54 protein-coding genes and 2 tRNA genes are annotated in these 56513 nt (G+C 56.3%); 32 read left to right on the top strand and 24 right to left on the bottom strand.

Annotated elements, in window-relative coordinates; genetic code table 11:
* Window positions 1-9 precede the first annotated feature (9 nt).
* From C0U40_RS16765 to rnd, 3 genes are all read left to right on the top strand, one after another.
* Entirely contained in the window at window positions 10-936 is a 927-nt protein-coding gene (locus tag C0U40_RS16765) for an MBL fold metallo-hydrolase (RefSeq protein ID WP_101656964.1), read from the top strand.
* 75 nt (window positions 937-1011) lie between these two features.
* Window positions 1012-1086 (top strand) — tRNA-Asn (locus tag C0U40_RS16760).
* Between the two features lie 67 nt (window positions 1087-1153).
* On the top strand, window positions 1154-2311 hold the full coding sequence (rnd, locus tag C0U40_RS16755) for a ribonuclease D (RefSeq protein ID WP_101656963.1): 1158 nt from the start codon (window positions 1154-1156) through the stop codon (window positions 2309-2311).
* A gap of 60 nt (window positions 2312-2371) precedes the next feature.
* On the opposite strand, the gene C0U40_RS16750 is transcribed toward rnd, so the two are convergent.
* Window positions 2372-2908, bottom strand: coding sequence for a hypothetical protein (locus C0U40_RS16750; protein ID WP_101656962.1), 537 nt, complete (start codon window positions 2906-2908; stop codon window positions 2372-2374).
* A gap of 157 nt (window positions 2909-3065) precedes the next feature.
* On the opposite strand from C0U40_RS16750, the gene C0U40_RS16745 reads away from it, so the two are divergent.
* The 5 genes from C0U40_RS16745 (at window position 3066) to C0U40_RS16725 (ending at window position 7535) form a co-directional block, all read left to right on the top strand.
* On the top strand, window positions 3066-3497 hold the full coding sequence (locus tag C0U40_RS16745; protein ID WP_101656961.1) for a SufE family protein: 432 nt from the start codon (window positions 3066-3068) through the stop codon (window positions 3495-3497).
* Window positions 3498-3585: 88 nt separating this feature from the next.
* Window positions 3586-4596: a betaine--homocysteine S-methyltransferase gene (gene bmt / locus C0U40_RS16740; RefSeq protein WP_101656960.1), complete on the top strand. Its 1011-nt coding sequence runs from the start codon at window positions 3586-3588 to the stop codon at window positions 4594-4596.
* A 136-nt stretch (window positions 4597-4732) separates the two neighbouring features.
* The gene (locus C0U40_RS16735) at window positions 4733-5434 is read left to right on the top strand and encodes a corrinoid protein (RefSeq protein WP_101656959.1); all 702 of its coding nucleotides are present in this window, start codon (window positions 4733-4735) and stop codon (window positions 5432-5434) included.
* Between the two features lie 6 nt (window positions 5435-5440).
* A complete protein-coding gene (locus C0U40_RS16730) occupies window positions 5441-6085 on the top strand; it encodes a DUF1638 domain-containing protein (RefSeq protein ID WP_101656958.1) in 645 nt (214 codons plus the stop codon).
* 133 nt (window positions 6086-6218) lie between these two features.
* Entirely contained in the window at window positions 6219-7535 is a 1317-nt protein-coding gene (locus C0U40_RS16725; protein WP_145991954.1) for a hypothetical protein, read from the top strand.
* 102 nt (window positions 7536-7637) lie between these two features.
* Here the strand turns inward: C0U40_RS16725 and C0U40_RS16720 are convergent, their stop codons facing one another.
* The 5 genes from C0U40_RS16720 to purC form a co-directional block, all read right to left on the bottom strand.
* Window positions 7638-8975 carry a sigma-54-dependent transcriptional regulator gene (locus tag C0U40_RS16720; protein WP_101656956.1) on the bottom strand — a complete coding sequence of 446 codons (1338 nt, stop codon included), beginning with the start codon at window positions 8973-8975 and terminating at the stop codon, window positions 7638-7640.
* An 8-nt stretch (window positions 8976-8983) separates the two neighbouring features.
* Window positions 8984-10750, bottom strand: coding sequence for a sensor histidine kinase (locus tag C0U40_RS16715; protein WP_101656955.1), 1767 nt, complete (start codon window positions 10748-10750; stop codon window positions 8984-8986).
* A gap of 49 nt (window positions 10751-10799) precedes the next feature.
* Window positions 10800-11477, bottom strand: coding sequence for a phosphoribosylformylglycinamidine synthase subunit PurQ (purQ, locus tag C0U40_RS16710; protein WP_101656954.1), 678 nt, complete (start codon window positions 11475-11477; stop codon window positions 10800-10802).
* A complete protein-coding gene (gene purS, locus C0U40_RS16705; protein WP_101656953.1) occupies window positions 11477-11716 on the bottom strand; it encodes a phosphoribosylformylglycinamidine synthase subunit PurS in 240 nt (79 codons plus the stop codon). The genes purQ and purS overlap by 1 nt, the downstream gene beginning before the upstream one ends.
* Window positions 11717-11892: 176 nt before the next feature.
* Window positions 11893-12651, bottom strand: coding sequence for a phosphoribosylaminoimidazolesuccinocarboxamide synthase (purC, locus tag C0U40_RS16700; protein WP_101656952.1), 759 nt, complete (start codon window positions 12649-12651; stop codon window positions 11893-11895).
* A gap of 212 nt (window positions 12652-12863) precedes the next feature.
* On the opposite strand from purC, the gene C0U40_RS16695 reads away from it, so the two are divergent.
* Window positions 12864-13178, top strand: coding sequence for a DUF1476 domain-containing protein (locus C0U40_RS16695; RefSeq protein WP_101656951.1), 315 nt, complete (start codon window positions 12864-12866; stop codon window positions 13176-13178).
* A gap of 396 nt (window positions 13179-13574) precedes the next feature.
* Here the strand turns inward: C0U40_RS16695 and purB are convergent, their stop codons facing one another.
* Together purB and C0U40_RS16685 are read right to left on the bottom strand one after the other, a co-directional pair.
* Window positions 13575-14879, bottom strand: a complete 1305-nt coding sequence (purB, locus tag C0U40_RS16690; RefSeq protein WP_101656950.1) for an adenylosuccinate lyase — start codon at window positions 14877-14879, stop codon at window positions 13575-13577.
* Window positions 14880-15025: 146 nt separating this feature from the next.
* Entirely contained in the window at window positions 15026-15475 is a 450-nt protein-coding gene (locus tag C0U40_RS16685) for a VOC family protein (protein ID WP_353616048.1), read from the bottom strand.
* Window positions 15476-15565: 90 nt separating this feature from the next.
* On the opposite strand from C0U40_RS16685, the gene C0U40_RS16680 reads away from it, so the two are divergent.
* Window positions 15566-16768, top strand: coding sequence for a cation:proton antiporter (locus tag C0U40_RS16680; protein WP_101656948.1), 1203 nt, complete (start codon window positions 15566-15568; stop codon window positions 16766-16768).
* Here C0U40_RS16680 and C0U40_RS16675 read toward each other — a convergent pair whose 3' ends face one another.
* From C0U40_RS16675 to miaA, 7 genes are all read right to left on the bottom strand, one after another.
* Window positions 16769-17104 (bottom strand): antibiotic biosynthesis monooxygenase family protein, encoded by a 336-nt coding sequence (locus C0U40_RS16675; protein WP_101656947.1) that lies wholly within the window; start codon window positions 17102-17104, stop codon window positions 16769-16771.
* An 89-nt stretch (window positions 17105-17193) separates the two neighbouring features.
* Window positions 17194-19284, bottom strand: a complete 2091-nt coding sequence (locus C0U40_RS16670; protein WP_101656946.1) for a dipeptide ABC transporter ATP-binding protein — start codon at window positions 19282-19284, stop codon at window positions 17194-17196.
* Window positions 19285-19295: 11 nt separating this feature from the next.
* Window positions 19296-20501: an ABC transporter permease gene (locus C0U40_RS16665; RefSeq protein ID WP_101656945.1), complete on the bottom strand. Its 1206-nt coding sequence runs from the start codon at window positions 20499-20501 to the stop codon at window positions 19296-19298.
* Window positions 20502-20516: 15 nt separating this feature from the next.
* Window positions 20517-21599, bottom strand: a complete 1083-nt coding sequence (locus C0U40_RS16660; RefSeq protein WP_101656944.1) for an ABC transporter permease — start codon at window positions 21597-21599, stop codon at window positions 20517-20519.
* 154 nt (window positions 21600-21753) lie between these two features.
* Window positions 21754-23415, bottom strand: a complete 1662-nt coding sequence (locus tag C0U40_RS16655) for an ABC transporter substrate-binding protein (RefSeq protein ID WP_101656943.1) — start codon at window positions 23413-23415, stop codon at window positions 21754-21756.
* 310 nt (window positions 23416-23725) lie between these two features.
* A complete protein-coding gene (locus C0U40_RS16650; protein WP_101656942.1) occupies window positions 23726-24544 on the bottom strand; it encodes an AraC family transcriptional regulator in 819 nt (272 codons plus the stop codon).
* 77 nt (window positions 24545-24621) lie between these two features.
* A complete protein-coding gene (gene miaA / locus C0U40_RS16645) occupies window positions 24622-25554 on the bottom strand; it encodes a tRNA (adenosine(37)-N6)-dimethylallyltransferase MiaA (RefSeq protein ID WP_101656941.1) in 933 nt (310 codons plus the stop codon).
* Window positions 25555-25685: 131 nt separating this feature from the next.
* On the opposite strand from miaA, the gene pyrH reads away from it, so the two are divergent.
* The 12 genes from pyrH to lpxB all read left to right on the top strand — a co-directional run bounded on the left by pyrH (window position 25686) and on the right by lpxB (window position 37540).
* A complete protein-coding gene (gene pyrH, locus C0U40_RS16640; RefSeq protein ID WP_069299408.1) occupies window positions 25686-26420 on the top strand; it encodes a UMP kinase in 735 nt (244 codons plus the stop codon).
* Window positions 26421-26443: 23 nt separating this feature from the next.
* Window positions 26444-27007 (top strand): ribosome recycling factor, encoded by a 564-nt coding sequence (gene frr / locus C0U40_RS16635; RefSeq protein ID WP_101656940.1) that lies wholly within the window; start codon window positions 26444-26446, stop codon window positions 27005-27007.
* Between the two features lie 44 nt (window positions 27008-27051).
* The gene (locus tag C0U40_RS16630; protein WP_101656939.1) at window positions 27052-27780 is read left to right on the top strand and encodes an isoprenyl transferase; all 729 of its coding nucleotides are present in this window, start codon (window positions 27052-27054) and stop codon (window positions 27778-27780) included.
* Complete coding sequence (locus tag C0U40_RS16625; RefSeq protein ID WP_101656938.1) at window positions 27777-28565, top strand: phosphatidate cytidylyltransferase; 789 nt, start codon at window positions 27777-27779, stop codon at window positions 28563-28565. Before C0U40_RS16630 ends, C0U40_RS16625 begins: the two co-directional genes overlap by 4 nt.
* Window positions 28565-29722: a 1-deoxy-D-xylulose-5-phosphate reductoisomerase gene (gene dxr / locus C0U40_RS16620; protein ID WP_101656937.1), complete on the top strand. Its 1158-nt coding sequence runs from the start codon at window positions 28565-28567 to the stop codon at window positions 29720-29722. The genes C0U40_RS16625 and dxr overlap by 1 nt, the downstream gene beginning before the upstream one ends.
* Before the next feature lie 3 nt (window positions 29723-29725).
* On the top strand, window positions 29726-31069 hold the full coding sequence (gene rseP / locus C0U40_RS16615; RefSeq protein ID WP_101656936.1) for an RIP metalloprotease RseP: 1344 nt from the start codon (window positions 29726-29728) through the stop codon (window positions 31067-31069).
* Between the two features lie 102 nt (window positions 31070-31171).
* Complete coding sequence (bamA, locus tag C0U40_RS16610) at window positions 31172-33520, top strand: outer membrane protein assembly factor BamA (RefSeq protein WP_286135056.1); 2349 nt, start codon at window positions 31172-31174, stop codon at window positions 33518-33520.
* Between the two features lie 12 nt (window positions 33521-33532).
* Window positions 33533-34102 carry an OmpH family outer membrane protein gene (locus tag C0U40_RS16605; protein WP_180957733.1) on the top strand — a complete coding sequence of 190 codons (570 nt, stop codon included), beginning with the start codon at window positions 33533-33535 and terminating at the stop codon, window positions 34100-34102.
* 88 nt (window positions 34103-34190) lie between these two features.
* Window positions 34191-34667 (top strand): 3-hydroxyacyl-ACP dehydratase FabZ, encoded by a 477-nt coding sequence (gene fabZ / locus C0U40_RS16600; RefSeq protein WP_101656934.1) that lies wholly within the window; start codon window positions 34191-34193, stop codon window positions 34665-34667.
* 2 nt (window positions 34668-34669) lie between these two features.
* On the top strand, window positions 34670-35476 hold the full coding sequence (lpxA, locus tag C0U40_RS16595) for an acyl-ACP--UDP-N-acetylglucosamine O-acyltransferase (protein ID WP_101656933.1): 807 nt from the start codon (window positions 34670-34672) through the stop codon (window positions 35474-35476).
* Window positions 35477-35480: 4 nt separating this feature from the next.
* Complete coding sequence (locus C0U40_RS16590) at window positions 35481-36365, top strand: LpxI family protein (protein ID WP_101656932.1); 885 nt, start codon at window positions 35481-35483, stop codon at window positions 36363-36365.
* The gene (lpxB, locus tag C0U40_RS16585) at window positions 36362-37540 is read left to right on the top strand and encodes a lipid-A-disaccharide synthase (protein ID WP_101656931.1); all 1179 of its coding nucleotides are present in this window, start codon (window positions 36362-36364) and stop codon (window positions 37538-37540) included. The genes C0U40_RS16590 and lpxB overlap by 4 nt, the downstream gene beginning before the upstream one ends.
* 68 nt (window positions 37541-37608) lie before the next feature.
* Here lpxB and C0U40_RS16580 read toward each other — a convergent pair whose 3' ends face one another.
* On the bottom strand, window positions 37609-38079 hold the full coding sequence (locus C0U40_RS16580) for a YbaK/EbsC family protein (RefSeq protein ID WP_101656930.1): 471 nt from the start codon (window positions 38077-38079) through the stop codon (window positions 37609-37611).
* A 77-nt stretch (window positions 38080-38156) separates the two neighbouring features.
* On the opposite strand from C0U40_RS16580, the gene C0U40_RS16575 reads away from it, so the two are divergent.
* On the top strand, window positions 38157-40919 hold the full coding sequence (locus C0U40_RS16575; protein ID WP_101656929.1) for a glutamine-synthetase adenylyltransferase: 2763 nt from the start codon (window positions 38157-38159) through the stop codon (window positions 40917-40919).
* 64 nt (window positions 40920-40983) lie between these two features.
* On the top strand, window positions 40984-41259 hold the full coding sequence (locus C0U40_RS16570; RefSeq protein WP_101656928.1) for a hypothetical protein: 276 nt from the start codon (window positions 40984-40986) through the stop codon (window positions 41257-41259).
* A gap of 23 nt (window positions 41260-41282) precedes the next feature.
* On the opposite strand, the gene C0U40_RS16565 is transcribed toward C0U40_RS16570, so the two are convergent.
* Entirely contained in the window at window positions 41283-42665 is a 1383-nt protein-coding gene (locus tag C0U40_RS16565; protein ID WP_101656927.1) for a M20/M25/M40 family metallo-hydrolase, read from the bottom strand.
* A 79-nt stretch (window positions 42666-42744) separates the two neighbouring features.
* Here C0U40_RS16565 and C0U40_RS16560 point away from each other — a divergent pair, with 79 nt between their 5' ends.
* Window positions 42745-43752: a M23 family metallopeptidase gene (locus C0U40_RS16560; protein WP_101656926.1), complete on the top strand. Its 1008-nt coding sequence runs from the start codon at window positions 42745-42747 to the stop codon at window positions 43750-43752.
* Between the two features lie 8 nt (window positions 43753-43760).
* Here the strand turns inward: C0U40_RS16560 and C0U40_RS16555 are convergent, their stop codons facing one another.
* The gene (locus tag C0U40_RS16555) at window positions 43761-44063 is read right to left on the bottom strand and encodes a DUF6477 family protein (protein ID WP_101656925.1); all 303 of its coding nucleotides are present in this window, start codon (window positions 44061-44063) and stop codon (window positions 43761-43763) included.
* 206 nt (window positions 44064-44269) lie between these two features.
* Here C0U40_RS16555 and C0U40_RS16550 point away from each other — a divergent pair, with 206 nt between their 5' ends.
* Window positions 44270-45361 carry a DUF6456 domain-containing protein gene (locus C0U40_RS16550; RefSeq protein ID WP_101656924.1) on the top strand — a complete coding sequence of 364 codons (1092 nt, stop codon included), beginning with the start codon at window positions 44270-44272 and terminating at the stop codon, window positions 45359-45361.
* A 3-nt stretch (window positions 45362-45364) separates the two neighbouring features.
* Here C0U40_RS16550 and tpiA read toward each other — a convergent pair whose 3' ends face one another.
* From tpiA to rimK, 5 genes are all read right to left on the bottom strand, one after another.
* Window positions 45365-46108, bottom strand: a complete 744-nt coding sequence (gene tpiA / locus C0U40_RS16545) for a triose-phosphate isomerase (RefSeq protein WP_101657130.1) — start codon at window positions 46106-46108, stop codon at window positions 45365-45367.
* A gap of 143 nt (window positions 46109-46251) precedes the next feature.
* The gene (locus C0U40_RS16540; RefSeq protein WP_101656923.1) at window positions 46252-46602 is read right to left on the bottom strand and encodes a HesB/IscA family protein; all 351 of its coding nucleotides are present in this window, start codon (window positions 46600-46602) and stop codon (window positions 46252-46254) included.
* Between the two features lie 137 nt (window positions 46603-46739).
* A complete protein-coding gene (locus C0U40_RS16535) occupies window positions 46740-47963 on the bottom strand; it encodes a glycerophosphodiester phosphodiesterase family protein (protein ID WP_180957732.1) in 1224 nt (407 codons plus the stop codon).
* 95 nt (window positions 47964-48058) lie between these two features.
* Window positions 48059-48421 (bottom strand): SUF system Fe-S cluster assembly protein, encoded by a 363-nt coding sequence (locus C0U40_RS16530; RefSeq protein ID WP_101656922.1) that lies wholly within the window; start codon window positions 48419-48421, stop codon window positions 48059-48061.
* Window positions 48422-48556: 135 nt separating this feature from the next.
* Window positions 48557-49954, bottom strand: coding sequence for a 30S ribosomal protein S6--L-glutamate ligase (rimK, locus tag C0U40_RS16525; RefSeq protein ID WP_101656921.1), 1398 nt, complete (start codon window positions 49952-49954; stop codon window positions 48557-48559).
* Window positions 49955-50020: 66 nt separating this feature from the next.
* Between rimK and tgt the strand changes: the two genes are divergently transcribed.
* Entirely contained in the window at window positions 50021-51151 is a 1131-nt protein-coding gene (gene tgt, locus C0U40_RS16520) for a tRNA guanosine(34) transglycosylase Tgt (protein ID WP_101656920.1), read from the top strand.
* Window positions 51152-51186: 35 nt separating this feature from the next.
* On the opposite strand, the gene C0U40_RS16515 is transcribed toward tgt, so the two are convergent.
* A complete protein-coding gene (locus C0U40_RS16515; protein ID WP_101656919.1) occupies window positions 51187-51621 on the bottom strand; it encodes a BLUF domain-containing protein in 435 nt (144 codons plus the stop codon).
* 302 nt (window positions 51622-51923) lie between these two features.
* On the opposite strand from C0U40_RS16515, the gene lon reads away from it, so the two are divergent.
* The 5 genes from lon to C0U40_RS20120 all read left to right on the top strand — a co-directional run bounded on the left by lon (window position 51924) and on the right by C0U40_RS20120 (window position 56424).
* Window positions 51924-54335 (top strand): endopeptidase La, encoded by a 2412-nt coding sequence (gene lon / locus C0U40_RS16510; protein WP_101656918.1) that lies wholly within the window; start codon window positions 51924-51926, stop codon window positions 54333-54335.
* A 119-nt stretch (window positions 54336-54454) separates the two neighbouring features.
* Entirely contained in the window at window positions 54455-54850 is a 396-nt protein-coding gene (locus C0U40_RS16505) for an HU family DNA-binding protein (RefSeq protein WP_101656917.1), read from the top strand.
* Between the two features lie 12 nt (window positions 54851-54862).
* Window positions 54863-54938, top strand: a tRNA-Val gene (locus tag C0U40_RS16500).
* 151 nt (window positions 54939-55089) lie between these two features.
* Window positions 55090-55491, top strand: coding sequence for a transcriptional regulator (locus C0U40_RS16495; protein WP_101656916.1), 402 nt, complete (start codon window positions 55090-55092; stop codon window positions 55489-55491).
* 495 nt (window positions 55492-55986) lie between these two features.
* A complete protein-coding gene (locus C0U40_RS20120) occupies window positions 55987-56424 on the top strand; it encodes an SLATT domain-containing protein (RefSeq protein WP_145991953.1) in 438 nt (145 codons plus the stop codon).
* Window positions 56425-56513 lie beyond the last annotated feature (89 nt).

Genomic DNA, 56513 nt, shown 5'->3' with positions numbered 1-56513 from the left:
GAGCCGCTGATGTCTGACCCGTTTGATCGTTCCTATACCCCCAAAACCGGAGAGCTGGAGCAACTCTCGCCTCTGGTCGGGGTGGTGACAGCGCCCAACGCCGGACCGATGACCTTTACCGGCACCCAAACCTATCTGGTGGGGCAGGAGACTCTGGCGGTGGTGGATCCGGGGCCGGACAATGACGCCCATCTTGCCGCTTTGGTGCGGGCAATTGGCGGGCGGCCTGTCAGCCATATCCTTGTGACCCATTCCCATGTGGACCACTCGCCTCTGTGTCGCCGCCTGTCCGACGCCACTGGCGCACCGGTTCTGGGGTTTGGCACCGCGAATGAAGGCCGCAGCGCGGTTATGGAGCGTCTGGCCGCCCAAGGCGATCTTGGCGGCAATGAAGGCATCGACGAAGGGTTCGCGCCGGACCGCAAGATTGCAGACGGTGAAGTGATTGAAGGGGACGGTTGGGCGCTGGAGGCGATTCACACGCCCGGACATTTGTCCAACCATTTGTGTTTCGCCGTACAGGACACCGGCGCGGTGCTGACGGGCGATCACGTCATGGGCTGGGCCACCACGATGGTGTCGCCGCCGGATGGTGATTTGACCAGCTTTATGGCCTCGATGGAAAAACTGGCCGCGCGGGACGGGGACACTGTCTATTTTCCGGGTCACGGCGGGGCGATCAAGGATCCCGCCGCCATGGTTTCCCATCAGATTCGCCACCGCAAATCCCGCGAGACGCAGATTCGCCAGGCGCTGGCAGGGGGAAACCCCGCAACCGCGCTGCAACTGGCCGAACAGATTTACACGGATGTAGACCCCCGCCTGATCCCCGCCGCAACACGCAATGTTTTTGCCCATCTGATCGACCTGTCAGAGCGGAAACTTGTGGAAGCAGACCGCCCGATTTGCGTCGATGCCGTGTTCTTCGAAAAATAATCAAAAAGAAGTAAAATGGCTATGGACGCCCCAAATACCCTTTGCTATACGCCCATCACCGCAAGGTAAAAATGTTCCGGCGTAGCTCAGCGGTAGAGCAGTTGACTGTTAATCAATTGGTCGTAGGTTCGATCCCTACCGCCGGAGCCATTTTTCCCCTGACCGACTGCGGTTTTCATACCTTGAAGATCGTAGCGAAAAAAACTAAGCCCTGTTTATGAGAACGATAACAACCACCGAACAGCTGGCAGAGTTTTGTGCCCATTGTGCCAAATTCGACTATGTCACCATCGACACCGAATTCTTGCGGGAACGCACCTATTATTCCAAGCTTTGCCTGATCCAGATGGCCCATCCCGGCGACGGGGATGAAGGCGCTGTCCTGATTGATGTGCTGGAACCCGATCTGTCCCTCGATCCGCTTTACGCGCTGTTTCAGGATGAAAGCGTTGTGAAAGTGTTTCACGCGGCGCGGCAGGATCTGGAAATTTTCTACGTGGATCGTGGCATTTTCCCCAAACCCTTCTTTGACACGCAAGTTGCGGCAATGGTGTGCGGTTTTGGCGAACAGGTCGGCTATGAAACGCTGGTGCGCAAGATTGCCAAGGCGCAGTTGGACAAATCCTCGCGGTTTACCGATTGGTCGGCGCGGCCCCTGTCAGAGAAGCAGAAGCACTATGCGCTCGGCGATGTAACCCATCTGCGCGAGATTTACGAGTTTCTGAAGCGCAAGCTGCACCAGACAAAACGCACCTCCTGGGTGGAGGAAGAGGTCGAGATTCTGACCAATCCCGAAACCTATAACGCCAATCCTGACGATGCGTGGAAACGGTTGAAAACCCGCAGTAATTCCCGCCGTTTTCTGGCGACGGTACAGGAACTGGCCAAGTTCCGCGAGGCCTATGCCCAGGAACGCAACATCCCGCGCAACCGCGTGTTCAAGGATGATGCGCTGATGGAAGTGGCGGCTACACGGCCCAAAGTTCTCGGCGATCTGGGGAAATCCCGTCTGTTGCTGCGCGAGGCCCGCAAGGGGGCCATTGGCGAAGGTATTCTGGCAGCGGTCAAAGCGGCAGATGCCATTCCGAATGACAGCCTGCCCCATGTGGCGAAGGCGCGTCAGCGCCCTCAGGGCAGTGAAGGGCTTGCGGATCTTCTGCGTGTGCTTCTGAAAGCCAAAGCCGAGGAATCCGGCGTGGCGCAAAAGCTGATCGCGAATGCCTCTGATCTTGATGATATTGCGGCAGGTCTGGGCGCCGATCAGGTGTTTCGTGGCTGGCGGAACGAGGTGTTCGGCAAGGATGCCAAGGACCTCTGTGATGGCAAGGTTGCCCTGTCTGCAGATGGAAGCAGCGTGAAAATCGTACACATCTAACGAAAACGGCCCTGACGCGAGCGACGGGGCCGTAGATTCATACTGCGCTGGTAATAGTGATTAGCGTCTCAGGCTGATCTGGTTCTGACGCCCGACTACGCGAATGGCGTTGGCGGCGTTCAGTTTTTGCTCCGAGATGAAAATTCCCACATCAATTTCGCGGCTATGTTCTCCCAGAACATTGGTCTGGAACTGCGGTTCCTTGGCGCGGAATTCCAGCGTGATGTTTCCGTTTTCGTCCGGTTGAAGATCGGTCGCGCTATAGAGGCTGGCATCGTAATATCCCTGACGGGGGGCCACGCCACGGGCGCGGACAATTGCACCACCCCTTGCGCGTTCGAAGCGGGCTTCTTTGATGACACTGATCAGGCCGCCGTTGTTCTGGATTACCGGATCTATTCTTTGTTCCACACGGTTGCGACGGCCAAACAAACCGGATCCGAAACTGCCGGCCGAACTGGCGCTTCCGGCGGATCCTGCACTGCCGGCGGAGCCTGCGCTGTTGGCGCTGCTTCCGGCACTGCTACCCGCGCTGTTGCCCAGACCGCAAGAGGAAACCATCCCGACAAGGAGAACTGCGCCTATAAGTTTTTTCATCTGCCGACCCCGTTGTTGGTCTTTTATTTACGGGGCAAGTGTTAGCCAAAACGGGTTTCAAAGAAAAGGGCCGAGTGACGCGGTGACGAATTATTGGTGGACCTGATCGGGCAGGAGACTTAGGTATCCCACAGGATTTACGCAGGAACGGTTAAGAATGACTGAAGATTTTCAGGAAATCGTGGAAACATTTGAATTCCTTGACGACTGGGAGGACCGCTACCGCCATGTCATTGATATGGGCAAGGCGATGCCACCGCTCGACGAGGCCTTGCGCGTGCCCGCCACAAAAGTGGACGGCTGCGCATCGCAGGTGTGGATCGTACCCCATATCGAAGGGAACGGGCCCGATGCAGTATTTACTTTTCAGGGGGAAAGCGATGCGATGATCGTGCGCGGCCTGATTGCGATCCTGAGCGCGTTGTTTAATAACGTGACGGTGCAACAGGTTGTTGATACGGATGCAGCGGCGGCCTTCGCCCAACTTGGGCTGGACCAGCATCTTTCGGCACAACGGTCCAACGGATTGCGTGCGATGATCGTGCGGATCCAATCCCTTGCACAGGCCAAACTCGCGTCAGATTCATAATCAATATGTTCAGAAAGAATTTGCGCCACTCCGGTTACTGTGACACGGAGACGTGAGTTGACCAGTCCGGTCACACGCGGAGCGATATATGTCTGAAAAACTACAGAAACTTCTGGATACACAAGGCTGGATCCTGACCGATGGGGCAACAGGGACCAACCTGTTCAACATGGGTCTGGAAGCCGGTGAAGCCCCCGAGATGTGGAACGACTGGCATCCGGACCGGATCGCGAAGCTGTATCAAGGGGCTGTGGACGCCGGATCGGACATGTTTCTGACCAACAGTTTCGGCGGTAACGCAGCGCGTTTGAAATTGCACAATGCACAATCCCGTGCCCGCGAACTGTCCCGTATCGCAGCTGAAATCGGCCGTGAAGTTGCCGATAAGGCCGGGCGCGAAGTGATTGTTGCCGGTTCGATGGGGCCGACAGGGGATATTATGTTGCCGGTTGGCACCCTGTCCCATGCGGATGCGGTCGAGATTTTCGAAGAACAGGCCACAGGTTTGATGGAAGGCGGGGCAGATGTGCTTTGGGTGGAAACGATTTCCGCCCCCGAAGAATATGCAGCCGCTGCCGAAGCGATTGGCAATATCGGCGCGCCGTGGTGCGGAACCATGAGCTTTGACACTGCCGGTCGGACCATGATGGGCGTCACCTCCAACGGTATGGTCGAGATGATCAACGGCATGGATAACAAACCCTTTGCCTTTGGTGCAAACTGCGGTGTCGGGGCTTCTGACCTGTTGCGTACCATTCTGGGGATGGCTGCGGCCAATCCGGACCGGCCGCTGATCGCCAAAGGCAACGCGGGTATTCCGAAATATGTGGACGGACACATCCACTATAACGGTACGCCCGAACTGATGGCGGATTACGCGGTGCTTGCACGGGATTGCGGCGCGTCCTTCATTGGCGGCTGTTGTGGCACCATGCCGGAACACCTTGCCGCGATGCGAAAATCTCTGGAAGCCACTCAAAAAGGCGACAAGCCCGATCTGGCAGTCATTGCAGAGCGGATGGGCGGATTTTCGTCCGAAGACGATGGCACAGCCGGTAAACCCGCCGAAACGCGCACAAGACGCCGTCGCCGCGACTAAATCATCTTAAATTGCAAAGAGCGGTCGGATTGTGAAACACATATGTCGCTTATTTCGCAGAATGAAGGTCCCCTGCAAGTAACGTGGGGGCAGAGCCGCCTGTATCAGGGTGCCAAAACTAGTGGGATTTTGCCAAATGTCTGAAGAAGAAGACGAAATCATCCTCTCGGAACTTAGTGACGAGGAACTCACACTTCAAATGCACGACGATCTTTATGATGGTCTGAAAGAAGAGATCGAAGAGGGCGTCAATATCCTGCTGGAGCGTGGATGGCAGCCTTACGAGGTGCTTACCAAAGCGCTGGTGGAAGGGATGCGGATCGTCGGGATCGACTTTCGCGACGGTATCCTGTTTGTGCCCGAAGTTCTGTTGGCGGCCAACGCGATGAAGGGCGGGATGGCGATCCTGAAGCCTCTGCTTGCAGAAACCGGTGCGCCCCGTCTGGGCAACATGGTGATCGGCACTGTCAAAGGCGATATCCATGACATCGGCAAAAACCTTGTTACCATGATGATGGAAGGAGCCGGTTTCGAGGTGAAGGATCTCGGGATCAACAACCCTGTCGAGAATTACATCGAAGCGCTGGAATCTGGTGAATTCGATATTCTTGGTATGTCCGCCCTGCTGACCACCACGATGCCTTATATGAAGGTCGTGATCGACACGATGGTCGAGAAAGGTATGCGGGACGACTACACGGTTCTGGTGGGCGGTGCCCCCCTGAACGAGGAATTCGGCAAGGCGATCGGCGCGGATGCCTATTGTCGTGATGCCGCAGTTGCGGTGGAAACGGCCAAGGAATTCATGGCCAAAAAACACAATCAAGTCAGCGCGTGATGCGCCATGCTGGTTGATGACACCACATTGACCGAAGACGGACTGGATGCGCGCGGGGAAAAACCTGCGCGCATTCTCGTTCTGGCGTGCGGCGCACTGGCGCGGGAAATCCTTGCGCTGTTCCGCCTGAACAACTGGGACCACATGGACCTGACTTGCCTGCCGGCAAAACTGCATCTTTACCCCGACCAGATTACTGAAGCCGTTACCAAGGCGGTGAAAAAACACAGGGGCGATTATTCCCGCATTTTCGTGGCCTATGCGGACTGCGGCACCGGCGGACAGTTGCAGGCCCGCTGCGACGAACTCGGCGTTGAGATGATTGCCGGACCACATTGTTATTCCTTCTTTGAGGGAAACGACGCTTTTGCAAAAGTGGCAGAAGACGAGTTCACTGCGTTCTATCTGACGGACTTTCTGGTCAAGCAGTTCGATGCCTTCATCTGGAAACCGATGGGGCTGGACCGGCACCCCGAACTGCGCGACATGCTGTTCGGAAATTACACCAAACTGGTCTATCAGGCGCAGACGAACGACCCCGCTCTTGATGCCAAGGCACAAGCTTGTGCCGACAAGCTCGGCCTGCCACTGGAACGGCGGTTTACAGGGTACGGCGATCTGCAAACCGCGCTGGAACGGGTGTCGGTTTAGGGGGAATTTCGCTGCTTTCAAGCGCTGGCGCCGGGCCGGGTTGGGGCGTCAGGTTTGACAGAACAGATAATCCGGAGGATACTGTAAGCAATAATAATATGAAGTAGGGCTTAACAACTTCAGGATTATTACCATGCAAGTATCAACAATTTCCCAATTAGATACCAGTTTTCAAAGAATTCTATACGAAACCCTCATAGACGCGGACATGGGCGGCGAAATCCGGTGGGCTTGGCAGCCGGGCTTTGGCAGCAACGGCTGGATCGACATCGGTCCGACCTTTGGAACCGCGCCTTTGTTCCGGTTTTCCGGTGACACACTCGCCCCACACACAGACGGCAGCTTTAGCGGCGTTGCAACGGGATTTATCCTGTACTTTCCGGCATCTCCCTTCCGCGCATTGGAAGTGACGGACATCGAATTGGATTTAGGCGCACTTTTCGATCAGGAATTTGAAACTGCGCCACCGATGGATTTTACCTCGCAGGAATTTGTCGATCTTATCAACGATTTGGAACCTTTCAGCGTTAATGTCTTCGGGAGCGGCGAGAAAGATGTGCTGCAGCTTCACGGGGCAGGATCAGTAGCTAAAGGCAAAGGTGGTGCGGATGTGTTTATCGTACCTCACAAAAGCTTTTTTCAGGACAGTCCCGGAGGAACCCTAAAGATTGTTGGTGGTGGTGGCAAAGATGCAGTAACATTTGAAGAACTCTACCGCCCTTTGCTGATAGGACCAGACGGGCCTGCGGATGGCGATCCGGTTTTTACACTGGGTCGGCGGACATTCGAAACGGATTTAAAGAGTGTCGAGAAATTGTTCGGCACAACGATGGATGATGAGATTCAGTCAACAGGCAGCCTGCGGAAAATCTATGGTCACGACGGCGCCGACTCTCTGTATGGAGGGCTTGGTGAGGATTCGTTTTACGGTGGATCGGGCGGAGATTCTCTTTTCGGGGGCGGAAACAATGACAGATTGTTTGGCGGCGGAGGCGGGGACTACATTTACGGTGGTCCCGGAGAAGACAGCCTGTTTGGTGGCGGCGGGGGGGATTCGCTTTACTCCGGTGGCGGAGGCGGGCTTCTGAACAGTGGCGGTGGTCGCGATCTGCTTTACGGTGGTAGTGGTAATGAAACCTTTGTTACCAAAAGCGGACGGGACGAAGTTCGCACCGGTGGTGGCAAAGACGAAGTCCAATTCTCCAAAAAGCACAATAAGCTTTTTGTTGAAGAAGGAAGTGAAGTGACGGTGAAGAACTGGCATGGAAGCAATTCACTCTTCATCTTTTCAGACGTCGGAATGCCGGAAATGGAATTTGACGTTTCGGATGGCAATACCACCTTGTGGTTCAAGGAGGATGTGTCGGAAACACCAGTCGTTTTGCTTGAGGATTTCGTGATCACAGACATCGACAGTCTGGACATCACCTTTTACGACATACCGATATAGTCTTTATAAATTTCGCCCTGCGGAGATCTCCCGAAACGCGGAATAGCCTGACTTCGGGGCGTTAAACGCGATGCCGTGTTTCTGTAACGGCACCGCGCAGGATCAGCCGACGTAGTTACTGCGGCTCAACCCGTATTTCGCCATCTTCTCGTTCAGCGTCCGGCGGGGCAGGGAGAGTTCTTCCATAACCGACTGGATAGAGCCTTTGTGGCGGCGCATGGTGTTGTCGATGAGCATCCGCTCGAAGGCTTCAACATATTCCTTCAGCGGCTTGCCTTCAGCGATCACATCGGGTGTGGGTTCAGACGTGTCATCCATCAGCAGGTTGGCAATGGAATAGCTGCCGCGACGGTGTTGTAGCACGGCACGTTCGGCCAGATTGATCAACTGGCGGATGTTGCCGGGCCAGGGGGCTTGTAGCAGTTGGGCGGCATCCTTGGCAGACACATCCGGCCCCTCTACGCCGTATTCATCCGCAAATGTCTCCACATAGCGGTTGAACAGGTTCAGAATATCCTCTCCCCGTGCGCGCAGTGGTGGCGGGGTGATCTGCATCGCTGCCAGACGGAAGTAGAGATCCTGCCGGATCGCCTCTTCAAGGGATGTATTCGGGTCCGGTTCGTTGGAAATTGCGATGATCCGCAGCGGAGAGGTGTCCGAACCGCGGTCATGATCCTCCAGAGCGCCGATCAGACGGGCCTGAATGGACGCTGGCAGGCTTTCGACGTCCTCCAGACACAATGTGCCACCAAGGGATGCCTCAAGCGCAGGCGTGCCGTCATCCATCGGTCCGAACAGACGGCGGGCCAGTTCGTCTTCGGCAAAGGCCGCGCAGTTTACCATGATGAACTTCTTGCCCTGACGGGGCCCGCAGGCGTGCAGCGCATGGGCAATCAGGCTTTTGCCGGTGCCGGTTTCGCCTGAAACCAGAACATGCCCGTCAGCCTGTGCCAGATCGAGAATATCCTCGCGCAGGCGTTCCATCACAGGGCTGGACCCCATCAGCTTGCGCAGCAGCACAGTGCCGTCTGACAATTCGCGGCGCAGGGTGCGGTTGTCCAGCGTCAGGCGGCGGGTGTGTACGGCCCGTTTCGTCAGTTCGGCCATCCGTTCCGGATCAAACGGCTTTTCAAGGAAATCATAAGCCCCGATCCGCATGGCCTCTACCGCCATGGACACATCACCATGACCGGTAATCATGATCACCGGAAGCTGGTTGTCGATGCTTTGCAGGCGTTTGAGAAAGGTAATTCCGTCCATTCCGGGCATTTTGATATCCGAAATGAAGATACCGGGGAAATCGCCGTCGATGTTTTTCAGGGCTTCTTCCGCACTGGAAAACGTCTGGGTGCGATAGCCCGAAAGGGTCAACCACTGGGAAATGCTCTCGCGCATGTCCTGTTCGTCATCAACGATCGCGATTGTCATTTGTTCTGCCATGGGGCTCTCTATTCTGCTGCCTGAGTCTGTGCTTTGATCTGTGACTTATCTAGTTCGGGTAGCCAAAACTCAAAGACCGCGCCACCGGATTGTGAATTTCTGGCAATAAGTCGCCCACCGAGGTCTTTGGCAATTCCCGATGAAATCGCGAGCCCCAAGCCAACACCGTCACCAGGTTTCTTGGTCGTGTAAAACGGCTCGAACAACTCGTCGAGGTTTTCAATGCCCTTACCGTTGTCTTCCACCGACAGTTTGATAGTACTCCCGCCTGTCAGGGTGATCGTGATGCGGCGGTCTTCTTGCAGTTTGGTCGCATCAAGCGCATTGCGCAACAGGTTTACGATCACCTGCTCCACCCGCACCTGATCAGCGAGAACCATCACAGGCTCCGGCGGGAGGTCCGACAGGATTTCCACCTTCATCTGGCTGAGTTGTGGCGACATCATGGAAAGCGAGGCTGTAACCGCATCACGCATGTCTACGGCCACCAGATCATCGCCACCCTTGCGGGCATAGGATTTCAACTGTCGCGTAATCGACCCCATTCGTTCGATCAGATCGTCGATCCGCTGGAAAGAAGACATCGCTTCCGTCGGGCGGCGGCGCTGCAACAACAGCTTTGCACCCGCCAGATAGGTGCGCATGGCGGCAAGGGGCTGGTTCAATTCGTGGCTGACAGCAGCGGACATTTCCCCGAGAGCGGCCAGTTTGGATGATTGGGCGAGGCTTTGCTCTGCCACTTCAAGATCCTTTTCCACCCGTTCCCGTTCTGCGATTTCGGCTTGCAGACGCTCGTTGAGCGCTCGCAACTCGCGGCTTTCGGCCTGAAACAGGAAAGACTGACGGATTGCGCGGCGCGACAGGTAGTAAAAGCCAAGGGCGGTGACGATAGCCAGTACCATCAACTCCAGCGCCAGCACCGCATTCACACGGGCGCGGACATCTTCGAACGAGGCGAGATAACTCAACTTCCAGCCTTGGAAGGGAATTTTCTGATCCAGCCTGAACAGGGGTTGTCCCTGAAAATTGGCGTTAACGACACTGCGGTTCCAGTCACCAGTAGCCTGCCATGCCCGTTCCACCGCAGACAGGGCAGGTTGGTTGGCAAGTGCTGCCTCCAGTGTCTGATGGCGGAACTGACGTTCTGTGCTCAGGATAATGACGCCTTCGCTGTCTGACACAAAAATGATGCTGTCCCGCGTGGACCAGCGGTCAAACAACTGGTCAAGGTCCACTTCGATCAGGATGACGCCAACCGTTTCCTTCTGGCTTTGCATCTTGCGCGAATAATAAAAGCCGAGCGCGCCTTCTTTCACTCCATTGGTGGTGAATACCGTGTCAGGGGAGCGTAAAGCCTCTATGAAAAACGTGGAATCCCGCAGGACCGTGCCCAGTTCACGCCTGTCAGATGCAGCAACTACCCGGCCGCCATCGTCCAGCAGCACAATGGACTTTGCACCGATCTCGTCCTTGTAGGAAATCAGCCGTTGAGATGTGCCCACATAATCGTCGCTATTCAGCGCAGAGATCAGCGTTGTATCACGGGAGAGCAAAAGAGGCACAACAGAGTTGCGGTGCAATTCGCTGACCAGCCGCCCCGAATAAAGCGTCATCTGTGCTTCGGCATCGGCGCGGGTGGCTTCAGAGAACCGCTGGGTAAAATAGATATTGGACAGCCAGATCAGCACACCGGTGCCGACCAGAAAAGCAAGCACACCTGCGCGAAGCATCCAATGGCTGCGACGGCTGCGCGGTGCTGGCTCGGTTGTGTTCATTCTGCCAATCTAGGCTGCAGGGCGCAGTTGCTCAAGCTCTGCCTGTTGCTCAGGCAGAAACCAGCGCATCTGCGATGCCCTCAAAGAAGCGTACGCCGTCCGTTCCGCCCAGTTGCGCATCTGCACGACGTTCCGGATGGGGCATCATGCCCAAAACCCGTTTGTTGGCCGATAGAATGCCGGCGATGTCGTCGACCGATCCGTTGGGGTTTTTTGTATAGCGGAACGCAACCCGATCGTCACCGACCAGACGTTCAAGCGTTTCGGCGTCTGCGGAATAGTTGCCATCGTGATGCGCGACAGGAACGGTGACCACTTCGCCCACTGTGTAGCGGGATGTGAAGGGGGACGCCGTGGTTTCCACCCGCAGTTCCACATCCTTGCAGATGTATTTCAGCCCCGCATTGCGCATCAACGCGCCGGGAAGCAGGCCGGATTCCGTGAGAATTTGGAAGCCGTTGCAAAGACCGAAGACATAGCCGCCCTTGTTTGCAAAGTCGACCACAGCGTTCATGATCGGAGAGCGCGCTGCGATCGCGCCGCAGCGCAGGTAGTCGCCAAAGGAGAAACCGCCGGGAATACCGATCACGTCCAGCCCTTTTGGCAGGTCTGCATCCTTGTGCCAAACCATAGAAACATTCTTGGCGCCGCCTGCCACGTTGGCCAGTGCTACCGCCATATCCCGATCACAGTTGGAGCCGGGAAACTGGATAACTGCCGCGCGCATCAGAGAATCTCGACCGAATAGTTTTCAATCACAGTATTAGCGAGCAGTTTCTCGCACATCTGCTTGACGCTGGCTTCGGCAGCGGCCTTGTCGGTTTCGGCCAGATCCAGTTCGATCACCTTGCCTTGACGCACGTCGTTGACGCCGTCGAACCCGAGCGCCCCGAGCGAGTGGGCGACAGCCGCCCCTTGAGGGTCAAGAACACCGTTTTTCAGGGTAACGTGCACACGAGCTTTCATCAGGGGATTCCTTTGGCCAAGAGGTATGGGCGCGTGATAGCGCCAAGCTGTGAATGAGGCAAGAGGCACGCGTGTCGCGGGGGGAGGGGAATGCAAAAACACCCCGAAAGAAAAACCCCGCAGCCTTGACTGCGGGGTTTGGGTCATTTCTCAGGGGCCGGAACGGCCAAGATCGTTCAGTTGACCAGTTTGGGTCCGTCTGTAACATTATTGGCAGGCATCAGTCCCAAACGGCGTGCAACTTCGGTATAGGCATCTGCCAGATCGCCGAGATCGCGGCGGAATACATCTTTGTCCAGCTTTTGACCTGTTTTGATGTCCCACAGGCGGCAGCTGTCGGGGGAAATTTCATCCGCCACGATCAGGCGCTGGAAATCTCCGTCGAACTGGCGGCCGATCTCGATTTTGAAATCCACCAGCTTGATCCCAACGCCATACATGAGGCCGGAGAGATAGTCGTTCACGCGCAGGGCGATGGCAACCATATCATCCAGATCCTGCTGGCTGGCCCAGTTGAAAGCGAGAATATGTTCTTCGGCCACAAGTGGATCGCCCAGGGAATCGTCCTTGTAGCAAAACTCTACGATAGGGCGGGGCAATTGCGTGCCTTCTTCTAGGCCGAGCATCTTGCACAGCGATCCGGCAGCAACATTGCGCACGATGACCTCAAGCGGAATAATTTCCACCTGATGGCAAAGCTGTTCGCGCATGTTCAGACGTCTGATAAAGTGGTTGGGAATACCCAGCGCGGTCAGGCCGTTCATGAAATATTCGCACAGGCGGTTGTTCAGAACACCCTTGCCCTCGATCACGTCTTTTTTCTGCGCGTTGAACGCGGTGGCGTCATCCTTGAAATACTGAACGATGGTTCCGGGCTCCGGTCCTTCGTACAGGATTTTCGCTTTGCCTTCGTAAATTTTTGTGCGTCGCGCCATGATAGGTTCCACATCAGTGTCGGGGGTTTGGGGGTTCTATAGGGTTTGTTGGGGAAAGCAGCAAGCGGTTTGCTTCATGGGCATCGGGCTTCGTTGACTTAAGGGAGAGAGCGGCGGGGACAATCCTGCATAAATTTAAACTCACGGGTGCTTTCATTTGACACAACGGCACCCTAGATTGACAGTATAGCAGTCACAAGGAGACACCCCTGATGAGCACATTTAACGATCGCGAGAAAGCCTTCGAAAACAAGTTCGCCCATGATGCAGAGATGCAGTTCCGCGCCGAAGCGCGCCGTAACAAACTTCTGGGGCTCTGGGCTGCGGGGCTGATGGGGAAAACCGGGGCCGAAGCAGATGCTTATGCCGTCGAAGTGGTAAAATCCGATTTCGAGGAAGCCGGCGACGAGGATGTCTTCCGCAAAGTCTCAGGGGATCTGAACGGTAAGGCCGACGAAGCCACAATTCGCGCGCAGATGGAAGCGCTGAAAGCGCAGGCCAAAGCCGAGATCATGAGCGAGGTTTAAGGCTGTCGCCTGACAGATGAAGCAATCGCATATCGAAAAAGGGCCCCCGCATAAGCGAGGGCCCTTAATAACTAAAAGTCGGTATAAGCGACACAACACGCCAGCCACTGAAGCATAATTCCTCGAAAACCGGTTACCCGATCCCCAACACCGACTGTAAGTAAGGCTACTTGAAAAGGTATGCCTAAAAATACTCTTATTTTCGCCATATAAAAAGTGATAAATATCACATTTTTCGTGGTTATTTATCAAGTGGTATAAAAATATCAGTCATTTTGGTGCTGTTTGTCGGTTTTTGAGACTCCGGCATTCGCGCTGTGCATGAATGCGATCAGTGCGTTGCTGTTGTGAATCACCACCATGGGTGGTGATTCACATGTTAACCTTGTCTTGGGATCAGTCTTTGAAGACCCGCTTGAAGATCGTGTCCACATGTTTTGTGTGGTAGCCAAGATCAAATTTCTCTTCGATCTGTTCCGGTGTCAGGGCTGCCAGAACCTCCTCGTCGCCCAAAAGCTCGGTCTTGAAATCCGCACCGTTTTCCCAGACTTTCATCGCATTGCGCTGCACCAGCTTGTAGCTGTCTTCCCGTGAAACGCCCGCTTGCGTCAGAGCCAGCAATACCCGCTGGGACATTACCAGACCACTGAACTTGTTCATGTTGGCCAGCATGTTGTCAGGGTAAATCAGCATTTTGTCGATTACACCTGTCAGGCGGTTCAATGCAAAGTCAAGCGTGATGGTTGCATCGGGACCAATGGCACGTTCTACCGAAGAGTGAGAGATGTCCCGCTCGTGCCAGAGTGTGACGTTCTCCATTGCAGGGATCACAGCCATGCGAACCGTGCGCGCCAGACCGGTGAGGTTCTCGGTCAGGATCGGGTTCTTCTTGTGAGGCATGGCCGAAGAACCTTTTTGCCCTGCCGAGAAGAATTCCGCACCTTCCAGAACTTCGGTGCGCTGCATGTGACGCACTTCTGTTGCGATGTTTTCAATGGAACTTGCGACCAGGCCAAGTGCTGCAAAAAACGCGGCGTGGCGGTCGCGGGGGATGACTTGGGTGCTGATCGGCTCGGGCTTCAGGCCAAGCTGTTCGCACACATGTTCTTCAACGGCCGGATCGACGTTGGCAAAAGTCCCAACAGCACCGGAGATCGCGCCGGTGCCGATTTCTTCGCGGGCGGTTTTCAGGCGGGTCAGGTTGCGGTCCATTTCCGCGTAGAAACGGGCAAAGGTCAGACCCATGGTTGTTGGTTCCGCGTGGATGCCGTGGCTGCGGCCTACACGTACCGTGTCTTTATGCTCCAGCGCGCGACGTTTCAGGGCGGCCAGCAGGGCCTCTACGTCTGCGATCAGAATGTCCGAGGCGCGCACCAGCTGCACGTTGAAACAGGTGTCCAGAACATCGGAGGAGGTCATGCCCTGATGGACAAAGCGGGCTTCGTCGCTGCCAACATGTTCGGCCAGATGGGTCAGAAAGGCAATGACGTCGTGTTTTGTGACTGCTTCGATTTCGTCGATGCGGGCCACGTCGAATTCTACGTCTTTGGCTTTCCAGACGGCTTCTGCGTTTTCGCGAGGAATGACACCGATGTTGGCCATTGCGTCACAGGCGTGGGCCTCGATCTCGTACCAGATTTTGAATTTCGTTTCCGGCGACCAGATGGCAACCATTTCGGGACGGGAATAACGTGGGATCATGAAGCGAGTGTCCTTTGTCTGACAGGCTTTGCTAATACGGGCAGATGGGCGCGGTTTAGACTGACAGGACGCAACTGACAAGCGCGAGAGGTGTCGCATGTGCCACCGGCAGGACAGGCTGCCGGTGGGCTTGGTCGCTCAGATGTTCAGGATTGGGGCGCGTGACAGACAGCTTCCACATTGTTGCCGTCCGGATCGCGCACAAAAGCCCCGTAGTAATGTTCGTGATAATGGGGGCGCGGGCCGGGTGCGCCGTTGTCTACTCCACCCGCAGCGATGGCCGCTTTGTAGAAGGCATCCACCTCGGCGTGGTTTCTTGCGGCAAAGGCCACGTGCATCGGAGGTTTCTGTTGTCCGTTTTCGCTGATCCAGAAGGTCGCAGCGTCGCGGCCAAATCCGGCTACCTTCACGCCTCCTGTGTGTTCGGTCGGAATTTCCATCAGCATTTTCCCACTCAAAGGGGCGAGAACTGCGAGATAAAAATCTGTGGCGGCGTCGAAATCCGAAACGCTGATACCGGAATGGTCGATCATTGTAATGTCCTCTCGGGGTTGGTTGGAACTGGTTGTTCCGGTGTAGCCTGCCTGTGCTGACATTTTGTGTCAGGAGCAGTGCTTGCAAATTGCAATCGGGAAGGGCTAGGTTTTTTCAACGGGATAGGGACCGGTCATTAACGGGGTAAGGATATGCCAACAGAACTCTTGGTGCTCGGGTTGCTTTGCGTGGTTATCCTCTGGGCGCTGTCTGCGGCGCGACTGGAGAAATCCGCGATTACCCTGCCGATGATTTTCACGGCCACCGGATTCGCCATGTCCTATCCGATCGGTTTACTGGCAGAGGACCATGCCCTTCGGGAAATCGCCCGCGTGGTGGCAGAGGTGACGCTGATTATCGTCCTGTTCGCGGATGCGAGCCATTTTCGCCCCAAACATCTCGCGGCGAGCGTGTTCCTGCCGCTGCGGATGCTGGTGATCGGGATGCCGCTTACCATCGGGCTGGGCACGTTGGTGGCCTATGTAATCTTTCCCACAGGTGGCTGGGCTGTGGCGCTGCTGATTGCGGCGGTGCTGACCCCGACAGATGCGGCTCTGGGGGCGAGTGTGGTCAATTCCGACAGGCTGCCGGACCGTTTGCGCCAGACCATCAATGTGGAAAGCGGGCTGAACGACGGCCTGGCGCTGCCGTTTGTGTTGTTCGGGGCAATTTTAGCTGGCAGCGGTGGCGGAACCGGAGCCTTGGCGCTTGATGCGCTGTTGCAGGTGATCCTCGGGCCACTGGCGGGTCTGGCTGTTGGCTGGGGCATTGCCCGCGCGATGAACCGTGCGCAGAAGGCGGGTTGGGCCAATGAGGAAAGCGAGGCGATTGTCTTTCTTGCGACGGCCTTTGCCGCCTATCTGCTGGCCTCGGTCATCGGGGGCAACGGATTTATCGCGGCCTTTGTCGCTGGAGCAGTCTTTGGCAATACCTACCGCTATGACGCCAGTTTCATCACCGAATTCATGGAAAGTCAGGGCCAGCTTGCAACCATCGGGGCCTTTGTAATTTTCGGTGCGGTGCTGCTGCCTGTGGGCATCGCACACCTCAGCCTGTCGGCGGTCCTGCTGGCGGTGCTGTTCCTGACGGTGGTGCGGATCATCCCGATCATGCTGTCGCTGCTGGGCAGTCATCTGGTCCTGCGAGAGCGCCTGTTTCTGGGGTGGTTCGGGCCACGGGGGCTGGCCTCGATCCTGTTTGCTCTGCTGGTGGTAGAGGATTACGATATCCCGTTCGCGGACGAGATACAGGCCTGTGTGGTGGTGACGGTGTTACTGTCCATTCTGGCGCATGGCATTTCTGCGGCCCCGCTGGCACGTATGTTCGCGCAAAAAGGCGGGCCGCAGCGGGATTGACTAACGCCCCTCCGGTCCGTCGTAATGGCGTTCCACTTTGGCAACGCGCAGGGTGTAATGGTCATACCATTTCTCGCGCCCCATCTTTTGCGCGAAAAGATGTTCTGACACCTGTTTCCAGTTCTTTAGCGCTGCTTCGTCCTGCCAGTAGGATACGGTGATCCCCAGACCGTCCGCATCCCGAGTGGATTCCACCCCGAGATAACCGGGCTGGGCGGCGGCCAATTCGCCCATCTTCTCGGCCATTGCGCCGTAACCGTTATCCGCACCCTTGCGTTGCGCAGTGAAAATGACCGCGTAATAGGGCGGTTCGGGCAGGGGGGCGAAACGGGACATGGGCGGGCCTGTGCTGAGGAGTGATCCTGCAAATATGCCACCCGCCCATCTGCCCTGTCACCCTGTTTCCTGCAAAACACGCACCAGTGTTATTCTGCCGCGATTTTGATGACAGGCTCCATCTGGTCCAGATAGCTTTGCGCCAGATGGCATTTGATCTGCTGGCTGCCCGCCAGATCGCGCATTGGGGGCACCTCGGTTTCGCACAGGTTTCCCGCCACGTTTACCTTATGGGGGCAGCGCGTCTGGAAAGGGCAACCGCTTGGCGGGTTCATGGCGGACGGAATGTCGCCCTCCAGAACGATCCGCTTTTTCAGCACGCTGGTATCGGCAATCGGCACAGCAGAGAGCAGCGCCTCGGTGTAGGGGTGATAGGGCGGAGAGAAGACTTCTCCTGTTGTGCCCATTTCCACCACGTGACCAAGGTACATCACCATGACCCGATCTGCGAGGTAGCGCACGATGGACAGGTCGTGACTGATGAACAGCAGCGTGGTTTTATTCTCCCGCTGGATTTCCATCAGCAGATCCGTCACCGCCGCCTGCACAGATACGTCCAGCGCGGACACAGGTTCGTCCGCCACCACAATCTGCGCCGATCCCGCAAAGGCCCGCGCGATGCCGACCCGCTGTTTCTGCCCCCCCGAAAGCTGTCGTGGCATCCGGTCCGCAAAGGCGCGGGGTAGCTTCACCAGATCGAGCAGTTCCAGCATCCTCTGGCGGCGTTCGGCGGCGGTGTTTCCAACCTTGAAAATCTCAAGCGCACGGATGATCTGGCTGCCTACCGTCATAGAGGGGTTCAGCGTGTCAAACGGATTCTGGAACACCATCTGGATCGAGGCGACGGTTTTTGTGTCGCGGTTTTCAATCGGGGTGTCTTCGATCCGGTCGTTGTTCAGCGTGACGGAACCGTCCGTAGCGGTCTCCAGCCCCATAAGCACCTTTGCGAGCGTGGATTTCCCGCAACCGGATTCCCCCACGATGGCCAGTGTCTCGCTTTCGCGGGCCTCAAACGACAGGGTCTCATTGGCTTTCACAACCCGAACATCGCCACCGCCAAATATGGCATTTGCAGCGACTTCGTAGTATTTTTTCAACCCTTTGACTTTCAGAACCACTTCACCCGGTTCTGTCTTTTTGGTGTTGTCTGCCACGGCAGGCGGGGCCTTCCAGTTGATCTCGTCCACGCGCAGGCAGCGGCTTTCGTGGCGGTCGCGCCCGCCGCCCTCTACGGCGACCATCGGGATCGACCCTTTGTTGCACAGCCCGTTGACGAAATAATCGCAGCGCGGGCCAAAGTTGCAGCCCGGCGGCCGTTCATGGGGCAGGGGAAAGTTCCCCGGAATGGCGATTAGCGGGGAGGCGTTTTTATCTGCACCCGGTAGCGGAATAGAGCGGAACAGCGCCTGCGTGTAGGGGTGGCGCATTTTGTCGAACACATCTTCGATCGAGCCGGTTTCCACCGCCTCGCCGGAGTACATCACACACAGACGGTCACAGGTATCCAGCACCAGCCCGAGGTTGTGGGAAATGAACAGCATAGAGGTGCCGTATTTCTCGCCCAGCCCCTTCACAAGATCGACGATCCCTGCCTCTACCGTCACGTCCAATGCGGTTGTCGGTTCGTCTAGGATCAACAGCGATGGTTTGGACATCAGTGCCATTGCGATCACGATACGCTGCTGTTGCCCGCCCGAAAGCTGGTGCGGATAGGCGTCGAGAATACGCTCCGGATCGGGCAGTTTCACATCGGTGACGACTTCGATTGCCATCTTGCGGGCCTGATCCTTGGAGGTGCCCTCGTGGATCATCGGCACTTCCATCAGTTGCTTGCCGATGCGCATTGCCGGATTGAGAGAGGCCATCGGCTCTTGGTAGATCATCGCGATTTCCGAGCCACGCAGGTCGCGCAACTCTTCCTCGCTCATCGCGTTCAGATTGCGCCCTTTGAACTTGATGGAGCCTCCCACGATTTGACCGTTCTTCCCCAAATCCTGCATCACCCCCAGCGCAACTGTGGATTTGCCACAGCCGGATTCCCCGACCAGCCCCATTGCCTCGCCGGGCATGACCGTGGTGGAGAAATCCATCACCGCGGGGATCTCTCCGGCGCGGGTAAAGAAGGAAATCGACAGGTTCTCGATTTCGAGGATCGGGCCGTCATAATCCCATTTTGTCATTCCGCTCTCCCTTAGTCTTTAAGTGATTGTTCACGCAGGCCATCGGCCAGCAGGTTCAACCCCAGCACCATGGACATCAGGGCAAGGGCAGGGATCAGGGCAGGGTGGGGATAAAGGGTCAGCAGTTTGCGCCCCTCGTTGATGGTGGACCCCCAGTCGGGACTTTCCGGCGAGAGGCCAAGGCCGAAAAAGCCTAATGTCCCCAGCAGGATGGTGGTGTAGCCGATCCGCAGGCAGAAATCCACGATCAGCGGGCCCCGTGCGTTGGGCAGGATTTCCCAGAGCATGATATACCACGGACCTTCGCCACGGGTCTGGGCCGCTGCCACATAGTCCCGCGTCTGAATATCGAGCGCCAGTCCCCGCACGATCCGGAAAACGGTCGGGGAGTTCACAAAAACCACCGAGACAAAGATGTTCAACAGGTTCGGGTCCATCCCGAGCAGGCCGAGAGGGTCGGCGTTGAACGCCAGTCCCGAATACATCCATGCCCCCACCAGCAACGTGCCGGCAATCAGAATGTTGCGCAGCATCGGGCGGGTGAAAAACCGCGACTGGAACAGGATCAGCAGGAACAGGATCGGGAACAGGAACAGGATTGCCGCCAGTATATTCGGGATCGACGTCACCCAAGTATTGCCGCCCCAGATGCGGATTTCCGCCCCCGCAGCGCGGATTTCCGGTGTGACTAGCAGGTAAAACAGCAGGATCACCGGAAAGGCCAGCACAAGGTTCGCCAGGAACGACAGGATCGTATCCGCGCGCCCGCCGAAATATCCCGCAGGCAGGCCAAGGGTGATACCCACCATAAAGGCAAACAGCGTGGCCGCAGGTGCAATGATCAGCACGATCCGGGAACCAGCCACCATGCGCGAGAACACATCCCGCGCAAGGTTGTCGCCGCCAAACAGATACCACTGGAAATCGCCTTCCGCCGCACCGCGCAACGGCGTGCCAGGCAGTTTGTTTTTCATACCCGACGCGGTTTCCAATGCGGCATGGGTCATAATGAAATCGGCAAAGATGGCGGTCAGCACCCAGAACAGCACCAGCGCAAAGCCGACCATTCCAATCGGGCTGTCAAACAGCTTGCCATAAAGTCCGGTCTTGTTTTTGGTCATGATCGACAGGGCGAAAATCACCAGCATTCCGACCCAGACAGGGATGAACTGCATGAACACATAGCCGACGATCTGAAGGGATGTGAGAGGTTCCATAATGTCGTCCCTTCCTTAGCTGACGCGGATGCGCGGGTTGAGAAAAACATACCCGATGTCGGATATGAGCTGCGTCACCAGCACCACCAGAACGGCCACCACCGAAACCCCGAGCAACAGCTCGATGTCGTTGTTTCCGGCGGCCTGAACCAGTGTCCAGCCAAAGCCCTTGTAGTTGAACAGGGTTTCGACAATCACAACGCCGGTCAGCAGCCACGGGATTTGCAGCATGATGACGGTAAAAGGCGCAATCAGCGCATTGCGCAGCGCGTGTTTGAGCACGATGTTGCGAAAGCTGACCCCTTTGAGCCGGGCGGTACGGATGTATTGCGCGGTCATCACCTCGGCCATAGAGGCCCGTGTCATCCGCGCAATATACCCCACCCCGTAAAGCGCCAGCGCCATAACGGGCAGGGTGAAGTTGGCAAAAGTAATGTCATTGGCAGCGGTTGATGCCAGCCCTTTGAACATGGTTTTCTTTTCGATCCAGCCCCATTCGTGCAGGATCGGGGACAGGCCGGTGCGCGAGGATGCGAACAACACCACAAAAATCACGCCGGACACATATTCCGGCGTTGCCGTCGTGGCGATTGCAAAAGTTGAAAGCGATCTGTCCGTGCGCGATCCTTCCCGCATGCCGGCCAGAATGCCGATCACCAGTGCCATAGGCACCATCACGATCAGCACAAACAGCATCAGCCATCCGGTAAGAGACAGGCGCTTTGCTATGATCCCTGACACCTCGCCCTTGAAAACAGTTGAAAACCCGAAGTTGCCCTGCAACACACCACAATAGCGCCCCGTTTCTTCAAGCGGGACACCGGGGCGGGAACAGCGGGTATAGACTTCATCTCCGACTTCGAAGCGGGGTGAAGGCATTACCCCAAGCCATTGACCATACTTAACAAAAACGTTCTGGGTATACCCGCGATTTACCAGCCAGCTTTCGACCTGTTCATCGGTCATGCGCATGTTGCCTTCGGTCTTCGCCAGTTTTTCAAGGTTCGGATGAAGATTGGTCATGAAAAAGACGATGAACGTCAAACACAGGGCAGTCAGTAGCATGACCCCTGTTCGCCGGAGAATAAATCTTCCCATAGATTTCCCTGTCGCTGGGTCGCGTGACCGTTGTCTCCCAGACTGGCTGGGCATTTACAGGGTCCGGACCTTTGGTTTTTGGTTGGTCGTCAGTCAACTGCTAAGCGTGACGGAAAAGGCCAGAGCAATGCTCTGGCCTTTTTGTCTTTTCGTGTCAGGCGGCAAAGCCGATCTTGTGTACGTGGATCTCGAACGACGGGTGCATTTCTGCGCCCACTACACCATCGCGGTAGAAGCGGTTAACGCTCTGCCAGTAAGGTTGGATCATCACCCCGTCATCAACAAGCATCTGCTCCAGTCGCGCCATAACCTCACGGCGCTGATCTGCATCTGCAATTGCCATAGCCTCTGTTACAGCGGCATCGAACTCGGGGTTGGCATAGGCGCTTTCGTTCCAGGCTTCGCCGGAGCGGAAGGCAAGAGCCAGCACCTGAATCCCGAGCGGGCGCTGGTTCCAGTTGGTGGTCGAGAACGGGTATTTCGCCCAATCATTCCAGAATGTTGAACCCGGCAGTACAGTCCGTTTGATCTTGATTCCGGCCTGACGGATCTGGTCGCCGATGGCGTCAGTGGAGTCTTTTCGCCAGTCACTGTCGAGCGATATCAGTTCGTGCTCGAAATCAGCCATTCCGGCCTCTTCCATCAGCGCTTTCGCACCTTCGGGATCATGCACGTGGGGACCGATATCCGCGTATTCGGGATGGATTGGTGCCACCTGATGGTTTGCGGCGACTTCACCATTGTTGGCAAAGCCCAGTTCCAGCACCACGGCATTGTCAACGGCCATGGCCAGCGCCTTGCGCACCCGCTTGTCCTTATATGGCACCATGCCTTCCACTTCGGCCACTTGGTTGCAGCGGGCAACGATGGTGTTGGCGGTCACTGTGGTAGAGCGGTTCCAGCCTTCAAGTGTTTCAAAGATTTCGATATATTCACCATCTGTGCGATAGCCGATATCGTATTCCTCGGATTCAGCCCCTGCCACCCATGCGGCAGGTTCCGTGCCAAAGTCGATGTATTCGATACGGTCTGCGTAAGGGCCGTTGGCTTCGGCATCCCACCATGTGTGGTTCTCGTTGCGTACCACAACGCCCTTAACCCCCGCTTCGAAGGATTCCGGAATGTAGGGTCCGGTACCTACCGGATTGCCAACCATGTTTTCAGGATCATGAGAGGAATGAACAATCGCTGCCGGATAGTCGGCCATGCCCGGGATAAGGGTAATATCGGGATCGGACGGTTTCAGCAAAACAGTGTGGGAGTCCACAACGGTGATCGCACCTTCGGCCGCGGTTCCGTCCTCACCAATAAGAGTTGCCATGCGACCGGCCATGGAGTTGCCTTCCACTGCCTTGTCACACCAGCCGCGGATGTTTCGGGCCACATCCTCAGCGGTGAAATCATCCCCATTGTTCCACTTTACGCCCTTGCGCACGTTCAGGGTGATTTCTGTGGCGTCTTCATTGGCTTCCCAGCTTTCCAGCAGGCGCCCTTCAAAAGAGCCGTCGGCGTTGATCTGCACCAGATACTCCAGCCAGCCGCGGGTGAAATTGGCAATCTCGGACCAGTCATAGGCCCGCGGGTCTTTCAGCGCCTTGCAAGTCATCTGGATGCGCATTGTCCCACCCATCTTGGGCTTGGCGCCATGGGCTGCTGCCTCTGCCATCGGGGTGCCAATCAGTGAATAGGCAACAGCAGCGGTCGCCCCGAGCGCTGTGGCGCGCGATAGGAATTCCCGTCGGGACAGAAGTCCCGCTTTGTGTTCCTTGGCGTACATTTCCACTGCGGGGTGCAGATTAGAGCGAGTCGAGGTCATATGTTTCTCCCTGATAGACCAAGTTTTTTTTGTTTTATTAAGAATAGCACGAATTGCGGTTTTGCCCAAATCGCGGGCTGGCGGGCCCGTCCGAATTGCCGCTTATGTTCTTGAATGCTGTTCAGTTACTTCCCTCCGCCGTCTTAACAGGACACTCGCTTTGGGTGGGTTTTAGAGGCAGGAAAACGACATTGAGTGTCGTTTCCACGACATAGTCAGGTGAGAATACTCACGTTCAGGTGAATGCAGCTCAACTTAGTTGCAACTAGGACGACAGAGACACGAGGCGGTTCAGCCCCGCCGGTTCATCTTATTTTTGCGCCGTCTGGCGGTAAGCCTTGGGGCTTTGCCCCTGTTTCGCGGAAAACAGTCGCGTGAAATAAGCAGGCGAGGAAAAGCCGAGCTGGTTCGAGATTTCCAGAATTTTATGGTCTGTATTGCTTAACATCATGCGGGCCTCTGCCAAAACCCGCTCCTGTATCAAGCGCGAGGCAGACTTTCCGTTCACCTGCTGGCATACGCGCGTCAAATGCGTGGGCGTAACCCCGAGAACCTTTGCATATTCCGCCAGCGTGCGTCCGGTCCGGTAATCTTTTTCCAGCATATTAACGAAGGCTTCCATCAGGCGCTGGGCCGCGTTTGTCTGGGGTTCTTTGAAGTGTTTCTGTGCCATCCGTGCCAGATGAACCGACAAGAGGCCCACAAGGTACTCTACAGCCAGATTGCGCCCGATCCCGCTGGTGTTGAACTCTGCTGAAATGCGATCAAAGCGGTTGGCAATCTGTTTCTGATCCATCAGGTTCAGGATCGGCATGAAAACCGAATGATCCGGCAGGACAACCTGCACTTTCGGATCAACCGTGACGACGACACCGTAAACATTCGTGGACAGTTCCAGCCGGTGGGGGACGTCATGGGGAATGAATATCACTGTATTCGGCCCGAACGACCGCGTGACCCCGTTGATCATGCACCGTCCGTTGCCTTTGGAGATCCAGAAGAATTTATGCAAGCCGTTGACGCTATCAAGCCGCAGTTCAGGATGGCTGGAGCGTAAGGTCCCAGCGAGCGAGCCGACAAAGACCCGTTGTTCAGTGTCCCGGATCAGTGTTGGGCTTTCATCATCCATGAGAGGCTCGCTTTTGGCGTCGAAAATATCAAAATTTATTCTTTATGCCGGTACTAAAGCCCAATCTGCGAATCGAATCAAGAAAAGCTTGAAGCCAATTTTTCAAGCTCTTGATCGGAAATATCATTTTGCGGATCGAGTGCTGTCCATTCCCGCATCCGGTTTCGGAACCATGTGCGCTGCCGCTTGGCATATTGGCGGGTCTGTGTTTTCGACAGATCAATTGCGGTTGTCAGGTCCAGCTCTTGTCGCAGATAGGCGACGAGCTCTTTCGCGCCGATCGCCTGAGCAGAGGGAAGCGTTTCGTCCCAACCGTCGGCGATGTAGGCTTTGACCTCTTCCAGTGCTCCCTGTTCTATCATTAAATCAAACCGCCGTCCGATCCGCTCTGCCAGCCAGTCGCGGTCTGCATCCAGATGAAGGCGCACAGCCTGCTGCGGGTCAACCAGCGGGGGCGGGGTGTCGGCCTGCCAGCGGGACAACCCCTTGCCCGTAGCGCGCAGAACTTCCCAGGCCCGTTGCAGGCGGGCGGGGTTGTTGGCATCAAGACCGGCCAGTGTTTCGGGGTCTTCCCGTTCCAGATCGGACAGAAACCCGTCTTTGCCGGTTTCCAGTCGCAATGTGTTTCCGGCAGAGCGGATATGGTCAGGCACCGGCGGAATTGGGGCCAGCCCTCGGGTCAGTGCGCCGAAATACAGTCCCGTTCCCCCCACTATGATGGGACGTAGACCTTGGGCACGGGCGTCATGCAGACAGGTTTCCACATCCCGTAGCCAATGCCCCGTGGAGTAGCTTTCATATTTACCTACGTGTCCATAAAGCCAGTGGGGCGCTTGCGCGGTTTCGCTTGCATCCGGGCGGGCTGACAGAACTGTCCAGCAGTCATAGACTTGCAATGCGTCAGCATTGATCACGCAACCGTTTGTGAGCGCAGCCAGCCGCAGCGCCAGAGCGGATTTTCCCGAAGCTGTCGGGCCAGCTATCAGGATCGGTGCATCGCTTTGTGTCATATCTTTCGCAACATCGCTGTCTAAAGGTCGTGGTCGGGAATTCTCTTAGGGGATCAGGGCGCAATTTGCCATTGAATCACGCGCGATTATGAGACAGTTTGCGCCGAAGCACCAAAATCGAGGAATCGCGCATGGCTGACGCATCGCATGACGAGCAGAAACCGACATATAAACGTGTCCTTCTGAAAATTTCCGGCGAAGCGTTGATGGGCGATCAAGGGTTCGGGTTGCACCCCCCCACTGTCGAGAGAATTGCCAACGAAATCAAATCTGTTCACGATCTGGGCGTTGAGATTTGTCTGGTGATCGGGGGCGGCAACATCTTCCGCGGTCTTCAGGGCAGCGCACAGGGAATGGAACGGACCACCGCCGATTATATGGGGATGCTGGCCACAGTGATGAACGCGCTGGCCATGCAGGGCGCACTTGAGAGCCTAGGGGTATTTACCCGAGTGATCAGCGCCATTCCGATGGATCAGGTCTGCGAACCCTACATCCGCCGCCGCGCCGTGCGCCATCTGGAAAAGAAACGGGTCTGCGTTTTTGCTGCGGGCACCGGTAACCCTTACTTCACAACCGATACCGCCGCGACACTGCGCGCCAATGAAATGTCCTGCGAGGCCATCTTCAAAGGCACACAGGTAGACGGGGTTTACGACAAAGATCCGAAAAAACATGCCGATGCTGTGCGTTATGATACAGTGTCTTACGACGAGGTGCTGCAAAAGCATCTTAAAGTGATGGATGCCTCGGCGATTGCGCTGGCGCGGGACAACCACAAACCGATCGTGGTATTCTCGCTGGATGAACCCGGCGGCTTTGCTGGTATTTTGCGCGGCGAAGGCACATATACGAAAGTGGGCTGAGACCCGCGCTTGGAGACAGAGCTATGAGTGACGATATTGAAATTGATGTAGACGCTTTGAAACGTCGCATGGATGGCGCAATGACTGCGCTGAAAACCGAATTTGCTTCGCTGCGTACCGGACGGGCTTCGGCCTCTATTCTGGAGCCGGTGATGGTAGACGCTTACGGTTCCATGATGCCCCTGAACCAGTGCGGTACCGTCAATGTTCCCGAACCCCGCATGATTACCGTGACGGTCTGGGACAAAGGTCTGATCAACGCTGTCGAAAAGGCAATCCGGAACTCCGGTCTCGGGATCAATCCTGTGGGCGATGGCATGACCATCCGCCTGCCGATCCCCGAACTGAACGAAGAACGTCGGCAGGATCTCGCCAAAGTGGCAGGCAATTACGCCGAACAGGCTCGTGTGGCTGTACGCAACGTGCGCCGTGATGGTATGGATCAGGTCAAGAAAGCCAAAAACAACGGCATGAGCGAAGACGACCAGAAAATCTGGTCCGAAGAGATTCAGTCCATGACCGATGCGGCAATTGAAAAAATCGATAAGGCTCTCGAAGCCAAACAAGCAGAGATCATGCAGGTGTAAGCCGGCCCCGCCGGCGCGCTCGCAAGGTCTGATATGGCAGGCAAATGATGCAGAAAACAGACCCTGTGACCCACGCGGATCATGTTGCGGTAATTATGGACGGCAACGGGCGTTGGGCAACCGCGCGGGGGCTGGAGCGGCTTAAAGGCCATGTCAAAGGGGTGGACCGCGTGCGCGAGGTGGTGCGCGCGGCACCTGATTACGGCATCGGCTATCTGACCGTTTTTGCCTTTTCCACCGAAAACTGGAAACGCTCCGAACGGGAAGTGACGGGGCTGATGAACCTGTTCAAACGCTATATCCGGGGTGAGGCGGCAACCCTTGACGATGACAATGTGCGCGTGCGCTTTATCGGGGACCGCAAACCGCTGGACCGCAAGCTGCGTTCCCTTATGGACGAGCTGGAAAAGCTGACGGAAACCAACACCGGACTGAAACTGACCATCGCGCTGAACTATGGCGGGCGGGATGAAATTACCCGTGCTGTGGGACGGATCGCCAAAGCCGCCAAGATGGGCATGATTGATCCGGCTGAAGTGACCGAACAGATGATCGGCAATTTCCTTGATACGTCCGATTTGCCGGACCCTGATCTGATTATCCGCACCTCAGGGGAATGCCGCACATCCAACTTTCTGCCGTGGCAGTCCTGTTACGCCGAATATGTCTTTACCGAAACCGCATGGCCCGACTTTACGGTGGCCGAGCTGGTCAAGACGCTGAACCAGTTCAGATCAAGGGACCGCCGGTTCGGTGCGGCCGTAGCGAAATGAACACGGGTGCGGACTTCTCGGATCTGCGCACGCGGATCATCTCCGCGCTTGCGCTGGTGTTCATCGGTCTGGCGCTGGTCTGGGTTGGGGGCGATGCCTTTGGTGTGCTGCTGGTAATTGCAGCCGGATTAATGGGCTGGGAAACCAGCCGGATGCACGCAGATGCTCCGCTGATCAACTACGTTTTCGGCCTTTTGCTGGCAGCTCTGGTGCTCTCGGCGATGTTCCTGCCGGTGCTTTGGGCTGTTGTACTGGCTGTCTTGCTGGTTGGTGCGGTATTTCTCGGGCATCGACGCCCTCTGGCCGTATTGCTGGCAGCTGCGGCGATTACTGCGGGGTGTTTTACCCTGCAGGTTTTGCGCAGCGATTTTGGCATTGGCTGGACGCTTTGGCTGTTGGTTGTGGTTGTGGCTTCGGATGTTGGTGGTTACTTCGCGGGCAAGATGATTGGCGGGCCGAAAATCCTGCCGCGGATCAGCCCCAAGAAAACATGGTCCGGCACGGTTGGCGGTTGGGTTCTGGCTGCAGTTGTCGGGGTGGTGGCCTATAACGCGGGGCTCGGCGGTGTCGGGATCGTGCTGCTTTCGGTGCTGGTCGCGGTAGCTGCGCAGATTGGCGACCTTCTTGAATCTTCGATGAAACGCCGTGCAGGGATCAAGGATTCCAGCAACCTCATTCCCGGCCACGGCGGATTGTGGGACCGGTTCGACGGAACCATCGGCGCGTCCTGTGCGCTTGGGCTGGTGCTCGCCCTTGGCGGTGCCGGAGCTTTGGGGCTGGTTTGATGCGGCGAGTTTCCGTTTTTGGGGCCACCGGATCTATCGGGCAGAATACCCTTGATCTGATTGCCCGCAGGCCTGACGATTTTGATGTAGTTGCCCTGAGCGGCGGCGCAAATGTGGCTCTTCTGGCCGAACAGGCAAAGGCCTTGCGGGCCGAATACGCCATCGTGGCGCAGGAAAACCTGCTACCCGATCTGCGTGCGGCACTCGCGGGGAGTGCAGTGAAAGCCGCTGCCGGACGTTCCGCCCTGCTGGAAGCTGCGGCCATTCCGGTTGACTGGGCGATGTCGTCCGTTGTGGGGTTTGCCGGTCTGGAGATCAGTCTGGCCATCGCTCGCAACTCAAAAACGCTCGCGCTGGCCAATAAGGAAAGTCTGGTATGCGGTGGCGCGCTGCTGAACAGGGTTTGTGAAGATCACGGCACTTGCCTGCTGCCCGTAGACAGTGAACATTCCGCGATCTTCCAATGTATCGGCGGCGCCGACAAAGAGGTGGAGCGCATCATTCTGACCGCTTCGGGCGGACCGTTCCTGCATTCGGACCCGAAAGCACTGGAAAAGGCTACACCGGAACAGGCGATGGCCCATCCGAACTGGGACATGGGGCAGCGGATTTCCATCGACAGTGCGTCGATGTTCAACAAGGCAATGGAGGTTCTGGAAACCCACGCCCTGTTTGATGTGTCGCCCGAACAGATCGAAGTTATCATTCATCCCCAGTCGATCATCCATTCGATGGTCGGGTTCACTGACGGTGCGATCATGGCGCATCTTGGTCCGGCAGATATGCGCGGACCAATCGGTTTTGCGCTGAACTGGCCGGAGCGTGTGGACCTGCCGCTGGAGCGTCTGGACTTCGGGGCGCTTGGCGCGCTCAGCTTCCAGCATCCTGATCCGGCACAATTTCCCGCGCTCGAACTCGCCACCCAGACCATGCAGATGGGGGGGCTGGCAGGGGCTGTATTCAATGCCGCTAAAGAGGCAGCTCTTGATCTGTTTCTGGATCGCAGGATCGGGTTTCTGGATATGGCCCGTGTGGTGCGTCAAGTACTGGCGCAGACAGACGTATCCGGCAGTGATACACTAAACATAAAAGATGTGATTGACGCAGATGCAATCGCACGTGTGAGAGCGGGTGAAGCCGCGCAGAAAGGGTTTTAAACCATGTTCGATTTCCTGTCCCACATACCGCTTGTCGGGGGAACGCTGACCTTTCTGGTGCCGTTCATTATCGTGTTAAGTATCGTGATCTTTATCCATGAATTTGGTCATTACATCGTCGGCCGCTGGTGCGGCATTCACGCCGAAGCGTTTTCCATGGGGTTTGGTCCGGTTCTAAAAACATGGACCGATAAACGGGGGACCCGTTGGCAGATTGCGGCCTTGCCCTTTGGCGGATTTGTAAAGTTCCTTGGCGACGCGAATGCGGCCAGCGGCGGTGCTGACCGTAGCGCAATAGACGCCATGCCCGAAGCCCTGCGCGCCCGCACGTTCGAGGCTGCAGCCCTCTGGAAGCGTGCCCTGACGGTTTTCGCAGGTCCGGGAGCCAACTTTATTCTGTCCATCGTGATTTTCGGCCTGATTGCCATGGGATCGGGACGTCCGTCACCGGATCTGGTGGTCGGCGAGGTGAAATCGGTTCCGGGCGAAACAATCGGTTTGCAGTCGGGCGATCAAATCCGGAGCTTTAACGGCCAGCCTGTTTCAGCGTGGAAGGATTTTGAGGATTTCAAATATCGCGCTGATGAAAACAGCACTCCTACATACGGTGTGCTGCGCAACGGCGAAGAGCTGACAGTCAGCGGGCCGTTCCCATGGCTGCCTATTGTGTCTTCGGTCAATCCGGTCACGCCTGCGGCAAAGGCCGGTGTGAAAAAAGACGATCTGGTGATCGAAATGGACGGCAAGCCGATTGCCTCTTTCTTCGAACTGCAAACCATCGTGCAGCAAATGACCTCTCGTGAAGTATCCATGAAAGTTCTGCGCGGTTCAGAAGTTGTAGACCTTGCGATTACTCCGCGCTCCATGGCGTATGAAAAAGAAGACGGCAGCTTTGGCGAGCGGATGATGATTGGTATCGGGGCAGGGCTCTCGGTGGCCCCAGTCTATGAAACAGTTGGACTGCTTGGCGCGCTGGATGCGGGTGTCGGATCTGTGTGGCATCTGGCCAAAACCTTTGTGCGCACCATCAGCGAACTGGTGACAGGCGGTCTGTCGGTCAAAAACCTGCAGGGTCCGGTCGGGATTGCTGTGGCGTCCGGCGACAGTGCCTCGCAGGGGCCGTTGGAGCTGGTCTTTATGATTGCTTTTATTTCTACAGCAATCGGGCTGATGAACCTGTTGCCGATCCCTATCCTTGACGGTGGTCATCTGGTGATTTTCGCCTATCAGGCCATCTTCAGACGCCCGCCAAGCGATCGCGCCCTTCAGGTTGCAATGGGAGTTGGGCTTTCGCTCTTGTTGATGTTGATGATTTTCGCCACCTTTAACGACATTATGCGCCTTTGAATCCGGAAACGGTTCGATTAGAAAGGGTGTAGAAAATTATAAGGTTCGATTAAGACCTTGGGGGTTTGGGACAGTATGAAGACTTCGCGGATGTCACTGCGCATGAAGCGTAACTTGAAACTCGGTGGTGCAGCTTTGGCGCTTGGTGTGGCGGCAGTTCCGCTGGACAGCGTTATTTCCCTGCAAAGTTCAATGGCTTACGCGCAAGCCACTGCGCGGTTCTCGCGGGTGGATGTGTCGGGCAATCAACGGATTGCGGCGGATACCGTCCGTTCTATCGCCGGTATTTCGGCCGGTGTGACCGTAACCCCCGGTCAAATCAACGCGGCCGTGCAGAATCTCTATTCATCCGGTCTGTTTGAAACAGTAGATGTGCGCCCCGAAGGCGGACGTCTGGTGATTGATGTCGCCGAATACCCTACAATCAATGCTGTCGCTATTGAGGGCAACCGCCGCCTCAAGGATGAAGACCTGATCGGTCTCATTGGTTCCACCCCGCGTCGTGCCTATTCCCCCGCTCAGGCCGAAGCCGATACGCAGGCACTGACCAATGCCTATGCGCAAGCGGGACGACTGGCAGCGCGAATTGAGCCCAAGATCATCCGTCGTTCGGACAACCGCGTGGATTTGGTGTTTGAAGTCCGCGAAGGCCGCGTGATCGAAGTCAACCGCATCAGCTTTACCGGAAACCGCCAGTATTCCGACCGCCGCCTGCGCGGGGCGCTGGAAACAAAACAGGCGGGGCTGTTCCGCACGCTGGTACGCAAGGATACTTTCATCCCCGAGCGGCTGGAATTCGATAAGGAAAAGCTGCGGAACTTCTATCTGAAGCGCGGCTATATCGACGCACAGGTGCTTTCCTCTTCTGCTGATTTTGCGCGGGAGCGGAACTCCTTTGGCGTGAATTTTCAGGTGCAAGAAGGTCAGCAGTACCGTTTTGGCAAGCTGACACTGTCCAGCCCGGAGCAGGACGTTAACATCGAAAACTACCGCAGTGCGATGAAGATCAATGAAGGACGTGTCTATAATCCAGAGCTGGTTAACACCACGCTGGAACGGCTGGACGTGATTTCTGCGGATCTGGGGCTGCCTTTTGTGCAGGCCCGCCCGCGTGTGACCCGCAACGATGATACCCGCACACTAGACATTGAATTTGAACTTGCCCGAGGCCAGAAGCGCTTTGTGGAACGGATCGATATTGAGGGTAACAGCACCACGCTGGACCGTGTAATCCGGCGGGAATTCGAGACTGTTGAAGGCGATCCTTTCAACGCCCGTAAGGTTCAGGAAGCCACTGACCGCATTCGCGCACTTGGCTATTTTGCCAACGTAGATGTGCAAACGCGGCAGGGGTCTGCGCCCGATCAGGTTGTTATTGATGTGAATGTCGAAGAGCAGGCGACAGGATCGCTGGGCTTTGGTGTCGGTTTCGGCACGGACTCCGGCTTGAGCGGTAGCGTTACTCTGACAGAGGATAACTTCCTTGGGCGCGGTCAGGAAGTCGGGCTGACGATCAGCACCACAAGCGACGAACGGGAATACTCTTTCTCCTTCAGAGAACCGAAGATGTTTGATCGTGATCTGGCCGGATCTCTGACCCTTTCTTACCAGACAACAGACGATGATGATCTGACCTATAACACCAGTCAGGTGCTGGTTCGACCCAGCCTTGAATTCCCTGTCGGGGAAAGCTCTTCGCTGGAAACCTCGCTGCTGTTTGCCAGTAACGAAGTGATACCGGATGCGGCTTCTTCTCCGCTTATTCAGGCGGAAGAGGGGCGTAAATCCTCTTTCGGAATCGGCCTAGGCTACACCTATGACCGCCGGAACTCTCCGGTGGATCCGACCGCTGGCTTTATTTTCAGCATCGACCAGACGCTGGCCGGACTGGGTGGAGACAACAAATACTATAAGGCTGTCGCTAATGCCAAAGCGTATAGAAGCATCTTTAACGAAGAAGTGGTTCTTTCTGCTGAAGTTGAAGGCGGTTATCTGAAAGGTCTTGGCGGCAACACCACCAGTGTGATCGACCGGTTCCATCTGGGCGGCAACTCCTTGCGCGGTTTTGAAGCTTACGGGGTCGGCCCACGGGATGTCACTCTGGACGGGAGTGGCGACTCTTATGATGCGGCGCTGGGTGGTAATTTCTATGCGCTGGCCCGTCTCGAGGCGAGCTTCCCAATCGGTCTGCCTGAAGAATATGGTATCTATGGCGGTCTGTTTCTTGATGTCGGGAGCCTGTGGGGACTGGACACTACCACCGCGACTGCGGGTGGTATCACTTCCACGGCGTCCTCTTCCGACTTCGAACTGCGCTCTTCTATCGGGGTGTCGCTGTTCTGGGATACAGCGCTCGGGCCGCTCCGGTTCAACTTTGCCAAACCGATCGATTATGTAGAAGGTGTCGACAAGACAGAGTCCTTTAACTTTACTATCGACACCCGCTTCTAAAGGATGGCGCGGATGACAGGCAGGGCGTTTGGTCTTGGCGCGGTGCTTTCCACCTGTCTGCTGACGGCTGGCGGGTCGGGCGCCATCGCTCAGGCGCAGGATTTTCCGCTTTATGACCAACCTCTGCCGGTTGTCAGCATCAACAGGGAAGCCCTGATCCAGCGCAGCGATCTGGGGCGGCATCTTTCGGACATGTTGGCAGAACGTCAGTCTGCGCTGGTCGCCGAGAACGAAGAGCTTGCAGCGCGTCTGGAGCAGGAAGAGCTGGACCTGACAGAGTTGCGCAAGACCATGAGCGCACAAGATTTCAAGCCCATGGCAGAGGCATTCGACGCCAAGGTCAAGAAAACCCGCAGGGAGCAGGACCAGAAGTCCGTTGATCTGGCCAAGTCACTCGAATCCATGCGTTTCCGTTTTTTCCGGCAGGCCGAAAGCATCATCGTACAATTGATGCAGGAACGGGGCGTCATGTTTGTACTGGACGAAAGCGTCGTTTGGATGAGTCAGGGCGGCGATGTTACAAACACTGTCATAGAGCGGATGAATTCCGCCTATGCTGCGGGTGAAATATCCATCGAATAGTCTTTGGCCTGCCGAAGAGGCTGCGGTTCCACTGGAACCGTGGCACGAGGCAGGCTAAGGTTGGTTTTCTAGAACAAAGGAAGAAGTAATGGCAGACGGCGAGACCGGCAACACGTTGTTAACCGCGGATATTCAAGAAATTAAACGGATGATCCCCCACCGGTACCCGTTTCTTCTGATCGACCGCGTGAAAGACGTGGATCTGAACAAAAGCGCTGTTGGCATCAAGAATGTCACCTATAACGAACCGCATTTTCAGGGGCATTTCCCGTCCAGTCCGATCATGCCCGGCGTAACAATTGTGGAAGCAATGGCCCAGACAGCGGCTGTGCTGGTGGTTATGACGCTGGATATGATCGACAACGATATGCTGGTCTATTTCCTGTCCATCGACAAATGTAAGTTCCGCCAGCCGGTTACACCCGGTGACCAACTTGAACTGCACGTTAAAGTGATCCGCGGGCGTGGTAAGCTTTGGCGCTTCTCGGGCGAAGCTATGGTAGATGGCAAGGTTGTTGCCGAAGCCGAATTCAACGCAATGATGGTTCCACCAGAGGATCAGTAAAAATGGCTGTTCATGAAACTGCTACAGTCCACCGGATGGCGGTGGTCGAAGAGGGTGCTATTGTAGGCCCCGATTGCCACATCGGCGCCTTTGCTGTTGTCGGGCCGGAAGTCACGCTCGGGCGCGGGGTTGAACTGAAATCCCATGCAGTTGTTGAAGGATGGACAGACATCGGCGATGAAACCGTCGTCTTTCCTTTCGCCAGCATCGGCCACATACCGCAGGATCTGAAGTTCGGGGGCGAACGCACCAAGTTGGAGATCGGTAAACGCAACCGCATCCGTGAACATGTGACGATGAATCCGGGCACCGAAGGGGGTGGCGGTCTGACAAAAGTGGGCGACGACGGCCTGTTCATGATGAGCGTACACATTGGGCATGACTGTATCATCGGCAACAATGTGGTTCTGGCGAATAACGCTTCGCTTGGCGGACATTGTATTGTCGAAGACAATGTTGTGATGGGCGCACTATCCGGCGTGCACCAGTTCTGTCGCATCGGCAAGGGCGCCATGATCGGCGGTCTGGCTGCAGTGGTGGCGGATGTTATCCCCTATGGAACCGTGCTCGGGGATCGGGCAACTCTGGAAGGGTTGAACCTCGTCGGTCTGAAACGGCGCGGCTATGACAAGAACACCATCAACGGAATGCGCAGTGCCTTCCGTTTGTTGTTCAACGGCACCGGTTCGCTCAAGGAGCGGGCGGCGAGCCTGCAGCTCGAATACGCCTCCAATGCACTGGTTCAGGATGTGACGGACTTTATCCTCGACGAATCCAGCCGCCACATGACGACCCCAAAAGCGGACTAAGGGCATGGTCAGCGCACCGGATCTGCAACCACTGGCGATTGTGGCCGGTGACGGGGATTTGCCCCAGCTACTTGCAGAAGAGTGCCAAAGATCCGGTCGCGATTTTGTACTGGTCCTGTTTGCCGGATTTTCGCCTGACTGGACCATTGGACTTCCGGTGATCAGGGCGGAGTTTGAAAAACCGGCCCGCATGTTCAAAGCCCTGAAAACCGGCGGTTTTCGGGCTGTTACCTTCGCCGGTGCGATGCAGCGTCCACAGTTGCGGCCGCTGAAGTTCGACTGGAAATTCCTGCGCCTTGCCCCAACCCTGTTGCCCGCGATGAAATCGGGCGACGATGTAACCTTGCGTACGATCACTGCGATTTTTGAGTCTGAGGGTATAGAAGTCCTTGGCGCCCACGATGTGCTTGCAACGCTGCTTGCACCAAGCGGGGTTCAGACAGTCGCGAAACTGTCCAAAGCGGATTGGGCGGACATCAGGCGGGGATTTGATATTGCCGAGGCGGCGGGCCGGCTGGATGTGGGGCAGGGCGCTGTGGTGGCACAGGGGATCTGCCTTGCGGTAGAGAGCATTCAGGGCACCGACGAAATGTTGCGGTTTGTGGCAGATACCGGTGCGGCGTTCCGGCTGGATAATAACGGTGCGCGCGGGGTGCTGTGCAAGCTGCCCAAACCCGGACAGGACTGGCGCACCGATCTGCCGAGCATTGGTCCCGCCACGATGGAAGCCGCCGCGAAAGCTGGTCTGGCCGGTGTGGCGGTGCAAGCGGGCGGCGTTCTGGTTCTGGGGCTGGAGCAAACCGTAGCAAAAGCGGATGAACTGGGTCTGTTTCTGGTGGGTGTCGGGCGGGATGACCCGTCAGGAAACACCGGAGGAGCGACCCCGTGAGGGCGTTTATTCTTGCAGGGGAACCCTCTGGCGACAAGCTGGGCGGTGCTTTGATGGCAGGGTTAAAACGCCTGCATCCCGATATCCGCTTTCAGGGCGTGGGTGGCGCAGCCATGGAGGCCGAGGGGCTGGACAGCCTTTTTGACATGGACGATCTGTCCGTCATGGGCCTGCTGGAGGTACTGCCCCGTATCCCCAAACTGCTACGCCGGATAAAACAGACGGTAACGGCAGCACAGCGGTTTGAACCGGATGTGTTAATCACCATCGACAGCCCCGATTTTTGCCTGCGGGTGGCCGAGAAACTGAAAGCAACCCGCCCGAACCTGAAAGTCGTGCATTATGTCGCGCCGTCCGTTTGGGCATGGCGGCCGGAACGGGCTGAAAAAATGGCCCGCCATGTGGACCATGTACTGGCACTTCTTCCGTTCGAGCCACCCTATATGACAGTCGCCGGCATGAGTTGTGATTTCGTCGGCCACCCCATTGTGGCAGAGCGCCAGCCGACAGGTGACGAAACAGCCGCTTTTGCGCAGGAGCAGGGGATCGACCCCGAAAGACCAGTGGTTTGTCTGTTGCCCGGTTCCCGCAAGGGCGAACTGTCCCGAATGGGGCCGATTCACGGCGAAGTTGCCCGCCGAATTGCAACGCAGGTCGAAGGCGTGCAATTCGTCCTGCCTGCCGCCTCTGCTGTAGTTAATCAGGTAAAGGCGATGGTTGAGGGGTGGGAAGTCGCCCCCTTTGTCCTCGACCCGCGGGGCTTTAGCGTGGCTGCGAACGAGCACCGCAAGCGGATGGTTTTCACTCTAAGCGATGCTGCCCTTGCTACGTCCGGAACGGTTGCACTGGAACTGGCTGCGGCCAGCTGCCCGATGGTGGTGGGCTATAAGGCGAACTACCTGACGACACGGATGGTCAAGAAACTTGCGCAAATCGATACAGCAAATCTTATCAATATCGTTACGCAAACCCGCGAAATTCCAGAGTTTTTATTTGAAACCTGTACGCCGGACCTGATCACTCCGGCGCTGTTGGCGCTGCTGAAAGACACGACTGTTGCCAACGGGCAGAAAGAGGCCTGTGCGCAAACCATGCAGGCGCTCGGGCTTGGCGGAGAAGATCCCGGCGACCGGGCGGCCCGTTCGGTTCTGGCGTTTCTGGATCGGACAGACTAAGGGCCTGCCGGCCCTCTTGCGCCTCGGCGCAATTCACCCGCGGATATTTTTCCAAAAAGAGGCATTGGTTAACCTGTGAAACAGGTCACTTCCGCCTTTGTGATCTTTTGCAGCTTGCGGGGATCAATCGCGAAAAGGTGGCGGGGCGTTCCGGCAGCAGCCCAGATTGCATCATAGTCCATCAGGCGCGGATCCATGAAGGTTCTGATCGGGTTCAGATGGCCGATCGGAGAGACGCCGCCAATGGCAAATCCGGTCTGGCTGCGGATCAGGGCGGCATCCGCCTTGCCAAGCGGTTCGCCCGAAACAATAGCGGCCTGACCGGTATCCACGCGGTTGCCCCCTGCCGTTAGAAACAGGATCACAGCGCCGCTGCGCTCTCCGCGGAAGATGATGGATTTTGCGATCTGGTCCACTTCGCAGCCCTGAGACTGCGCCGCTTGGGCTGCGGTATGGGTATCAATTGCAGTTTCCACTACGGTGATGTTCAGGCCAAGCGCCTCTGCACGGCGCTGCACTCGTTTCAGACTTTTACTCATGCCGGATTTCTGCGACGAATTGCGAAGGGATGCAACTGCGACTTGACGGTTATATCCGATCCGCGCAAGGTCCGAGCATGACTTTGGAAACACAGCTAAAATCCGCTCCCGTTCCGTATAATCCCGAACTCGCCGTTGATCTGCTTAACCGGTTCGAAGGGCAAAACGCACGGACCCGAGATCTGGTGGCCGGAATGGCAGGCACCAGCAGCTATTTGCGTGGTCTTTTGCAGCGGGAAGCGGATTGGTTTGAAGCCGCACTCAAACAAGAGCCGAGCGCCTGTTTTGACGGGGTGCTGGCCGCGGTTGATCCCGAGGATGCGGCCGGTTTGGGGACGGCCCTACGGATTGCAAAACGGCGGATCGCTTTGCTGCTTGCGGCCTGTGATCTGGGCGGTGTTTGGACGCTGGAACAGGTCACGGAACATCTGACCCGCTTTGCCGATTTCGCCACCGATACAGCGCTGCGCGCCCAGATCGCCACTCTGATCGCCCGCAAAAAGCTACCGGGTTGCGGACCCGAGGATATTGAAGATTGTGCCGGTATTGTCGTTCTGGCGATGGGGAAAATGGGGGCTTACGAGCTGAACTATTCCTCTGATATCGATCTTATCGTGCTGTTCGATGACGAGCGTCATTCAGACGAAAACATTGATGAAGTGCGTATGGCGTTTCAGCGGGCCACGCGGAATCTGGCGAAAATCCTGTCCGAGGTTACGGCCGATGGATATGTGTTTCGTACCGATTTGCGGTTGCGGCCAAATCCTTCTGTTACGCCGGTTTGTGTGCCAATGGATGCGGCAGAACGCTATTACGAAAGCGAGGGGCGGACTTGGGAGCGGGCCGCCTTCATCAAGGCGCGCCCCTGTGCAGGAGACATAAAAGCAGGGGCTGCGTTCCTGCAAAGGATCACCCCGTTTGTGTGGCGGCGTCATCTGGATTTTGCCGCCATTCAGGATGCCCACGACATGCGGTTGAGGATTCGCGAACACAAGGGGCTGGGCGGGCCGATCGAGATTTCGGGCCATGATATGAAACTTGGTCGGGGCGGCATCCGCGAAATCGAATTTTTTGCACAGACACAGCAGTTGATTGCAGGTGGTCGCGATCCGGAGTTGCGGTGTTCGGGTACCCTTGATGCGCTGGCCGGGCTGGCGCGCAAGGGCTGGGTGCCAGAGGAGGTAGCCGAGAACCTGACAGCCGCCTACCGTGCCCACCGTACTACAGAGCACCGCATTCAGATGCTGCGGGATGCCCAGACCCATGTGATGCCCACCAGTGAGGAGGGGCTAGCGCAGGTGGCAAACCTGTCCGGCTGGGGCGATGTGGCAGGGTTTCTGGCGGATCAGACTGCCCGTCTGCAAGGCGTTCACGACCGGATCGAAACGCTTTATAGTCCTGTGTCGAACGGAGAAACCGCACAAGAAACCGTTGCGCTTGACCCTGCGCTGCGCGAACAGATGGACAGTTGGGCAGCACTTCCTGCTCTGCGGTCGCCGCGCTCTGTCCAGATATTCGAGCGTCTGCGCCCCGAGATCGAGCGCCGTATCGCTGGCGTGAAACGGCCCGATTTCACCCTGCGGCAACTGGATTCCTTTATCCGCCGGCTGCCTGCGGGGGTGCAGCTGTTTTCCTTGTTTGAGGTCAATCCCCAGATACTCGACCTGTTGCTGGACATCTGCTCTACCGCGCCCGGACTCGCGCAATATCTTGCCCGCAACACCGGTGTCTTCGATGCGGTGCTGAGTGGTGCATTCTTTGGCGATTTGCCAGACGCGGAAGGGTATGTGAAAGGCGCCGAGGCAGCTTTGAGCGGTGTGACGGATTATGAGGATGCGTTGAATACGGCGCGTCGCTGGCAGAAAGAGCAGCACTTCCGGATCGGCGTCCTGATGTTGCGCCGTCTGGCAGGACTGGAAGAAGTCGAGCGCGCCTATTCGGACCTCGCCACTGCTGTGCTTCGGGTGCTGTTGCCGTGGATTGAAGGGGATATCATCCGCCGTTACGGACGGTTTGAACAGCAATCCGTGAGCATTCTTGCAATGGGCAAGCTTGGATCGCGCCAGATGACTGCAAGCAGCGATCTGGACCTGATCCTTCTTTATGATGTTGAGGGGGATATGTCAGACGGGCGCAAGGGGTTGTCCGCGCCCCAGTATTTCGCACGGCTGACACAGGCGATGATCATGGCGCTGTCCTCCCCGATGGCGGAAGGGGAGCTTTACGAGGTGGATATGCGGCTGCGCCCCAGCGGTCGTCAGGGGCCGGTGGCCACTTCCATTAACGGGTTTGCGGCCTATCAGCGGGACGAGGCCTGGACCTGGGAGCATCTCGCGCTGACGCGGGGGCGTGTGGTTGCCGGAGAGAGCGCCAAGGTGGACGCGGTGCGCGACACAGTGATCTCCAAAGAACGGCAGCCTGCTCTGGTGCGCGAGGACGTCGCAGCCATGCGTGCGCGGTTGGCTGCAGCCAAGGGCAATCGCGCCTCGGTTTGGGAAGTAAAGGACATTGCTGGCGGTATTCTGGATATAGAATTGATTGCACAGATGGTGGCACTTCTGGAGGGCTGCGATGCCCGTGATCCCCGCGACCAGCTTGCTGCGGCCAAGGATGCGGAGGTTGCTGCTCTTGCAGAGGTGCATCGCCTGCTTTGCACCGTGCAACAAGCGCAAAGGCTAGTGATTGAAGGGCGGTTTGATCCGGACCAGCTTGGCACCGATGGAATGGGGTTTGTGGTCGGATTTGCCGGTTTTGACAGCGCAAAGGCCCTGCAAAAAGAGATTCTGGCGCAATGTTCCCATGCAGAAGCAGTCATCGCGCGTATTCTGGCGGCAGAGTGACGCCATTGGAATTGTTTTTCCCTGTAGCGGCTGCTAACCGGAAAGGCAAACAGGAGGCAGTATCATGGTTTTTAAAGGCAATCTGGATATCGACCCCCGCGGTTTGATCTATGAGGCATACCGTCTTGATATCGGGCCGGAGGAATGTCGCAGCATCTTTCTGGACTGGGCGATGGGCACACAGCTTGGCGCGGATATGTCAGCCATGTTGCAGAAGCTGCTGGATGAATATGCGGGCAAAGCCCCTGATCACGCCATGACGCAGGTATTGCGCGAAGGGCTGCAAAAAATGGACCGTCCCTTGGGGCGGCAAGGCGGGCGGGCACGCCGCGTATCGTAATCGCGGCGCGCCATTGTTCTTGGTTACGTGGCGTTGCGTGACAGGGAATCGAGTATCCTAGCCCAGCTGCGGATGCCTTTGTGGAAAGAGCGCAGATCGTATTTTTCGTTGGGGCTGTGAATCTGGTCATCATCCTGTCCAAAGCCGATCAGCATGGACTCCGTTCCCAATATCTTCTGGAAGTGCCCTGCAATCGGGATAGAGCCGCCACAGCCCACGTAAACCCCGTCATTTTCCCATTCGTCTGACAGGGCGGTGCGGGCGGCTTCAAAGGCGGGATGGGTGATTTCCATATTGGATGCCGGTGCAGCGCCGTAGTCGATGAAATCCACGCTGCAATCTGCGGGCAGATGGCTGCGGATATGTTCCTGAAAGGCAGCACGGATTTTATGGGGGTCTTGCGTGCCGACCAGCCGGAAGCTGACTTTTGCATGGGCCTGTGACGGGATCACGGTTTTAGAACCTTCACCGGTATAGCCACCCCAGATGCCATTCACATCACAGGTAGGACGTGACCAGATCTGTTCTATCGCGGAACGATCCTTTTCGCCTGCCGGAATGCTCAGCCCGACGTCACCAAGAAAGCTTTCGGCGCTCCAGTCCAGATTACGCCATTGCTCGGCCACCTGCTCGGGCAGTTCGGGCACGCCGTCATAAAAACCGGGCAGGGTGACTGCACCGTCTTCGTCATGCAGGGCGGCCAGTGCCTTGTTCAACACGCGGATCGGGTTGCGGGCGGGGCCGCCGAACATACCTGAATGCAAATCCTTGCTTGGTCCGGTGATTGTTACCTGCTGGCCGACAAGCCCGCGCAACATAGTTACGATCGAAGGGGTTTTCGGCGTCACCATACCGGTATCACAGATCAGGGTGATGTCTGATTTCAGTTCCTCTGCGTTTTCCTTCAGGAAGGGAACCAGAGAAGGGGAACCGGATTCCTCTTCGCCTTCAAAGAAGATCGATACCTTTACAGGCAGCGATCCGGTCACGGCTTTCCATGCACGACAGGCTTCCAGAAAGGTCATCAACTGGCCCTTGTCGTCCGAAGAACCACGACCGCGGATCACCTTGCTGTTCGGGGTGTCCTCGATTGCGGGCTCAAACGGTGGATTGTCCCAAAGGTCAAGCGGATCAACGGGTTGCACATCGTAGTGACCGTAGAATGTGACGTGAATGCCGTCCCCGTCCTGATGGCCGATCACCATCGGGTGGCCGGGTGTAGGCCGTTTGGACGCGTCAAAGCCCAAGCTCTCCAGATCCTTAACCAGCCAGTTCGCAGCTTTGTCGCACTCTTCCTTGTAAGCGGAGTCAGTAGAGATCGACTGGATGCGCAGCAGGTCCAGCAGACGGTCCTGTGCCTTGTCCTGATCAGCGTCAATATGGGCGAGAACGGAGTCGAGTGACATCATTTGGCCTTTCGGTGTTTGTATTCGGATTGGAAAAACTACACACTGTTTCCAAGCGGAGTTAAAGGGCAATTGGCGGATGAAGTCTGAAATCTTGAAACGGCTGGCCAAAGTGGTTTTTCTGGGCGTTGGCATGGCTGGCGGTACGGGAGCCTGGGCCGATCCGATGCTTCGGCAACCCATTGACTGTAGGCTGGGTGAAACCTGTGAAATCCAGCAGTTTATGGATCACGACACTGGAGAAGGCAGCCGTGATTTTGCCTGTGGTATCGCCAGTTACGACGGGCATAAAGGTACTGATTTCCGTGTTTCCGTGCCAATGATGGACGAAGGCGTTGCCGTGCTTGCCGCAGCAGACGGGGTGGTTCTCGGCCTGCGCGATTCCATGACGGACCGCCGGATTGTCCTGCCCGAAGACCGTCAGGCTGTGGAGGGCAAGGAGTGTGGTAACGGTGTGGTATTACGCCATGCAGAGGGTTGGGAAACCCAGTACTGCCACATGAAGCTCGGTTCCTTGCGTGTACAAAAAAGGCAGAAGGTAAAAGCCGGTGATCCTTTGGGAGAGGTCGGCCTGTCAGGCAAAACCCAATTCCCGCATCTGCATCTTTCGGTGCGCAAGGACGGGATTCCGGTGGACCCGTTCGCGCCGGAATTTGACGGGGAAACATGTGCTTACAGCGCGACCGGCACGCTTTGGGAAGACAGCTTTGCGCAGGCTTTTACCTATCAGCCTGTTAAGGTCATCGACCTTGGTCTGGCCGATCGCGCCTTGGATATGCGGGATGTGGTCGACGGGCGCTGGTCTGATTTTACCATCGAAAAAGATGCGCCTCTTGTGGTCTACGGGCTGGCTGTGAACGGGCAGGAAGGGGACCGGATGCAATTGGTGCTGGACGGTCCCGCAGGCAATATCGTGGACATAACGCAAGATGGCTTGGCCAAGCCGCAGGCGCAGTGGTTCGCTTTTGCTGGCAAGCGCCAGCCGGCCGGTGGCTGGGGGCACGGCAGCTATGGGATGACAGTACGCGTGTTGCGCGATGGTGCCATCCTGCATGAACGCAGCAGTACGGCTGAATTGGCGCCCTGACGACCGGATCAGCCGTGCTTTACGACCCTGAGGCTGGAAACCGGCAGGCGAAATTCCCCCAATAGCGCTGTCAGAACACGGATGTGTTTCTGGATGCTGTAACCCGCCGCGCCATCTCTGCGGTCGGTCTCTAGCAGAGCCTCGCGCCGGAGCAATGTCTCTATTGCAAACTCGCGCGTCGGCGTGCGGCTGGTTCCGGTGATGAAGCGCAAATCGGCATCCCGCCGGTAATGAGCCAACCCCAATCGGGCGGCGCTAATCAAAATCTTCGGACGGCGCAAATTGCTTAATATTTCGTGTGATTCGGGCATGATAAATTCCTTTCACGCCCTGCTTAGGCACAAAACAACAACCGTTGCGCGAAACAGGTTTCTGCGAACTGTGGGTAAACTTCAATTTATCCTTTGGAAACAATACATGTGTTTTGTGGATAACTTTAACAAAGTTTTCAACAATTCAACCATTAGTGGATGTGGCCCTCGCTATTTCAGGGTAAGCAAAACATGGAACCACGCGAATGCAGAGACAGTACAAACAACCAGAACCGATTAAGCCACGTGGAAATCTTGAAGAAGCCGCCGCCAGTTATCTGGCACATGTGGTTAACGGAGAGAGTATCAGATCCATTGCACAGGATAAAAATGTGCATCCCTCAACCATCATGCGGCGCATCCGCAAGATAGAATCCCTGCGGGACGATCCGGTTCTGGATCAATATCTTAACAGCGCCGTTGTAAGGGGCGAAAAGAGTGTTGCACCCTTGCGCCCCGCACTGGCCGGGACCGGTCCGGAAACGATGTCGGCAGGGGAAAAGACCCTGCTACGAAGGCTTGGGGAAACCGGATCTCAACTGGTGGTGTCTAAAGGTCTGAAAAAGGCCATGGTGGTGCGTACCAATCCCGATCAAACCCAGAGCCGTACGGCCGTAGTAAACGCCCATCTGGCCGGTTCATCCGTGATAAAGGACTGGCTGCGTTGCGTGAAAACCGGACGCGTCTCGCTTTACGAGATTACCGATGCGGGACGCGCAGCGCTTAAACGTGCGATTGCGCAGGATACGGTAAAGGGTAAGTCACCACAGGAAACCGGCCCATCGCCGGACGTCTTTAGCGAACAGCACAAGGAGTGGGGAGAAAGGGTGATCCACGATCCCGATCGGGGGACGGAGCGCAAAAGGGTTAATCTGCGGGAGAGCCCGTTAACCGTGCTCGGGCGCAAGAAGGACCGATCTGGCGTCCCATTCCTGAGCGGAGAACTGATATCGGCGGGCGACCGGCTACGTGAGGATTTCGAACTGGCGCAAATGGGGCCGCGGGTCGGGCAGAACTGGGACCGTTTCCTGACCGGCGGGCAACGGGGCAGTTTTAACAACAGCAGCGGCGGGTCCAATGCGGCGCAAGAGCGGCTGAGCGCTGCTCTTTCAGCGCTCGGGCCGGGGCTGGCCGATATCGTCCTGCGGTGCTGTTGCTTCCTTGAAGGGCTCGAAAACGCAGAGAAAAAACTTGGGTGGTCCGCGCGCTCGGGCAAGATCGTTTTGCGCATCGCCCTGCAGCGGCTGCTGTTCCATTACGAAACAGAGGCCAATGGCGATTCCCGCCTGATCGGTTAAGGATCAGGCGTCTAAAGCGTTTACAATGTGGGAAAAATCGGACGCTTTCAAAGATGCGCCGCCCACAAGCCCGCCATCCACATTTGCGATCCCCGCAATGTCACCGGCGTTCTTGGGGTTCATGGAACCGCCATAAAGAATCCGCATGTCTTGCGCATCCGCTCCGAACCGTTTCACCAGTGCATCACGGATAAAGCTGTGCACCTCACCGATTTCTTCCAGTGTCGGGGTCTTGCCGGTACCAATGGCCCAAACCGGTTCGTAGGCGATAACAAGGTTGTTCGAAGTGGCGCTATCTGGCGTGGAATCTTGCAACTGGCGGCCAACCACTTCCAGCGTTTGACCGGCTTCCCGTTGGTCCAGAGTTTCACCGATGCAGACAATCGCGGTCAGGCCGGCCTCCCAAGCGGACAGGGTTTTGGCCCGTACCAGCGCATCGGATTCACCGTAAGTTGCACGCCTTTCAGAGTGCCCGAGAATAACATAGCTGGCACCCGTATCCGCCAGCATTGGCGCGGAAATATCGCCTGTATGGGCGCCGGCGGTGTTTTCGTGGCAGTCCTGTCCGCCCACTTCGATCTGCATGTCGTCACAGACTTTAACCATAGAACGGATCAGCGTAGCAGGAGGGCAGATGACAATGTCACAGGTCGCTTCGGGGCAGGCGGCGTGCAGGGCGCGCACCTCGTCCAGTGCCTGACGCAGGCCATTCATTTTCCAGTTACCGGCAGCAAGTTTCTTTGGCATGTCGATCCGTCCCATCCCGTTGATATATCTGCCCTTTGCACGGGCGCTTCGGGATCATTTACCGCAAAAGCGGCGGGACACCAAGGGTGTTGGCCGCCGCCTTGTGCAGAATAGGACGAAAATGTCTTCGGGCGGAACTTGGGTCACATGCCTTCGAACTTGATGGATTCGCCACAGCCGCAGGCTTCGGTCACATTGGGGTTGTTGAACTTGAAACCCGCTTCCAGCAAGGAAACCTCATAATCGATTTCAGTGCCGAACAGGAACATCTGGGCCATTGGTGCGATCATCACGCGGGCACCTTCCTGTTCTACCACTTCGTCCATCGGGTCCACTTCGTCCACGTATTCCATCGTGTATTCCATACCCGCACAGCCGCCCTTCTTCACGCCGATGCGCAGGCCCTTCTTGTCGCCTGCATTCATCAGTTTGACGATTTGCGCTGCTGCCTTGTCGGTGATCGACACAGCTTGTTTTCCAGGAATTCCAAACATGTCAGTCTTTCGAAGCTTGTTACGGGACTAATATAGGGGCTCCCCACAAAAAGAGAACCCCGCAGCGGACTGCGGGGCGCATTGGTAACGCGACTGTGCATGAAGGACAAGCCCGTGTGACAGTCGGGCAGGGGGGATCAGCTTGGGCTGCCCAGTCCCATGCAGTTTGCATAGTAGGTTGTCGTCGCAGGCCAGTCAGAGAACATACCTTCGATGCCAACCTGTTGTGCCAGCACGTCCAGAGCCTCAAAGTACATACCGTCGGTGGTTGTCGCATCCTTGATGGATTTGAAGTACCAGCCGCCGCCATTGGCCAGCGGGCCGGACCGTTCCAGAGACCAGGCGATGATCTTCAGATCTGCGGCCTTGGCCTCTTTCGCATAGGCGCTTGGTACAACCTGACCGTCTTCCAGTGTCAGCAGCATCCAGATCGGAGGGGCAACATAGTTTACACCCATCTCTTTCAGCTCTGCCATTGTCGGCTTGAAGGTTGCCGGATCATTCGGGTCGATCAGGCCTTCGTCATCGTCATGGGCTTCATAGCGGTCGTCTAGATATACAGCCTGTTTGCCAAATTCCGGTTCGTTTTCAACCCAGTAAAGCACATCGCTCAGGTTGAAGGACTGGGCCCAGACATCGGAAGCAGGAACACCCGCCGCTTTGTATTCGTCGATCATCTTCTGGGCATAGTCTTCTTGGGTGAAGCCGTTGAAGGGCATTTCAACCGAAGGCGCTTTCAGTTCAGGAGTGAATTTCACGTCCAGATCCTGCATCAGAGCAATGGATTCGGCGTGGGTCATCAGGGTGCCTTTGGTGGCATAAAGATCTGTCCGCCAGCCAGCAGTTCCGTCCAGATATTCCTGCGCGGAAGCGGCTTTTTTGTTAGCACCGTCCATTTTGGCATTCAGGGTTTTGAACTCGGCCAGTGTGATATCAGAAGCGCGGCATTCGGCTTGCGCTGCGTCATCGCCGTTGGCAGCTGCAAACGGAGTGGTGCATTTGCTGCCAAGATCAGCCGCTACGATGTTTGTCGTTGTGTGCAGGTCGTTTTGCGCGTGGCGACACACCAGTTCCTTGTCAGCGGTGAAAGTCACATCGCATTCAACAATTCCCGCGCCCATCAGCGCAGCAGCCTTGTAGGATTCGGCAGTATGTTCGGGGAACATCAGCGGTGCACCACGGTGACCGATGGAAAAATCGTGCTTCTGGAAATCCATTCCGGCGCAGGATTGCAGTTTTGTTTTCAGCGCACCCTCTGCCATCTGGTCAATCAGATAGGCTGGGCGCGGGCCGAGTTGTACGGATTGTGCCGCCGCAATTGCGGGCACAAGTGAAAGGGCAAGTGTAGTCAGACGCAGCATCAAAGTCTCCTGTATTCACTGGTGGCGCCTATGTGGCGGCCCTGTGTGACAGGATGTCGGCGGCGGGGTAAACTTTGTGTAAACTTATGGAAAAGTTACATAAAGCCCAGTTCAAGTCGTGCTTCGTCGGACATCATATCCATGCCCCATTGGGGTTCCCAGACCAGTTGCACATTGGCAGCCTGCACGCCTGGCACAGCCATGACAGCGTCTTCAACCCAGCCCGGCATCTCTCCGGCAACAGGGCACCCGGGCGCTGTAAGCGTCATCAGGATATCCACAACACCTGCATCGTCGATTTCAATGGTGTAGATCAGCCCCAAATCAAAGATATTCACCGGAATTTCAGGATCATGCACGGTGCGGCATGCCTCGGTAATGGCTTCGTGCAACGGATGGTCCGTCGTCGATGGCTTGATCAGGGGTTGACCTTCGAGGTGTTGGTTTTCGGCGTTCATGACAAGGGGCCTGCTGTTTTATTCCTGACGGTTCTTATATGGAATCTAAGGCGGAGTGTCCAGAATGCAAGAAAACCGGACCTGCGGCGTTTCAGCCCTGTTTCCAGACGGGAACAGGGCGAAGCGGCGGTCGGCTTAGATGGACTTGCGGGTGCGCGTCGGGCGCACGTTGCGTTCAATGTGGTCCATCAACTTTCCAGCCACATTCCGCTGGCTCGCTTTTTCGATACCTTCAAGACCGGGAGAAGAGTTCACCTCCAGTACTTTCGGGCCCTCCGAAGAACGCAGAAGATCGACGCCGGCAAAATTCAGCTTCATGGCGCGTGCTGCCCGGATGGCTGTTTCCCGTTCTGCCTTGGTGATTTTGACAGCTTCGGCCACGCCGCCCTGATGCAGGTTGGAGCGGAATTCACCGGCGGCGGCCTTGCGCCGGATTGCAGCAACCACCTTGCCGCCGATCACCAGACAGCGCACGTCTTCTCCGGCGGCTTCCTTGACGAAATGCTGCACCAGAAAATCCGCTTTCAGACCGCGAAAGGCGGAAATCACACTCTCTGCAGCTTTCTGGGTTTCGGCAAGCACCACGCCCTTGCCTTGAGTGCTTTCCAGCAGTTTCACGATCAGCGGTGTGGAGCCGGCAATGGAAATCAGGTTCTTGGTGTCTTTAGGGGATGAGGCAAAAGCCGTTGTCGGCGTGCCGATCTTGTAGCTGGCAAGGATCTGGTGCGCGTGCAGTTTATCGCGGCTGGAAGTGATCCCGTCAGAGCCGTTGACACAATAGGTGCCGATGGTTTCGAACTGGCGCACCACTGCCGTGCCATAAGACGTGATCGAGGCACCGATGCGCGGAATGATCGCGTCATAACGGGGCAGGATCTTGCCGTCGTAATGGACTTCGGGCGCCGTAGTGCGGATGTTCATATAACAGCGTGTGGTGTCGATGGTTTCAATCACATGGTCGCGGGATTCCGCCTCCTCAATCAGGCGGCGGGTGGAATAGTTGTTCGGCTCTCTTGTCAGAATCGCAATGCGCAACGGGCGTTTTGGCACGTTTGCTAGCGTTTTCTTGTACAAATCGAACGAAAGCTCCGGTTGGTTAAAACCTTCGGCGGGGTTGATCGTCGTGCCCGCAGGGAAAGCCTGACGTCCCAGAAGCATCCGGTAGGCCATATTCTTGCGATCAGACAGGGTCACTTCGATCGGCCAGGACTGTTCGCCAAAGCGTACAGTTGTCTGAATTACGATACGGGATTCCCGTTCGCCGTTCGAACTGGTCACTTCGCGCTGGTCAATCACATCCGCCGAGCAGATAACATGGATATCGTCCCGTTCGGGAATTGGGTTGATACCAAAGCGCACTCTCGGGCGGGAGGTCGTGCCGAATTTCTCGATATTGAAGGCGTGAAGCGCAGAGGTTCTTGCACCTGTATCCACTTTGGCCTTCAAGGCCGGAAGGCCAAGGTCGGGCAGGGAGAGCCATTCTTCCCATCCAAGAATAAACGGTGTGTCGCTGTTGTTTTCTGAATCTGCCATCTTTTGTCCCCTGGTCCCCTGTCACTTTACGCTTGATTTTGTGGGCCATAGCGGTAGAGGGGCGCTATGTCTAACACATTCGGTTTCAACATTTCCGCCCGCCAAGGTCGCGCCCGCACGGGTGTTGTGTCAACACCCAAAGGCGAAATCCGTACACCGGCTTTCATGCCTGTCGGTACAGCGGCCACAGTAAAGGCGATGATGCCAGAGAATGTCCGCGAAACGGGTGCGGATATTCTGTTGGGCAACACGTATCATCTGATGTTGCGTCCCGGAGCGGAACGGATTCACAATCTGGGCGGGCTGCACCGCTTTATGAACTGGGACCGCCCGATCCTGACAGACAGTGGCGGGTTTCAGGTGATGAGTCTGACTGATTTGCGCAAGCTGACAGAAGAAGGTGTGAAATTCCGCAGCCATATTGACGGCTCCGAACATAATCTGACGCCGGAACGGTCTATGGAAATCCAGAAGTTGCTGGGCAGTGACATTGTCATGTGTTTTGACGAATGCCCCGCCTTACCTGCGGATCGCAAGCGGATTGAGGAGAGCATGCAGCTTTCCATGCGATGGGCGCAACGGTCGCGGGATGCCTTCGGGGATCGTCCGGGCTATGCGCTGTTCGGTATCCAGCAAGGCGGTCTTGAAGAAGACCTGCGGGCCCAAAGCGCCGAGGCCTTGCGCAGCATTGAGTTTGACGGTTACGCCATTGGCGGTCTGGCGGTCGGGGAAGGGCAGGAGGCAATGTTTGGCTGTCTTGATTATGCGCCCGGTCAACTGCCCGAGGATAAACCCCGCTATCTGATGGGCGTGGGCAAGCCGGATGATATCGTCGGCGCCGTGCAGCGCGGGGTGGATATGTTCGACTGCGTATTGCCGAGCCGTTCAGGACGTACAGGGCAGGCGCAAACCCGCATGGGGGCAATCAACCTGCGCAATGCCCGCCACAAGGACGACCCGCGCCCGCTGGATGCGGACTGCTCCTGTCCGGCCTGCGCGAATTACTCCCGCGCCTATTTGCACCATGTGATCAAATCCCAAGAGATCATCGGTTCCATGCTGCTGACGTGGCACAATCTGCATTATTATCAGGAACTGATGGCAGGTTTGCGTGATGCCATTGCTAGCGGCAGCCTTGACGACTTTGTTGCAGTCTTTCATGCCCGCCGCGCGCAAGGGGATATTGAACCCTGCTGACGGGCCTGTCCGGTTTTCAGAACAGCGTCTAAAAGTCAGCCCTTTTTTTCTTCTACCTCGAAGATCTGGCGCAACAGGCCGGCGTTTGCCACCATGAACACCACCAGATCGAAAGGATCGGCGGATTTGATGGCAAGCTTTGTGTCCTGAATTTCCAGAAGATCGCTAATGGCGAAAGTGCCTTGCTCCACCATGCCCATCTGCCAGTCGGGCAGACGACGCGTGGTTAGCGGCCCTTCGTCGAGAACTTCAATATCCTTGTGGCGCCAGTCTTTTTCAAGCCGGAGCATCAGATCTTGAATCTTGTCCTGCGGGCCCTCCAGATACTGCACAAAATTGTCCTGCTCGCGGTGGAGAAAGCCGGTGATATCGTCCCGTTTGTTGCACCGGTAACTTGCAATCAGAATGGCGTCATGTTCGCTCGAATTGCGTGGAATCAGCGCGGAACTTTGGTAAATCAGATAATACAATAGATGGCTTCCTTGTGACGCAAAGTCAGAGTTTAACCGTTTGCGGGCGGAAAAATACCGGATTTCACCCAAATACTAGGCAGTGTCCTGCGTTGCTGCAATAGGAAGCTTCCGGAAACGGAGTTTTTCGCGCCTGTGTACTTGCAGGCGTTTCCACATCGCGTCAGAATGGTCTCCAATAAATTCGGCGGTGCTTGACGATCCTGCTGTCAGATACCACATACAAAGACCGAGAAGAGAAGAAGCGGTGTGTTGCTGGTAATCCGGGGCCTGATGCTTCTTGCTAAATAAAGGACGATAATATGACTAACGCGAGCAGCGTTTCTTACCCAGTACTCCCTCTGCGCGACATTGTGGTGTTTCCACACATGATCGTTCCACTTTTCGTTGGACGTGAAAAATCTGTTCGTGCGCTTGAAGCGGTGATGGCCGACAATAAGGAAATCCTCCTGTCCAGCCAGATCGACCCGTCCGAGGACGAGCCGAGCGCTGACAGCATTTACGAGACCGGTGTTCTTGCGTCTGTGCTGCAACTTCTCAAACTGCCGGACGGCACTGTAAAAGTGCTGGTCGAAGGCCGTGAACGTGTGCGCATCACAGAATATCTGGACAACCCGGACTATTTCGAGGCCAACGCAGAAATACTGCAAGAGTCCGTGCGCGAGCCTGAAGCTCTCGAAGCGCTCAGCAGTGCGGTTGCCAAGGAATTTGACCGCTACGCCAAGCTGAACAAGAACGTACCCGAAGAAGCCCTGAGCGCCGCCGCCGAGAGCGACAGCCCCGCGAAACTGGTTGATACCATTGCGGGCCATCTGAATGTGCGGGTGGACCAGAAACAGGAACTTCTGGAAGAACTGGACCTGTCGGAACGGCTGGAAAAGGTATTCGGCCTGATGCAGGGCGAAATGTCCGTTCTTAAAGTCGAGAAAAAGATCAAATCGCGCGTCAAAAACCAGATGGAACGCACCCAGCGTGAATACTATCTGAATGAACAGATGAAAGCGATCCAGCAGGAACTGGGCGACGGCGAGCAGGGTGGCGACGAACTCGCCGAACTAGAAAGCCGCATCGCGGAAACCAAACTGTCCAAGGAAGCCAAGGAAAAGGCCGAAGGCGAGCTGAAGAAGCTGAAGCAAATGTCCCCGATGTCTGCTGAAGCCACAGTTGTGCGCAATTATCTGGACTGGATGCTGTCGATCCCGTGGGGCGTGAAATCCCGTGTGAAGAAAGACCTGAACCGTGCACAGGATGTGCTGGATGCAGATCACTACGGTCTGGAGAAGGTCAAGGAACGGATCGTCGAGTATCTGGCCGTTCAACAGCGTAGCGCCAAGCTGAAAGGCCCGATTCTCTGCCTCGTGGGTCCTCCGGGTGTGGGTAAAACCTCGCTGGGTAAATCTGTTGCCAAGGCGACAGGGCGGGAATTCATCCGTATTTCCCTAGGTGGTGTACGTGACGAAAGCGAAATTCGTGGGCACCGCCGGACTTATATCGGCTCCATGCCGGGTAAGATCATCCAGGCGATGAAAAAGGCTAAAACCACCAACCCGCTGATCCTGCTCGATGAAATCGACAAGATGGGGCAAGACTTCCGTGGCGATCCCGCATCCGCCATGCTCGAAGTTCTCGATCCGGAGCAAAACGCGACCTTCACAGACCATTATATGGAAGTGGAGTATGATCTCTCGAACGTTATGTTCCTGACCACGGCGAACAGCTATAACATGCCTGGCCCGCTTCTGGACCGGATGGAGATCATCCCGCTGTCCGGCTATACCGAGGACGAAAAGACCGAGATCGCCAAACAGCATCTGATCAGCAAGCAGATCAAGAACCACGGCCTGCGGAAAGGTGAATTCGAAGTCGAAGACGCCGCACTGCTGGATATTGTGCGCACCTATACCCGTGAAGCCGGCGTGCGGAACCTTGAACGGGAAATGGCCAAATTGTGCCGTAAGGCCCTGACAAAAATCGTGAAGGGTACTGAAAAGGCTGTCGTTGTAACGAAAGACAATCTGGAAGAGTTTCTGGGGGTCAAACGGTTCAAATACGGTCTTGCAGAAGAAGAGGATCAGGTGGGTGTTGTCACCGGTCTGGCCTGGACATCCGTTGGTGGCGAGTTGCTCTCGATCGAGGCGCTGAAACTGCCAGGAAAAGGCCGGATGAAGACCACCGGCAAGCTTGGCGATGTGATGAAGGAAAGCATCGACGCGGCCAGCTCTTTCGTGCGCTCGATCAGTCCGGATGTTGGCGTGAAGCCGACCGAGTTCGAGAAGATCGACATTCACGTACACGTTCCCGAAGGGGCAACCCCGAAGGACGGCCCGTCGGCAGGTGTAGGCATGGTGACATCTATCGTGTCGGTCCTGACACAGATCCCCGTCCGTAAGGACATCGCCATGACAGGCGAGGTCACCCTGCGCGGGAATGTGTTGCCCATCGGTGGCTTGAAAGAGAAACTTCTTGCAGCGCTTCGCGGCGGGATCAAAACGGTTCTTATCCCGAAAGACAACCAGAAGGATCTGCCGGAAATCCCTGACAACGTGAAAGACGGGTTGGAAATTATTCCGGTGAGCACCGTGCGGGAAGTGATCAAGCATGCGCTGGTGCGGGAACCCGAAGCGATTGAATGGGACGAAGCTGCCGAAGAGGCCGCCGCAGCAGCGGCGCTGAAATCGGCATCGGGCGGGGACAAGCCGACCGTCGCCCATTAAGCGGATCGCACAAGTGAAAACTATCTGGCGCCACAACCATGTTTATGGTTGTGGCGCTGGTGTTTTGGACCAATACTTCCCTGAACGTAACTGAAATCACAATGTAAAGAGGCACCAGCGTGGCTACTTCGACGACATCAACAACCGACCAGACCGACGCGATTGAGACTGACGAAACCGAATCCGCAACCGTTGTGGAAACAGTGGCCGAAGCCGCAGAATTTGACGGTAAGATTCGCAAGAAAGACATCTATGACCATGTGACCGTTGCCACCGGCCTGCGGAAACGGGAAGTGCGCGAAGCGGTCGACGCAACTCTGGCCTATTTCCACAAATGTCTGAGCGAAGGACACGATCTGCAGGTGCCGCCCTTGGGGAAAATCCGCAGTATTGCCCGGGGTGACGGTGAAAATGCCAAACTAATTCATAAGGTTATGCTGCAAAAAGCCAAATCCGAGAAAAAAGATGACGATGAGGGTAATTCTCCTCTTGCAGACCCCGGAAACGCCGATTAAAAGGCCGCTATCGGGTCGTTAGCTCAGTTGGTAGAGCGCTTCGTTTACACCGAAGATGTCGGGAGTTCGAGCCTCTCACGACCCACCATTTACTCAAGCACTACCAGCAAAAGCCCCTGCATCGCGGGGGCTTTGTGCGTTGTAAAGCTTCAAAATGGCCAGCAAACATAATCCGCGTCAAGCTTTCGCTATCGAACAAGGCGAGCAGCAAATACTGCGCAAGTTTTGTAAGGATGGCCATGAGCAAGAAACCACACGAAAACACTGAGCTGGCAAAATACGTTTCGCGTCGCGTTCTGGAGTTGAAATCCAGAAAGTCGCAAAGCGAGATTGCGAGGGAAGCCGGTTACCCGAACCCTGATATGGTTACCATGGTCAAGAACGGCGCAAGCAAACTCGCGCGGGCCCGTGTTCCCAGTATGGCAGCCGCTCTCGAGTGTGATCCGGTGTTCCTGATGGGCATTGCTCTGGAGCAGGCCGTCGGGCACGCAGGCGCCAAAGCTATTCTCGACATCTTCGGGACGCCGGTGACGGAAAACGAACTGGGGTGGCTGGAGGTAATCCGCCTCGCATCGGGAAATAGCGATCCACGGTTGAGTGCGCGGTCACGGGCGGCGCTTCTCGCGATCTTTGGGAAGTAAGCGGGGCGGGGGCAAGTGCATCGGGTTCTGCAATTGCTGCTTTGTCTCAATTGGCGCGGGGAAATTACTTTTGCATCCAACACGTCCATGTCGCGTAACCGGAGTGTTTCGGAGGCAGCGCTGCATGGCTGATGCTGCATGGCTGATAATGTGCTTGCCTCTGATTTCCGAGGAACGGATTTTTATTGGTTCAGCTTAAGAGTGTGATGGTTCTTTCTATCCAACGGGCAGCTGTCTTCTCTTTGCCGAGAAAGGGGGAGCCGGATTGCAAAAATCGCGTGAAGTCGCTGCGGCTGTACCAATGGTTGCTTACGGCCCTGAGCGGACCTTGATTATCACCATTGACGCTGCAATGCAGTATCCTAGGAACGGACTTTATGCGCCTAACGCTTGGATGATGGTTATGTCACGTGACACAGTGTATTTTCCATCTTAGACTAGTGATTAAAATCTGGCTTGTTGCAACAAAAAGTCAAACAGGTTGGGAGCACAGAATTGGCGCATATCAATATGCAACAAACCGAAAACACGAACCCAAGTGCAACCACAGGCCAGCTTAATGAAGGTCGAAAACTCCATCTAAGAATGAAAACTACAAAGAGTAATCGTTTCAACTGCGCAAAGCGGCTCGAAAAGAAAGCCCGGAATCAATCTTTAGTTCTCAATTTTCTTTCATTCCTAACGGTTATCTCTAAGATATATTTACTTGCGTTCGCTAGTGACTTGACGATCTCTGGTGCACAGTTCGTTGGTGTCTTTTCCATCGGTGTTTCGGTGGTTTCAATTTTACTATCTCAACAAGACCCCGTTCGAGAAATATCGAGAAGAGCAGCAGACGCCCATAGATGCGGGCGAGAAGTTAGCCACATCTACCGCGAATTTAAAGGTGGTGAATTAGAAACTACCGCCGCTTCAGATGAATATGAGAAGTGAGCTGCTCCCCATTTGTCGGACAGGATCTGGCGTAAATTAAGCTACTCTCTGCTCCTGCTGATCGGGTTGTGTTCTGTCATTTCTCAGCC

It is taken from the genome of Neptunicoccus cionae, assembly GCF_002860325.1.
GTDB lineage: Bacteria > Pseudomonadota > Alphaproteobacteria > Rhodobacterales > Rhodobacteraceae > Amylibacter > Amylibacter lutimaris.
This window is presented reverse-complemented; position numbering and strand designations above follow the sequence as displayed.

Bases quoted from the DNA above. Each gene is read 5' to 3' on its own strand.
- purS (WP_101656953.1), bottom strand. From the start codon at position 11,716: ATGAAAGCTCGTGTGCACGTTACCCTGAAAAACGGTGTTCTTGACCCT.
- C0U40_RS16630 (WP_101656939.1), top strand. From the start codon at position 27,052: ATGATGCAGAAAACAGACCCTGTGACCCACGCGGATCATGTTGCGGTA.
- C0U40_RS16625 (WP_101656938.1), top strand. From the start codon at position 27,777: ATGAACACGGGTGCGGACTTCTCGGATCTGCGCACGCGGATCATCTCC.
- C0U40_RS16670 (WP_101656946.1), bottom strand. From the start codon at position 19,284: ATGACAAAATGGGATTATGACGGCCCGATCCTCGAAATCGAGAACCTG.
- purB (WP_101656950.1), bottom strand. From the start codon at position 14,879: ATGATCCCACGTTATTCCCGTCCCGAAATGGTTGCCATCTGGTCGCCG.
- pyrH (WP_069299408.1), top strand. From the start codon at position 25,686: ATGGCTGACGCATCGCATGACGAGCAGAAACCGACATATAAACGTGTC.
- C0U40_RS16720 (WP_101656956.1), bottom strand. From the start codon at position 8,975: ATGGCAGAACAAATGACAATCGCGATCGTTGATGACGAACAGGACATG.
- C0U40_RS16730 (WP_101656958.1), top strand. From the start codon at position 5,441: ATGCTGGTTGATGACACCACATTGACCGAAGACGGACTGGATGCGCGC.
- C0U40_RS16540 (WP_101656923.1), bottom strand. From the start codon at position 46,602: ATGTTTGGAATTCCTGGAAAACAAGCTGTGTCGATCACCGACAAGGCA.
- fabZ (WP_101656934.1), top strand. From the start codon at position 34,191: ATGGCAGACGGCGAGACCGGCAACACGTTGTTAACCGCGGATATTCAA.
- lon (WP_101656918.1), top strand. From the start codon at position 51,924: ATGACTAACGCGAGCAGCGTTTCTTACCCAGTACTCCCTCTGCGCGAC.
- C0U40_RS16680 (WP_101656948.1), top strand. From the start codon at position 15,566: ATGCCAACAGAACTCTTGGTGCTCGGGTTGCTTTGCGTGGTTATCCTC.
- C0U40_RS16650 (WP_101656942.1), bottom strand. From the start codon at position 24,544: ATGGATGATGAAAGCCCAACACTGATCCGGGACACTGAACAACGGGTC.
- C0U40_RS16695 (WP_101656951.1), top strand. From the start codon at position 12,864: ATGAGCACATTTAACGATCGCGAGAAAGCCTTCGAAAACAAGTTCGCC.
- C0U40_RS16665 (WP_101656945.1), bottom strand. From the start codon at position 20,501: ATGGAACCTCTCACATCCCTTCAGATCGTCGGCTATGTGTTCATGCAG.
- lpxA (WP_101656933.1), top strand. From the start codon at position 34,670: ATGGCTGTTCATGAAACTGCTACAGTCCACCGGATGGCGGTGGTCGAA.
- dxr (WP_101656937.1), top strand. From the start codon at position 28,565: ATGCGGCGAGTTTCCGTTTTTGGGGCCACCGGATCTATCGGGCAGAAT.
- C0U40_RS16715 (WP_101656955.1), bottom strand. From the start codon at position 10,750: ATGAACACAACCGAGCCAGCACCGCGCAGCCGTCGCAGCCATTGGATG.
- C0U40_RS16675 (WP_101656947.1), bottom strand. From the start codon at position 17,104: ATGTCCCGTTTCGCCCCCCTGCCCGAACCGCCCTATTACGCGGTCATT.
- C0U40_RS16535 (WP_180957732.1), bottom strand. From the start codon at position 47,963: ATGCTGCGTCTGACTACACTTGCCCTTTCACTTGTGCCCGCAATTGCG.
- miaA (WP_101656941.1), bottom strand. From the start codon at position 25,554: ATGACACAAAGCGATGCACCGATCCTGATAGCTGGCCCGACAGCTTCG.
- C0U40_RS16565 (WP_101656927.1), bottom strand. From the start codon at position 42,665: ATGTCACTCGACTCCGTTCTCGCCCATATTGACGCTGATCAGGACAAG.
- C0U40_RS16605 (WP_180957733.1), top strand. From the start codon at position 33,533: ATGACAGGCAGGGCGTTTGGTCTTGGCGCGGTGCTTTCCACCTGTCTG.
- purQ (WP_101656954.1), bottom strand. From the start codon at position 11,477: ATGCGCGCGGCAGTTATCCAGTTTCCCGGCTCCAACTGTGATCGGGAT.
- C0U40_RS16575 (WP_101656929.1), top strand. From the start codon at position 38,157: ATGACTTTGGAAACACAGCTAAAATCCGCTCCCGTTCCGTATAATCCC.
- rnd (WP_101656963.1), top strand. From the start codon at position 1,154: ATGAGAACGATAACAACCACCGAACAGCTGGCAGAGTTTTGTGCCCAT.
- C0U40_RS16745 (WP_101656961.1), top strand. From the start codon at position 3,066: ATGACTGAAGATTTTCAGGAAATCGTGGAAACATTTGAATTCCTTGAC.
- C0U40_RS16725 (WP_145991954.1), top strand. From the start codon at position 6,219: ATGCAAGTATCAACAATTTCCCAATTAGATACCAGTTTTCAAAGAATT.
- C0U40_RS16765 (WP_101656964.1), top strand. From the start codon at position 10: ATGTCTGACCCGTTTGATCGTTCCTATACCCCCAAAACCGGAGAGCTG.
- C0U40_RS16750 (WP_101656962.1), bottom strand. From the start codon at position 2,908: ATGAAAAAACTTATAGGCGCAGTTCTCCTTGTCGGGATGGTTTCCTCT.
- C0U40_RS16530 (WP_101656922.1), bottom strand. From the start codon at position 48,421: ATGAACGCCGAAAACCAACACCTCGAAGGTCAACCCCTGATCAAGCCA.
- tpiA (WP_101657130.1), bottom strand. From the start codon at position 46,108: ATGCCAAAGAAACTTGCTGCCGGTAACTGGAAAATGAATGGCCTGCGT.
- rseP (WP_101656936.1), top strand. From the start codon at position 29,726: ATGTTCGATTTCCTGTCCCACATACCGCTTGTCGGGGGAACGCTGACC.
- C0U40_RS16660 (WP_101656944.1), bottom strand. From the start codon at position 21,599: ATGGGAAGATTTATTCTCCGGCGAACAGGGGTCATGCTACTGACTGCC.
- C0U40_RS16495 (WP_101656916.1), top strand. From the start codon at position 55,090: ATGAGCAAGAAACCACACGAAAACACTGAGCTGGCAAAATACGTTTCG.
- C0U40_RS16685 (WP_353616048.1), bottom strand. From the start codon at position 15,475: ATGTCAGCACAGGCAGGCTACACCGGAACAACCAGTTCCAACCAACCC.
- bmt (WP_101656960.1), top strand. From the start codon at position 3,586: ATGTCTGAAAAACTACAGAAACTTCTGGATACACAAGGCTGGATCCTG.
- purC (WP_101656952.1), bottom strand. From the start codon at position 12,651: ATGGCGCGACGCACAAAAATTTACGAAGGCAAAGCGAAAATCCTGTAC.
- C0U40_RS16555 (WP_101656925.1), bottom strand. From the start codon at position 44,063: ATGCCCGAATCACACGAAATATTAAGCAATTTGCGCCGTCCGAAGATT.
- tgt (WP_101656920.1), top strand. From the start codon at position 50,021: ATGTCTAACACATTCGGTTTCAACATTTCCGCCCGCCAAGGTCGCGCC.
- C0U40_RS16550 (WP_101656924.1), top strand. From the start codon at position 44,270: ATGCAGAGACAGTACAAACAACCAGAACCGATTAAGCCACGTGGAAAT.
- C0U40_RS16590 (WP_101656932.1), top strand. From the start codon at position 35,481: ATGGTCAGCGCACCGGATCTGCAACCACTGGCGATTGTGGCCGGTGAC.
- C0U40_RS16570 (WP_101656928.1), top strand. From the start codon at position 40,984: ATGGTTTTTAAAGGCAATCTGGATATCGACCCCCGCGGTTTGATCTAT.
- C0U40_RS16560 (WP_101656926.1), top strand. From the start codon at position 42,745: ATGAAGTCTGAAATCTTGAAACGGCTGGCCAAAGTGGTTTTTCTGGGC.
- frr (WP_101656940.1), top strand. From the start codon at position 26,444: ATGAGTGACGATATTGAAATTGATGTAGACGCTTTGAAACGTCGCATG.
- C0U40_RS16655 (WP_101656943.1), bottom strand. From the start codon at position 23,415: ATGACCTCGACTCGCTCTAATCTGCACCCCGCAGTGGAAATGTACGCC.
- C0U40_RS16735 (WP_101656959.1), top strand. From the start codon at position 4,733: ATGTCTGAAGAAGAAGACGAAATCATCCTCTCGGAACTTAGTGACGAG.
- rimK (WP_101656921.1), bottom strand. From the start codon at position 49,954: ATGGCAGATTCAGAAAACAACAGCGACACACCGTTTATTCTTGGATGG.
- C0U40_RS16580 (WP_101656930.1), bottom strand. From the start codon at position 38,079: ATGAGTAAAAGTCTGAAACGAGTGCAGCGCCGTGCAGAGGCGCTTGGC.
- bamA (WP_286135056.1), top strand. From the start codon at position 31,172: ATGAAGCGTAACTTGAAACTCGGTGGTGCAGCTTTGGCGCTTGGTGTG.